Here is a 42,320-nt window from a genome sequence, read left to right as displayed (position 1 = left end):
CCACGCTTCCTTCCCACGCTCGGTCGCCCTCACGCAGTTGCGCTTCACTTCGTTCGCTGTGATCAACTTACGGCGGGACTTCCACCCGCAGGAGTGCGCCCATGCTGGGCGCACATAAAAAAGGGCCGCGTAATGCGGCCCTTTTTCACACTACAGCGCTTAGCCCGCTGGCTGTGCTTCTTTCGACTTACTTTCCGACGTAGGCTTAGGCGTAGGCTTGCTATTGAGCTTCGCCTCGAATTCCTTGGCCTCGATTGCGCCGGAAACCAGCTCGCCGTTTTCAAACACCATGGCTGGCGTACCGTTGATATCGAGCTTCTCAGCCAAGGCGGCAATCTCGGTCAGCGGGGTAGCGCAGCTGCCATCGCCCTCAGCCAGCTTGCCATCCAGAATCCAGTTCGACCAAGCCTTCTGGCGATCTGACGCACACCAGATCACTGAAGACTTACGCGCTGCATCCGGGTGCAATTGCGCCAGCGGCATCAGGAAGGTGTAGACCGTGACGTTATCAAGCTTGGTGATCGTGTCACGCTCCAACTTCTTGCAGAAGGGACAATCCGGATCAGAGAAGACCGCAACCTTACGTGCACCGTTACCACGTACTTCCTTGATCGCCTTATCCAGCGGCAAAGCACTGAAATCGGTACGCGACAGTTCCCGTACCCGTGCTTCTGTCAGGCTGGTACGCGTACCCACTTGGATCATATCGCCCACAAACAGGTACTCGGCCTTGGCATCGGTATACACCACCTGCTTGGCCCCCAGCACCACTTCATATATCCCTTTTACCGGTGTTGCACGGACGCTGGAAACAGGGCGCTGTGGAAATTTCTTTTCCATAGCTGCCTTGACCGAAGCAGGGCTTTCGCCTGCAGCATTGGCGCAAGCAGCCAGGGCAAAGCCGACGCTAGCGGCAGCAATACGTTTGGCGATGAAATTCATGGTACGTGGTCCTTGACTAAAAATGTAATTGATAGGCGTTTCAAAAATCGCATCTTACTTTGTGACAGAACATTGCGAACAGAAAATTTCCCTGGCCTATCCAATGAAGGCCACATCGATTTTCTGTTCGCAACGATCTTTCCTATTCAGAAGACGGATTTTACGAAACGCCTTAACGAAAAGCTTGCTGCATCAACAATCGCTTCAACGGCCCGGCACCATCGGTCAAATTCAACCCAAGGTTACGCAGCGGGCGTAAAAGCGGATATTGCAGGGAAAATAGTTTCTGCAACCCATCGCAGACCATTTGCATGCGAAGTACATCTTCTGCACGGCTGCGTGCATAACGCGCAAGCAAATGCGCATCGCCAGGGTCGCGTCCGACTGCTGCGTTAAGCACACCGGCCAATGCCTTGGCATCACCAAAACCCAGGTTCACGCCTTGGCCTGCCAACGGATGAACCGTATGTGCGGCATCCCCTACCAGGGCAAGGCGCAAGCCATTCACCTTGGCTGCGCGCCCCAAAGCCAATGGGAACGCTGCCGCCGGGGTAATGCAATGCAAGCTCCCAAGGACACGCCCCCCAGCGGCGGCTACACGCTGGGCAAGCTCGGTCGGGGATAACGCCTTTAATTCATTCGCATGCTCATCGTTGGTAGACCAAACAATTGAAATTCTGTTCGCCGGTAAGGGTAACCAAGCCAGGATGCCATCTGCGCGAAACCACTGGCGGGCAATATCACCATGTGGACGCTCACAATCAAAGTTGGCTACCACGCCACACTGGTGATATGGCTGCAGGCTGAACGGGATACCCGCTTTTTCACGCAACCAAGAATGCGCGCCATCCGCCGCTACCGCCAGCTTGGTGCTCAGTTCACGGCCATCAGCCAACGTCAGCTGCACGGCATCCGCCCCAAAACGTACGGCTTGCAGCTCCGCGGGGTTGATCAGCTCGACACGTCCTGCCAACGCCTGCCAGAGCGTGGACTGCAAACTGCGGTTTTCCACCGTCGTCGCCAGCGCGTCGGCCGCCAGATCGAGCGCGTCGAAATGAATCGCACCACCCGCATCCCCACGTACATCCATCTGGCGGATGACACCGGCACGAACAGGTGGCCAGACGCCCAAACTGCGCAGAAATGTCTGACTACCAGGGCTGATGGCATAGATGCGGTTGTCCCAGTCCGTATCCACATGGCTGGGTAGCTGTTGTACCGCCCGTTCAATCAAGACAACTCGCCATTTTGGCGCCAATGCCAATGCAAGGCTGGCACCGACCAAGCCTCCACCCACAATGGCAATATCAAATTCGGTTTTGTTCATCGGCTGCCAAATACCATGCGCTGGGCAAAGCCACGCCGCAACGGTTTAAAGTTGTCCATCGCCAAGAAACCCGCGGCGCGGAAGTGGCGCAATAGCGGCGCACCATTACCGAACAAGCGAATCAGGCCGTCGGTAACGCCAATGGTTGTCAGGCTATCGACTTTGCGCAGGTCGGCATAACGCGCAAGCATCGTGGCTTGGCCTAGCTGCGCTGTTGGCACACTGTGGATAACACGAGCCAGCGTCAGGGCGTCACGCAGCCCCAGGTTGAATCCTTGTCCCGCTACCGGGTGCAGAGTCTGCGCTGCATTGCCGACAACGGCCACTCGCCGTGCCTGGTGGCTGCTGGCCCACTTCAGCCGTAGCGGAAAGACCGCCCGTGGCCCCGCATGGTTCAATCTGCCCACACGGTCGCCCAATCTCGCTTGTAATTCACGTAAGAAGCCCACTTCGTCCAGATTGGCCGCATCCAGCGGATCATCCTTGGGGCGCGTCCAGACCATCGCATAGCCGTCATCCTTGGGCAGCATGGCGATGGGGCCATCAGTAGCGAAGCGCTCGAAAGCAACGCCGCCATGTGGTTTGTCAGTCCGCACCTCGGCAGTAATGGCTCGTTGCTCATAGTCATACTGATCCTGCCCGATACCCGCCTCAGCCAATAACTGGCCGCCTTCGGCCAATACCACCAAACGGGCGGTCATCAGGGCTGTCTGGCCATCGCCTTCAACATTCACCACGGCGTAACCGTCGAGTGTCTGCAGGCGTATAGCCCGGCATCCAGTCAGATAATGCAGGCGTGCCCCACTGGCCGCTTGCAAATGGGCGTGGATGGTCTTCGCCAAGGCCACGTATGGCAACACATAGCCCAATACCGGCAAATCAAGGTCGGCCGCGCGAAGCCGCACCCGTCCAAAACCACCTTGCTGGGAGACATGCACACTGTGAATAGCTGTCGCCGCTGCGCTCGGCCAAACATCCAGTGCCACCAAAGTCTGCTGGCTGGCATGGGCTATCGCCAATGCACGGGCATCCTCACCCGGTTGCAGACGGGCTTCCAACACCGCAACGCTAAGCTGGCTATTCGCCAACGAAAGCGCCAGCGCACCACCAACCGGGCCACCGCCAACAATCAGGACATCCACTTGGGTAGGCAACTTCATGCCGGCTCCGCCAACAGGCCGTGAATCTGGGCATATTGCAGCAATATGATGGTCTTACCATCGCGAATATCGCCGCTACGCATGGCAGCCAGTGCTTTTACAAACGGCATTTCCAACACTTCGATATCCTCCCCCTCGTGCGCCACACCCCCGCCTTCACTCACCTTGTCGCCATGGTCATATTCCGCCACGAAGAAATGCAGGATTTCGGTTACCGAACCGGGCGACATATAGGCTTCAAACACCTTGGTCACGGTATCAACCCGATAACCGGTTTCCTCCATCACCTCACGCTGAATGCAATCCTCCGGCGCATCTTCGTCCAACAGGCCGGCGCAGGCTTCGATTAACAGGCCATCAGCATTGCCATTGAGAAAGGTTGGCAAACGAAACTGCCGCGTCAGCACCACCGTACCGCGCTGTCGGTTGTAGAGCAGAATGACCGCACCATTGCCGCGGTCGTAAACCTCGCGGGTCTGCGTCACCACCTTGCCGTCGTTTTGTTGACGGCGGTAGATATGCTTGTGCAGCAGATACCAGTTGTCCGACAACAGCTGGCTTTCCAGCAACTCAACCTGTCTCATTGGCGATACCTTCATCTAAGAACCTGTTTACGATCTGTCGCGAGCAGCTGTCAGCGGGGTGAAGCGCAGCGCAGAAACCGGAATGTACTGTTGTACATGAGGCTTTCGAGCAGCACATGAGCCCTGATCACGGCTGCGCAGCAAGATCGTAGACAGGTTCTAGCGGGCCATGGTGGCTTCGATCTCCGCCACAGTCTTGGGCGTTAACGCCGTCAGGTTCTCGTGCCCTGTGGGCGTGACCAACAAATCATCTTCGATCCGCACACCGATATGCATAAAGTGCGCGGGGACTTCAACATAGCTCGCCGGGGAATCTGCCAGCAGCGGGCGGAAATAAAGTCCAGGCTCCACCGTCAGCATCATGCCGGCTTCCAACGGCCGGGGTTCGCCATTGATCTTGTAACGGCCTGCATCGTGCACATCCAGGCCCAACCAATGGCCGGTACCATGCATATAGAACTGCTTGTAGGCTTCCTGTTCAATCAAGCCATCAACCGTGCCCGATAAAATCTTCAGGTCGATCAGCCCCTGGGTAAGCGTACGAACCGACGCATCATGGTAAGCAATCCGCGGTGTACCCGGCTTAACCTGCTCGAAACTGGCATTCATCGCCGCAAGCACCAGCTCGTAAATATCCTTCTGCGGACCGCTGAACTTACCGGACACCGGGAAGGTACGGGTGATATCAGCCGCATAACCATGCAATTCGCAGCCGGCGTCGATCAGCAGCAATTCACCAGCTTGCATGCGCCGGTTGTTCTCGCTGTAGTGCAGGCAGGTGGCATTCGCACCGCTCGCGACAATCGAGCCATAAGCGGGCGAGCGTGAGCCCTGCTTCATGAAGTGGTAGAGCAACTCGGCTTCAACCTCATATTCGAACTGGCCCGGCCGTGCTGTCTGCATGGCGCGAATATGCGCCTCACTCGAAATCCGGCCGGCCTCACGCATCAAACCGATTTCGCTCTCGTCCTTGAACAACCGCAACTCATCAATCGCTGCACGTACATCGATAAATTCGATGGGAGTATCCACACCGCCACGGGCGCGATTGGCCGCCTTGCAAGCTAGGCTGAGCACTCGGGCATCCCACTGCGCATCGAACCCGGTGGGGAAATAGACCCGCTGGTTGCCCGCCATCAGCTCCAGCAATTTGCTGTCGAGCTGGTCAACAGCAAATGCATTGTCCATCCCAAACACTTCGCAAGCGGCCTCGGGACCATACAAAAAACCTTCCCAGATCTCGCGCGACTCATTCTTAGGCTGGCAAAACAGGATGGCTTGAGGTTCAGCACCGAGCTGCATCACCAAGACAGCCTCGGGCTCATAAAAGCCTGTCAGGTAATAAAAGCTGCTGTCGTAGCGAAAGGGGAAGTCGTTATCGTAATTGCGGCACTGAACCCTAGCCGTGGGGTAAATAAGCAGACCGGGCTGCAAACGCTGGTTTAGCGTGGCGCGACGGGCCTGGTGACGTTCACGTTGGATATGCATGGTAGCAGTCAAATGTTTTTGCGCGGATTGTGCGCACAGATTGGCGATTATAGACGTTTGACCTTATATGCCCGGGGCGGTTGTGCGCCAGCAAGCAACACCGGCCATCGTCCTCAAACCTATACTTGGAAGCGGAAACAATGGTGGATCTTGCGATTACGGAAGTCTTCCGGCACCGACTGGGCACTGATGTCCCGGCACAGCGCCTTAAGCGAATAATCGAGTTCAAAACCACGGAAATTATTGGAAAAATACAGCACACCACCGGGCATCAGCAGCTTCAAGCAGCTTTGCACCAGCAACACATGGTCGCGCTGGACATCAAGAATATCGAGCATCTTGGCCGAGTTGGAAAAGCTGGGAGGGTCCAACACAATCAAGTCAAACAACTGGCCTTCATCAATCGCCGTTTCGAGGTAGCGGAATACATCGGCACGCACGAGCTGATGGCGCTGTAAATCAACCCCATTCAATTCCAAGTTACGCTTAGACCAATCCAGATAGGTATTGGACAAATCCACCGTCACCGAACTGGTCGCCCCACCGGTTGCAGCGTAGACAGTAAAGCTGCCGGTATAGGCGAACAGATTCAGAAAGCGCTTGCCGTCTGCTTCTTCTGCCACTTTCTTGCGTGTGGGCCGGTGGTCCAGAAAAAGGCCTGTGTCCAGGTACTCGTCCAGATTGACCCAGAACTTGCATCCCTGTTCCAGTACCACAAAATCTTCGCTATGGTGGCCGGTGCGGCTGTACTGGAATTCACCCTTCTGACGGCGACGAATCTTAAAGGCAATGGTCTTGGGCGGCATGCCCAATACATCAGCCACGGTTGCGCGCACTTCTGCTGCCCAAGCCGCGTGTTCCTCATCGGTCTGCTGCCAACCCGTATCGTATTCAGCGATATGGGCGCGGCCTCCATAGACATCTACCGCCACAGGGTACTGCGGAATATCGCGATCATAAATACGATACGCCTCGGTACCTACGCGCTTCGCCCATTTGGCGTAGTGCTTGGCATTCTTGGCGAGGCGATTCTGGAAGTCTTGCAGGGCCGACATGGTGATTCCGTTCAAATGCACGTGATGCGCAGGGGATATTGCAAAGTACAGCGATGAAATAGATGAACATGTCTGAACAAACAACGGGCGCTAGGCTGTTGTGTTCAACATATGAGGGGAAGTAACACCCTTGATCAACTCAAACCTAGCTACGTAGGGACATCTCGATAAAGCGGCGATGAACCGGGGCCGGCACATATTTTCGTAGCACACCTTCCCAACCGGTTGGCCCGACAAGGCCTTTGATCATGGTCGAGCTTACCTCGGCGATCTCGCGCGGCGGCATCAAGAAAATGGTATCGATGCTGGGCACCAGGTCGGCATTCACATAGCGCATGGTGCGCTCGAATTCATAATCGCTGGCGGTGCGGATGCCGCGCAGAATGTAGTTGGCGCCCATACTCTGGGCATAGTTGACCAGGAATTGGTTCTCGAAACTGGCCAACTTCAGTCGCGGCAGATGCGCTGTACATTCACGCAACATCGCCTCGCGCTCTTCCACCGTGAAGGTGCTTTTCTTGTCTGGATTCACACCAATGGCGACGATCATCTCATCGAACAATTCGTAGCCCTGCTCGATCATCCACAGATGACCATTGGTGACCGGATCAAAGCTACCCGCGTATACCGCTCGTTTCGTCATGGTTGCATCTCTTTCCCCTGAGGTCGCCCATTCTAGGCGATTACGCCCGTCGCGCCGATAAGACAGCCTCATGAAAGTTTCGGGACGACCAAAATTGCCTATACATGGGCAATTGAAATCCACCAATGTCTCAACACGACAACCTATCTCGGCACATTGCAGCGAGTTTAAAAAGAAAGCCACCCAACGGTGGCTTTCTGTGATGTCTGGTCAAACATTGACTTCCTCGGCCCGGTGGCAAGCCACCAACCTGTCGTCCACTTGCCTCAACATCGGCACTTCGGACTTGCAGCGGTCCACCACATACGGGCAACGCTTGTGGAAGGTACAGCCCGACGGTGGATTTAGCGGGCTGGGCAACTCGCCGGTGATCTTGATCTTGAGACGGCGGTCTTCCTCGCGAATGGCAGGCGTCGCGCTCATCAAGGCTTGCGTGTAAGGGTGCAGCGGCTTGGCGTAGATGCTGGCCTTGCTACCATATTCCACCGTTGACCCCAAATACATCACCATCAAGTCATCTGCGACGTGCTCGACCACGCTGAGGTTGTGCGAGATAAACACGTAGCCCGTGTTGAACTCGTCCTGCAGGTCCATGAACAGATTCAGTATCTGCGCCTGGATCGAGACATCAAGCGCCGAAACCGGCTCGTCAGCCACCACGATCTTCGGATTCAGAATCATGGCGCGGGCGATGGCGATACGCTGGCGCTGACCGCCGGAGAACATATGCGGATAGCGGCGTACATGCTCGGGCCGCAAACCCACCTTGGCGACCATGGCGTCAATCTTCTCGCGCCGCTCGGCTTTGGACAGCGCGGTGTTGATCATCATCGGCTCGTCCAACGTATCGACGATGGTCTTGCGTGGATTCAACGAGGCATACGGATTCTGGAATACCATCTGCACCTTGCTGCGCATGGTCTTCAACGTGGCATGGCTGGCCTTGGCCACATCTACCCCGTCAATATCCAACGTGCCTGAGGTGGCTGGTTCAATCATGGTGAGTTGACGCGCCAGGGTCGATTTGCCGCAACCCGATTCGCCCACAACCGCCAGCGTGCGCTTGGCTTGCAAACTAAAGGACACGCCATTGAGCGCCTTCACGGTTGCCTGCCCCTTCAAGAAACCGCGGCTGACTTCGTAGTAGCGGGTCAGGTCACGGGCAACCAACAAATCCTGTTTGAGATCAGACATGACTGCTCCCTTCGGCGTTCAAAGGAAAGAAGCAGCGCACACGGCCAGCTTCACCCAATAGTTGCGGGCGCTCAATGCGGCACCGGTCCTGCACATAGCGGCAACGCGGGCTCAACAAGCAACCTTTCGGCCGGTCGTAGTGGCCAGGCACAATCCCCGCCAAGGCGGACAAACGCTTTGCACCTTTGTTGTGCTCAGGAATCGCATCGAGCAGCGCTTGAGTGTAAGGATGATGCGGGGTGCGGAATAGCTGCGCCACCGGCGCTTCTTCCACCACTTGGCCTGCATACATCACACAGATGCGTTTGGCCATTTCTGCCACCACTGCCAAGTCATGGGTAATCATGATCAAACCCATGTTGTGCTCTTTTTGCAACCGCTCCAGCAGGTCCATGATCTGGGCCTGGATGGTGACATCGAGCGCTGTCGTCGGTTCATCGGCAATCAACAGCTTAGGGTTGCAGGCAATGGCAACGGCGATCATCACCCGTTGGTTCATACCACCCGACAATTGGTGCGGATACGCATTCAGGCGGCTCTTAGCATCGGGAATCTCGACCAGTTCCAGGAGTTCCAATGCACGCTTATCGAGTGCTGAGCCACGCAGGCCCATATGGACTTTAAGCGACTCCTTGATCTGGAACCCCACCGTGTAGGCCGGGTTCAGGCTGGTCAGCGCATCCTGGAAGATCATCGAGATGTCTTTGCCGACAATCTTGCGCCGCTGGCTGGCCGACAGTTTAAGCAGATCGTGGCCGTCGAACACCAACTCATCGGCCGTTACTCGCCCAGGAGCATCGATCAAGCCCATCAGCGCCATCATGGTCACCGACTTGCCAGACCCCGACTCACCCACGATACCGACCAACTCACCGCGCTCGATCTCAAAATCCAGACCGTCCACCGCTGGGAAGGGATGCGCTTTCGAGCCGAATTCGACGCGCAAGTTTTTTATTTTCAACAGACTCATGTAGCGCTCTCCATAGCCGCGAGCGGGCAAACACCCGCAAGCGACAGTGAGGCTCCCTCGCGGTGGCGAGGGCGGGGGGAGTGGAACAAATCAGCGAGAACGGGTCGGGTTCCCGTCGCACTCGGGCGCCCGGCTTTGCTGGGCGTAGTGATGAAATTGGGGCAGAGATACATGACTTACGCCCCTACGCTGCACGCTTCAGGCGCGGGTCGAGCGCATCGCGCAGGCCATCGCCCATCAAGTTGATGGACAATACCGAGACAAGAATCGTCAGGCCAGGCATGGTGACAACCCAAGGCGCACGCTCGATATAGTCTCGTGCTGCAGAGAGCATGGTGCCCCATTCCGGTGTTGGCGGCTGTACACCAAGGCCCAGAAAGCCCAGCGCAGCGGCTTCCAACACGGCGCTGGAGAATCCCAGCGTGGCATTCACAATCAAAGGAGCCATGCAGTTGGGCAATACGGTGACAAACATCAGCCGCAAGGTGCCCGCACCGGCAACCCGGCTGGCTGTGACATATTCCTTGTTGATCTCGGCCATGGCAGCAGCGCGGGTCAGCCGCACATAACTCGGCAAGGTGCCGATGGCGATGGCGATCATGGTATTGATCAACCCAGGCCCGAGGATGGTGATGATGCAAATCGCCAGCAGCAGCGACGGCAAAGCCAACATGATGTCCATCAAACGCATGATGGCCGGACTGAGATAACGCTGGAAGAAAGCTGCCAACAAGCCCAGCACCACCCCCGGGATCATCGACATGACAACCGACATGAAGGCGATCATCAACGAAACGCGCGCCCCATGGATAAGGCGCGACAGAATATCGCGGCCCAATTCGTCCGTACCCAGCAGATAGGTTTGCAGACCATCCTTCGCCCAGGAAGGCGGCGTCAGCATATGGTCGCGGTATTGTTCGATCGGGCTGTGTGGCGCGATTACATCGGCGAATAGCGCACAAAACAGAATGAACAGGAAAATGAACGAGGCTACCAGCGCGCCCTTGTTGGCCGAGAAGCTCTGCCAGAATTCCTTCAACGGGGAAGGAAAACTCGGCACGGTCTCGACGGCTTGAACCGATGTCGTCATGGTGCAGTCCTTATTTTGCCGAGCGGATACGCGGATTAATCACGCCGTAGAGAATATCCACGATGAGGTTCACCACGATAAAAATGGTGGCCGACACCAGGATGCCTGCCTGCACCACCGGGTAATCTCGGCGTGAAATCGAATCAACCAACCATTTACCAATGCCAGGCCAGGAGAAGATGGTTTCAGTCAGCACCGCGCCAGCCAATAACGTACCGGTTTGTAGGCCAATCACTGTAACGACTGGGATAAGCGCATTACGCAAAGCATGTATCACCACAACGCGTACAGGCGCCAAGCCCTTGGCGCGGGCAGTGCGGATATAGTCTTCACGCAGTACTTCCAGCATCGAGGAACGGGTCATCCGTGCAATCACTGCCAACGGAATGGTGCCAAGCACAACAGTGGGCAGAATCAAGTGCATCAATGCAGACTTGAATGCGCCCTCTTCACCCGAGTACCAGCTATCGATCAACAAAAAGCCGGTGCGTACTGGAATGTCGTACTCAATGGCAATGCGACCCGATACCGGCGTAATACCTAGCTGCACCGAAAAAAACATGATCAGAATCAACCCCCACCAGAAGATGGGCATGGAATAGCCAGTCATGGCCACCCCCATCACACCATGGTCGAAGACCGAACCACGCTTCAACCCAGCAATCATGCCGGCCGGCAGGCCCAGCAACACCGCAAAGATCAATGCACAAATCGCCAACTCCACCGTGGCGGGGAACAAGGTGAGGAATTCCTTGGTCACAGGCTCACGAGTAACCAGACTCATGCCCAGATCACCCTCGGTCAACTTGCTCAGGTAAGTGAGGTATTGCACATGCAAGGGCTGGTCGAGACCAAGTCGCTTCATCGCTGCGGCATGCATCTCAGGGTCAAGCCGGCGTTCGCCGACCATGACCTCGATCGGATCGCCCGGAATCATGCGGATCAGAGCGAAAGCGACCAGCGTGATGCCGATGAAAGTCGGAATGACCGTCGCCAATTTCCTGAGGACAAAGGAAAACATAGGGTTCCTTCCGTTCAGCCAAGGATTACCCGGCAGGGGTGTGGAAAAGCGCGCGATGTTACTCGCGAGTTACGTCAACGGCAATTACCAGGCATTACTCTGACACTTGCCCGATACTTGCGCCAAAGGACTGGGGAATCTGGCTAGCCAAGCTTCCAAGTCTGTAGGCGAACGCAAGCGCTGTATCAACACACCGCGCGCAGCCAGACCATCCAAGAACACAGGTAATTCGCGCCGTCGACGCCAGTAGGTTTGGAAGAACCAAAGCAGGATGGAGTCGCGGCTCAGAACCTGTCTAAAGTCTGCTGTGCGTCGGCAATATGGCGTTGAAAACACCCACGGAATGCTCATTTACCACTTGTAAACTCCGCTTCCTCAGCTGTTTTCGCCTTATCTTGCCCTAGCTCGCGAGACTTTAGACAAGTTCTCAGCACTTTACCTAAACCTTCCCGACTCCCGGCCCACAGCGGTTCCGCCGTACTGATACGGCAAATGGTACGCCACAGCAAGCGCGACAGATTGCGCCAAAAACCATAATCAAGCCAGATCACCAATTCCAGTTGTTCCACGTACAAATCACGCACTGCTGAATAGTTACCGTCAATTACCCAGGCGGGTGCTTGAATAGCTTGCGCCACCCGTTGACGAAATACGTCAGGCTTGGCCGGTTGCCAATCTGGCCCCCAATAAAGGGCATCCAGTTCAATATGCGCCAAGTCCCAGCGTTGGCTTAGTTCCCGCGCCAAGGTGGTCTTACCCGTACCCGTGGTGGCTGTAATCCATATGCGTCGCACCGGGCGCTACCACCAGATTGGTTCAGGGCTCAACGGCACACCAAAACGCGCCATCACATCGGCTTGTACGGCTTGCATGAGGGCTTTTACATCAGCAGCGGAAGCACCGCCGTGATTCACCATGACCAGCGCCTGTTTTTCATACATTCCCACCGGCCCCAACTGCCGGCCTTTCCAACCAACCTGCTCAATCAACCAACCCGCCGCCAACTTCACCCGGCCATCGGGCTGAGGATAGGCAACCAGATCGGGAAAGCGCTGGCGCAAGTCTGCCGCCTGTTCGCTGCTGACTACCGGGTTGTGGAAAAAACTCCCTGCATTGCCGATCACCGCCGGGTCGGGCAGTTTGCTCTGCCGCATAGCAACTACCGCCTCGGCCACTGCTTGCGGGGTTATTTCCCGTCCTTCAAGTCGAGAACGCAAATCACCATAATCGAGCCGGGCTTCCCATTGCTTGGGTAAACGGAACAAAACTTCCGTAATTAACCATCGACCAGCTTGTCCCTGTTTGAAGATGCTATCGCGGTAGCCAAAATCGCAATGATCGGGGGTAAAAAGACAGGTAGAACCATCCTCCAGATTCAACGCGGCCAAACCATGAAATCGATCTTTTAATTCCACGCCATAAGCGCCGATATTCTGAATCGGTGCAGCCCCCACGGTGCCGGGTATCAACGACAGGTTTTCCAGCCCTGGCCAACCTTGCGCCAAGGTCCACTGTACAAACTCGTGCCAGCTTTCACCCGCGGCGGCAGCCACATACCATGCATCTTCATCCTCTCCCAGCAAGGTACGGCCAGTCAGTTCCACCCTTATCACGGTGCCGTCCACCATCTCGCCCGGCACCAGATTGCTACCGCTTCCCAATACCCGCAATGGACGCTCCGCCTCTGCCAACAGCGCTTCGAGTTGCTGGTTATCGGTAAAGTGGACCAAATGTCGAGCCTGGGCATGCAAGCCCAGAGTATGTAGCGGCGCCAGATCGCAGGCGGTGTGGGGAGGCATAAGAATCCACGGATAAAATTGAATCGCCTGATTATACTGGCCCTATCCCATCTACCAAGGCGACGTAGACCATGTTTGCCCGTACCTTGCTGGCTTTCCTGCTTTGCTTGGCGGTACATGCCGGGGGGCTGCATGCCTATACGGAAGATCTGCCCCCGTTCAACATGCTTAACGAGCAGGGTGAGCCCAGCGGCTATGCGGTAGAGGTATTGAGCTTGCTGATGCGCGAGGCACACCAGGAATACAAACTGGAGTTGATGCCCTGGGCACGCGCGCTGAGTCTGACCAAGCAACAGCCAGATACCCTCGTTTTCACGATCGCCCGCACACCGGAGCGCGAGAACTTCTTCCACTGGGTGGGACCGTACGCCCCGCGCGTAACTGCCTTGATGCGCCTTAATGATTCGGAAGCGCGCGCGCCCACCCTAGCCGATGCACGCCGCTTCCGCGTTGCCGCCCTGAATGGCGACGTTGGCATGGAAACACTCCTAGCTCAAGGATTTGTACGTGGTTTCAACCTGATTCCAGTCGATAAGCGAAACGATTTGATAAAACTGCTTCAGCTAAAATCGGTGGATTTCGTTGTCGGCAACCCCACCATGTTGCGATATGTGGCAAGTCGTACCGAAATGGCCGCAGACCAGCTTGTCACCGAGTTGGTCATTAGCAAACGAACTGATGGGTATTATTTTGGCCTAAACCGCCAATCTGACCCAGAAATGGTGCAGCGGCTACAAAGCGCTTTCGAGCGCCTGCAAACCCGCAACGCCCTCGAGCCCCTCAAACGTAAGTATCAAATAGAATGAAAATTGCAGTCTTTGACACCCATCCATACGACCAAGCCGCGTTAGAAACCGCCAATACTCGCTTCAAACACACCCTTAACTATTTCGAAGCGCGTCTGAATGCGGGTACAGCCCCGCTGGCTCAAGGCTTTGACGCGGTCTGTCCTTTTGTAAACTGTCGGCTTGATGCCGATACACTAGCTCAGCTCGCCAAAGGCGGCACGCGATTGGTTACGCTGCGAGCAGCCGGCTTCAACGGCATCGACCTTGCCGCCGCCAAAGCCTGTGATATTACGGTCACCCGTGTACCAGCCTATTCACCGCATGCGGTAGCGGAGCACACCTTCGCCCTGCTGCTGACCTTGGTGCGCAAAACACACCGTGCTTTCAACCGCGTGCGCGAAGCCGATTTTTCACTTGCCGGCCTAGTGGGGTTCGATTTGCATGGCAAAACCTTTGGCATTGTCGGCACCGGCAAGATAGGTCGGGTCGCCGCACGCATTGCTGCAGGCTTCGGCTGCCGTGTGTTGCTGGCCGACCCCTATCCCGATACCGCCTTTGCAACGGAGATTAGGGCCACCTATTCGCCGCTCGACACCCTGTTCGGCGAAGCCGACATAGTCTCCTTGCATCTCCCCTTGAGTCCACAAAGCCACCATCTGATCAACACCGCCAGCCTCGCCCGCATGAAACCAGGGGCCATTCTGGTGAATACCAGTCGTGGAGGACTCATTGATACGCCAGCCCTCATCCAGGCCTTGAAGTCAGGCCAGCTTGGCGGTGTAGCATTAGATGTGTATGAATTGGAAGAAGGTGTGTTCTTCGAAGACCTGTCCAGTAGCGGCATTGCCGATGACCAGCTGGCCAGACTGATTACCCTGCCCAATGTTTTGATTACTTCCCACCAAGGTTTTCTGACACGTGAAGCGCTAGCCAATATCGCCAATACCACGCTGGACAACGCCCGTGCCTTTGATGCCGGTGAGTCCTTGAAAAACGCAGTAGTCTGATACCAATCAATGTATTACCAAAAGCATGCTGTGATCGTGAACCAATTCAGCACCCGTTCACCCAACCATGCAAAAATCATTTTGACGGTCGCGTGTAATGAATCCTGGGCTATGCTCGACCAAGGCTCACGGTACAAACGTAACCGCCTTACCTTTTATATAAACAGGAGTTTGAAATGGACAAGAAACAAGCCCTCATCGCCGGTGCAATCGGCAGTTTGATCGCCATGGGCCTTTCCACCGGTGCAATGGCCGACGATAAGGCCGCCAAGGAAAAATGTTACGGTGTTGCCAAGGCCGGCAAAAACGACTGTGCCGCTACCAACGGCAGCCATAGCTGCGCCGGCCAAGCCAAGGCCGACAATGACCCAAACGAATGGAAATATGTCGCCAAGGGTACGTGTGAAAAAATGGGTGGCAGCACCCAGGCTGGCAAGAAGTAATCTCGCCACAGGCAATACACAACGGGCGGCTTTGGCTGCCCGTTTTTGTTTGGATACGCAAATGCATCATCCCTCCCTTCCCCCTGCAGCCGGCCTTGGCTTGCGTCTGCCCCACATCCGCCAAGTACTGGCCGAACGCCCCGCTATCGCCTGGCTGGAAGTCCACCCTGAGAACTATTTTGGCGGTGGGGCCAACCTGGCGGCATTGACCGCCATCCGCGCCGACTATCCCTTGAGCCTACACGGCGTGGGACTGGGCTTGGGCTCAGCTTGCGGCCTCGACGAAACCCATCTGGGCAAATTTCGCAGCCTGATCGAACGCCTGGAACCCGCCAGTGTGTCAGAACACTTGTGCTGGAACCGCACACCCACCGAATGCTTCAACGACTTGCTGCCATTACCCTACAGCCAAGCCGCGCTGGACTTCATGGTGGCGCAGGTTGAACAAGCGCAGGAAGCATTGCGGCGCCACCTGCTGATAGAAAACCTGTCTAGCTATGTCGCCTTCAACGAGGATGCCATTCCCGAAGGGGAATTCCTCGCAGAACTAGCGCGGCGCAGTGGCTGCGGCCTGTTGCTCGACCTGAACAACCTCTACGTAAACCAACACAATTTGGACCGCGACGCCCGTGCTGCGATTGAAGCACTCCCGGTCCAAGCGGTTGGAGAAATTCATATTGCAGGCTTTGAAGAACGCGAGGATGGGCTATGGTTGGATACGCATGGCACGCCGGTGAGCGATGCAGTGTGGGACTTGCTGGCATTTGCCCTTACCCACTTTGGTCCTAGGCCAGTTCTGCTCGAGCGGGATACCCACCTCCCCCCGCTGGCTGACCTATTGACCGAAATCGCACGAGCCCAGACGATGCTAAATGCCCAAGAGACACCTGTATGAACCTGGATGATCTGCAACAGCGCTTTATTGCCGCCACGCATGATGCCGCCAAGGCCGAAACATTGTTTGGCGCCACAGCCCGCGGAGCCTCGGCTTATGCCAACAACACCTTATTCAATCGGGCCGATGCCTTGGCCGAGGCTTACCCGGTTGTGCTGCAACTGGTGGGAGAAGAATTCTTTGGAGGGATGGCCCGCGCCTATGCCCGGCAAGCCCCTTCGCTTTCCGGCGATATGAACACCTATGGCGGTGACTTTCCGAGCTTCATCGCCACTTTTGTGCCGGCGCAAGCACTGCCCTATCTGGCCGATACTGCAAGACTGGACTGGCATTGCCACCTGGCCTATTACGCAGCCGACTGTGGGGCGCTACGCCTCGATGCTCTGGCAGCGACTTTCGGCGAAGAACAGGCTGGCTTTCATTTTGTGCTCGCCCCCGCCGTCAGCCTTTTACATTCACCTTGGCCTATTGCCAGCCTATGGCGTGCCCATCAGCCACTCGAACATGATGCCGCGAATGCCTTCCCATCACCGGACCAGGGCAGCGAACAGGCACTGGTGTGGCGCAATGTACGTAATCGCGTGCAAGTGCAACGACTTCTACCTGCCGAATTTGCCTTCCTGAAAGCCTGCCAAAAGGCGCTGCCGCTGGCCGAAGCGCTGGAATTGGCACTCGATGAAGATATGGAATTTGATTTTGGACTGTCATTACAGCGCTGGGTAACCGACCAAGTCATTGTCGATTTTCAACTGGACCCAAAATCATGAATGCACTTCTCACCCGTAGTCTGGCGATAGGACAAAAAGCCAGCAGTCTGCTTGATTGCTACTTTGCCCCATTGGCTGACCTGATCGTACGGCTCTACATCGCCAATGTGTTTTTCAGCGCCGGCCTGACCAAAATCCAGGACTGGGACACCACCATTCTGTTATTCACCGAGGAATACCATGCGCCTCTGCTGCCACCCGTCGTCGCTGCGGTCGCAGGCACCGCCGGGGAACTGGCCTTCCCAATATTGCTGGCGCTTGGTTTGGCAGGTCGCCTCAGTGCGCTTGGGCTGTTCGGGGTGAATGTCATGGCAGTCGTGTCTTACTGGCATGTACTGGGCATGCCGGATCAAGCCGCCGGGCTGACCCAACACATTCTGTGGGGTTTGCTGCTGGCAATGTTGGTAGCGCATGGGCCGGGCAAACTATCGCTCGATGCGCTGATACAGCGTTATTTGCCTAACAAAAAGCACTGATACCGCAAAAAACCAAGCCGCCTCAGGGCGGCTTGGTTTTTTGGGCAATTCAAACAGTGCGGTTAGGACATCAATTCGGTGTCATCGGCTTCACCCTCTCCCGATTCCCCATGTTCCAACGGGCGCAGTACCACTTGGTCTTTTGGTTACTGAGCCCCGTCAGCACGCTCAGCGTATCCGTCACGTAACGCAACCCATAAAGGGTCTGTACCGGCTTGAATTCCACTTTCAATGTCTCTTCCACCACCCGTTTCACCTCTTCAACGGGTTGGTCAATCAATGTGCCTATCATCAACGCTGAACTGGTATCGAGGTTGGCGAACATTTCGATGGTGTTGGCGCCACCCAAACGGGCGTTCTGCGATCCCCACCAACGTGCCTCGCCCCAGTCGCGAATCGACGTCTGTAAATTCCGATTGAAGTAGTCATGCCAGAAAACCGTGCTCCAATCAGAACGGCAAAGCAGGGCAGCCTCAACCTTGTCGTTGAAATCGATAGGCAGCGCATAGGCCTGACCCGCTAAACCCAAGGCAAACAAACCGACTAGATAGCGGGACAAACTCATAGCTAACTCGTCAGCCACTATTACGCAGGCCCGCAGCAACGCCGTTGATAGTGAGGTGGATCGCATACAGCACGTCTTCGCTCTCATCCCCCTCGCGGAAGCGCTTGAGCAGGTCGACTTGCAGATGGTTGAGCGGATCCAGATAAGGTAGACGGTTCTTCAGGCTGCGCGCCAGTAACGGATTGTCGCCGAGTAATTCTTTGTGGCCCGTAATTTCCAACACTGCATCCACCGACCTCCGCCACTCGGCTTTGATACGTCCGAATATACGTTGTGCGATGTCCGCATCCTTGACCAGACCCGCATATCGCCTCGCCAAATGGACATCGCTCTTGGCCAGCACCATCTCCATATTGCTGATCGTTGTGCGAAAGAATGGCCAGTCACGGTAAAGCCCCGCCAGCTCTTCAATGGCTGCCTCGCCCTTCTCTTCACGGTACGCAGCAATCGCGGTACCAAATCCATACCAACCGGGCAGCATCAAGCGGTTTTGCGCCCAGGAGAACACCCAGGGAATCGCGCGTAAATCGGCAATGCTGTTAGTAGCCTTACGCGCTGCCGGCCGGCTGCCGATGTTGAGCTTGGCAATTTCCGAAATCGGCGTCGCCTCGCGGAAATAGGTAATAAAATCAGGTGTGGCATAGACCAGATCGCGATACTCGCGATAGGCAATGTCAGACAGCTTTTCCATCAATGCCAAACGCGCAGGGGTATCGGCATCCAATGCCTTGGTGCCGGGGAAGCTGGCGCTCAAGGTGGCGGCAAGCAGGGTTTCAAGATTGCGCCGCCCCACTTCGGCATCGGAATACTTGGCGGCAATGATTTCGCCTTGCTCGGTAATTCGAATCTGCCCCGCCACCGACCCCGCCGGCTGGGCGAGAATGGCCTCATAACTAGGGCCACCACCACGGCCCACCGAGCCGCCGCGACCATGAAACAAACGCAGCTTCACACCGGCCTGGTGGAAAACATCCACCAACTTGACCTCGGCTTTGTAAAGCTCCCAGTTCGAAGTCAGGTAACCGCCATCCTTGTTACTGTCGGAATACCCGAGCATGATCTCCTGCACGCCCTGGCGCTGTGCCACCAACTGCATCCACTGTGGCAAAGCAAAAAGCTCCCGCACAATCTCATCACTGCCGCGCAGGTCGGGAATCGTCTCGAACAAGGGGATGATATTGATGGCTGCATGCGGCTTGGGCGAGAGGGCGATCAAACCCACCTCTTTGAGCAACACCGCTACTTCCAGAAGGTCGGATACGCTTTGCGCATTCGAAATGATGTAGTTGGGCAGCGCGGCCACGCCATACTTCTGCTGCACTTCGGCCGCGGTGCGATAGATAGCCAGTTCCTTGGCGCTCTCTTCGCTGTATTCCACATACGTTGTGACCAACAGGCGGGCACTGGCAAGCTCACGAAGCAAAGCAGCACGGCGTTCTGTCTCATTCAACACCATGTAATCTTCAAGGCCGGCTTTTTGGAACAGTTCGGCCACCACCTTTTCATGCACGTTGCTGTGCTGCCGCATATCGAGCGGCGCAAGGTGAAAACCAAACACATCGACAGCCCGGATCAACCGACGCAGGCGGCCACTAGCCAGAATGGCCGAGCCATGGCTAGCCAATGAATTACTGACAGCACGCAGGTCATCTCCCAGTTCTTTTGCGCTGCCGTAGGGAGCCGCACCTTCAAATGGCAGGATATAGGCCCGGAATTTACCCAGCACATGCGCCGTCGCCAAAATGCGCTGGCGAATTGCTGCCATGGCTTGACGATAGGGCTCTTCCGCACGGCTTGCAGGCTGGTTGGGTGAGCGTTGGGCAATATCACGCACGGCTTCGCTCACTTCCACCATGCGTGAAGATAAACTCAACTCGCCTTCAAGCTTGGTGGACTCTTCAAAATAAAAGTCGAATGCCACCGCGGCTTGACGGGCCACCGCGTGCAGGGTTACCTCGGGCATCACGAAGGGGTTACCGTCACGATCGCCGCCAATCCAACAACCGACATGCATAAAGGTGGGCAGCTGCACCTCTTTGCCGGTCAGCTTGGTCAGACGATCTTCGAGCTCGATATAGATACGTGGCAGCTGCTTGAGAAAGGTGGAACGAAAGTAACTGAGCCCGTTTTCAATCTCATCTTTCACCGACAGCTTGAAGGCCCGGATTTCCCGGGTTTGCCAGAGCGTCAATACAACGCGCTGTAGTGCCGCATCGTTCTCTTCCAGCTCCTCCTGCGTCAGGGCTTCTCTATCGCGCATACGCAAAGTACGGGCGATAGTGCGCTCGCAATCGAGCAAGGTCTTACGCTGCACCTCGGTCGGGTGGGCTGTCAACACCGGTGCTATCAAGGTAGATGCCACCATATTCTTGATGGCTTCGGGAGACACCCCACGCGTTGTCAGCTCTTCCAATGAGTGCGCCAAACTCCCGCGCTGTGCCTTGCTGCCCTGGATACGGTGGTAACGCCGGCGGCGATTGTGATGCAGGTCTTCAGCAATATTGGAAAGATGCGAAAAATAGCTGAATGCGCGCGCCAAGGCGACAGTGTTGTCGTGGCTCAGATTAGCCAGCGTCGCCGTCAATTCGTCTGCCGCAGTGGAGTCAGCCTCCCAAACGAAACGCACCGCTAATTCGCGTATTGCTTCAATCTGCTTAAGGGTATCCTCACCGGCTTCGTGGCGAATCGTATCGGCCAGCAGCCTCGCCAGAAGGTCAAGATCCCGCTCCAGCGGCAGGTCCTTGGAGGTAGCGTTGTCGTAGAGGGTCATGACATATCTCTTATCGGATTGAGCGCAGCGGTGTATCACCCAATGTAGCGGAGTCACTGCGCGTAGGGAATGACAACCACGCTACATAGAAGCTCTTGCTCACAAACCAGTTCACGAAATCGCAGCGTTTCCCGCTACCAATATAGATGGCATCGGTACTGAACGGGGTTCAGCCAGATGGCGTGGAAACTACTCAAAGCGCTAGCGTAAGGGTAAAGAAGATAGATTAGTCAGCGCAGCACAATGGCCAGGACAACCAATATCGCCATCAGCAGGCCAGCGATCACGGCCAACCATTCATTGCGTAATCGATGCAGCTCGATCAGCTGTGCACTAGCTTCCTGCTGCTTTGCCTGACGAGCAGGGTCTGCCAAGGTGACAAGCGCGCGCGGGAGCAAGGGGAGCGACTCGGCCCAGTAGGGGGCTTCACGCTTGATCTGACGTACCAGTGCCCGCCAGCCAATCTGCTCATTCATCCAACGCTCAAGAAATGGCATGGCCGTTGCCCAAAGATCCAGGTCAGGATCAAGCTGACGCCCAAGCCCCTCGATATTCAAAAGGGTTTTTTGCAACAACACGAGTTGCGGCTGAATCTCGACATTGAATCGACGCGAGATTTCAAACAGGCGTAACAGAACCTGACCCAAGGAGATTTGACTGATGGGCTTATCGAAGATGGGCTCACAAACCGTGCGGATGGCGGCTTCCAGCTCGCCGACCTTGGTTTCCTTGGGCACCCAGCCTGATTCAATGTGAGTAAGTGCAACGCGCTTGTAGTCCCGCTGAAAGAACGCGAGGAAGTTGATTGCCAAATAGCGGCGATCTTCATCAGCGAGGCTGCCGATAATGCCGAAATCGAGCGCGATATAGCGATTGTCAGAGGAGACAAAGATATTGCCTGGGTGCATATCGGCATGGAAAAAACCATCGCGAAATACCTGCGTGAAGAAAATCTCCACGCCATAGCGACCGAGCTTTTTCAGGTCAATGCCATCAGCCCGCAGTTTCTCGACCTGGGAGATGGGGGTGCCTTCCATCCACTCCATCACCATCACATCACGGCTGGTGTAATCCCAAAATACTTCTGGCACCAGCAACATATTGCTGTTAAGGAAATTACGTCTCAGTTGGCTAGCATTAGCGGCTTCCAGTTGCAGGTCCAGCTCATCGTGCAGATAGCGGTCGAACTCGGCCACCACTTCACGAGGTCTTAGCCGCTTACCATCGGCAAACAACTTTTCCACCAACCAGGCCATGACTTTAAGCAAGGCCATATCCATCTCGATGATTGGACGGATTGCCGGGCGCAATACCTTGACCGCGACACGCCGGCCATCATGCATTTCCGCATAATGAACCTGCGCCACAGAAGCCGAGGCAACAGGCTGGGTATCGAACCGGCGGAACAACTGCTCGGGTATTCGCCCAAGGCTTTGCTGGATGATCTTCGCCGCAAGGTCGGAGTCGAATGGCGGCACCTTATCCTGCAAGCGCGCCAATTCATCGGCCAGGTCCACCGGCAACAGATCACGCCGTGTAGACAGCACCTGCCCGAATTTGACAAAAATCGGTCCCAGCTTTTCCATCGCCAACCGCAACCGCACTGCCCGAGGGGTATCGAATCGGCGCCAAAACAGCACGATACTGACGAACCGCTCCAACCCACGCACACGCTCGTGGCCCAGGATGAACTCATCCAGACCATAGGCAAACACGACACGGATAATTTTGAACAAGCGGAAAAGAAACATGGGCGAGTGGCCGTAGGGGCCAGTCCAAGGTTAGGCGGCGAAAGCGATGATGACGCGTTTGTTCTGTTTACCTTCGGATTTGATTTTCTGCACCACCAAGCGGCCAATCTCGGCGGTGTTGCATACATGGGTACCGCCGCAGGGTTGCAGGTCAGTTCCCGCCACTTCAATCAACCGGACCTCACCTGCACCGCGAGGCGGTGAGACAGACATGGTCTTGATCAGCTCCGGCTGCGCATCAAGCTCCGCATCACTGATCCAACGCTGATCAACCGCATGGCCCGCAGCAACAAAGGCATTCAACCCTGTTTCGATGGCATCTTTGTTCAACGCGTCCATATCAACGGCGAAATCCAGCCGGGCTTTGTCCTGCGCAACTTGGCCACCAGTAACCGGCGCAGCCACGACAGCACAAAGCAGATGCAAGGCTGTGTGATAACGCATATGGGCATAGCGACGATCCCAATCGAGCTGCAATCGCACTGTCTCACCCACTGCGGGCTGTTCAACGCCATCAGCCAGGACATGCAACACCTCATCCGGCGCATCACCCTTGATGGTATTAACAATAGCGAGGTTACTACCATCCTCTCGCTGTAGACTACCTACATCGCCGGGTTGGCCCCCACCATTTGGGTAAAACACAGTGCGATCAAATTGAATACCACGCACATCAACTGCGGTGACGCTGGCCGTGCAACTTTGCAAATACGCATCTTCACGAAACAGCAGCGCGCTCATTTATGGTTTGTCTCCATTTTCTAGTCGGGCCAGCCGCTTGGTCAGGCGGGCCATATCGTCGCGTAAGGTATCGACCTGCCCTACAAACTGGTCTACTGAAGGACGTGCCACGAGCAAACGGGCTTCTTCCTGCAAATATTCAACCGTGGTTTCGGCCAAATTAAGCGCGATAGCACGCGGGTCCCCTATCACATTGCGCGCTGTTTCAGCCAAACGATGCGCTGGAATATCACCCACAAGCCGGGCAAGATCCGCCTCTGCATCCCAGTCGAGCGCTTGGAGGACGCGGCCCAATGCACCGGCCATCTGTATATCACCACTTATTTGCAGCGCTCTTTCAGCCGCCGGATCACGCAAGGCCAGCCTGGGCAATACCCAGGGTGGAATGAGGATGCTCGCCGCAGGCTCACCCGTCGCGGCATGCAAGAGGCTGTCGCTACCAATGGTGAAATCAAGACGGAACGGCGGAACACTAAGTCGAGCACTTTGCCCAGCATAGGGAGCCAATGCTTCTCGCAAATCCGCCCGCTGCAATAAGAGATGGTTGAGAACCGCCCGACCAAGCATCCCAACTAAACCGGTTGTTCGTCGCTGTAACGCTCAACATGACCTTCACGCCACCGGTCCACAAAACGCAAGCGGCTGCGAACAGGCTCAACATCCACTTCAATAATGCGACGGGCATAGGGACGCAGCACGTCAGCAATACTGTTCAGAGAGCCGATAAGGTAGAGATCGACATTCTCATATTCAACCAGATTCTGCACCGGCTCATGAAAATCACCATCGCCTGCAAACAATGCAAGCTTGGTCCATTTGCGCTTATGGAAGGAGCGGGTCATGTGATAGACCAAACCCACATCCACTGCCTTCTGAGTCGTGATTTCGTAGTTGATATGAGATTGATCAGGATGGATGACCGGGCCACCGCCAAGGTGGTTAGGCCAATAGAGCTGTTTTTTCTGCAGCCAGTAGTTCTTCACGCGAAGGCCTGGCCCCTTTGGGTAGGGAAAGGACAACGCATTGTGCAACTTGGAAGACATGGCCTGGTTGTCATCAGCATTAAAAAAGTAGCCTTCATCCACCTCATCGCCCAACTCATCTTCGATCAACCTTCTGAGTTCCAGATAGTTGATCTTTTCGCGGCCGAATGCCTTATAGGCATACGCACCGTCGATAAATAATCCGATAGTCATCTTGCTACTTTCATGAATAAATTAAGGTATGAAATCATTTTCATCGACCTGGTCCCACCTGCGGTCGTGCACAACTGACGTACTAACGTCCTTATCCAGTTCGGCCACTATGGGCGATACCGTTGTAACAACTACATTTGCAAACGATTAAATAGGCACACTCTTTGCCATTTAATTGGCGTCGAATTGGAAATTCTATTCGACTTTCCAGTCTTATGGCTTAGAAAATTGTAATCAAATTTATTTTTGCCCCAAAAATATAGAATACATAATCTAGTTTTAAATCAAAATCCCCCTCAAACACTCAACGCAACAGACGGAATAGCAAGTCTATCGCCGCCATACCCCAAAAGACATTGTTTTGTAATTCATCATTAGCTTCTGAACGCTTGTTTGCTTCACTAATTCGCTCACGTGCAATAATTTCGTCGCCAACCTGAATCGGCCGGTCAGCCGCAACACCTTGACGATACTCACTTAATGCCTTGGCAACCGCCTCCCGGTCCAAAACGGCAAAAGGCGCGCGACAGTAGTTGCAGGCACTGTGGTTGCGAACATCCACCTGTGCGCCACAGCTGTTGCACCTGATCTGAGCTACCTTCACCGCCAACTGCTTGCGCTCCACTTCCGTCAGGTCGCGGACAAACTGCTTCTCCTTGAGAAAGTGCCAAAAAGTGATCAAGCGACCGTGACCACTCGCGCAACGGTAGTAAGAGAAGTGATTGCCACGGGCCACATCCTGTGTCGACAATAACGTATCGTTACACCGCAGGCAACCGAGCTTAATGCTCAATGTTACGTGCCGACTCGCCTTTTCGTGCTGCGCATGCAAGCGATCAAACAAACCTACTACGGCGGCCGCCGTTAATTGCGCACTTTCGTATTGATCGAACCAGATCAACTGGCAATCAAAGCAAATATCCAACTCCAGCTCGCCACCATTTTTGCTGGCGTAGTGCTCTATCTTCATTGGCACACGACAATTTGGACAAGCTGGCATATCTATTTCCTATATCTTGAAGCCCTTGTGCAAGGCAACCACGCCCGCAGTCAGGTTATGGTAGTCAACACGTTCAAAACCAACATCTCGCATCATTTGGGCCAATTCCTCCTGGCCAGGATGCATACGGATCGACTCCGCCAAGTACTGATAGCTTGCAGCGTCATTGGCGACCAGCTCACCCATCTTGGGTAAAAGGCTAAAGGAGTAAAAGTCGTAGATCGGCGCCAGTGGCTTTGCCACCTTGGAAAATTCCAGCACCAGTAACCGTCCGCCCGGCTTGAGCACCCGGAACATTTCAGTCAAGGCAGCATCTTTATGGGTCATGTTCCGCAACCCGAAGGCCACGCTGACGCAATCGAAATAATGACTCGGAAACGGTAGTTTCTCTGCATCACACTGGGCGACAGGCAACATAAAACCCTTGTCCAGCAAGCGGTCCCGTCCCACGGTGAGCATGGAGCTATTAATATCAGTCAGCCAAACCTGTCCCGTCTTGCCGGCACGCTTGGCAAAAGCTAGCGATAGGTCACCCGTACCTCCGGCAATATCAAGCACCTTGGCGCCTTCACGCACACCACTCTGGGTAAACGTGAATGCTTTCCACACCCGGTGCAGACCCACCGACATCAAGTCATTCATTACATCGTACTTCTGCGCCACCGAGTGGAAGACTTCAGCAACCTTCTGCGACTTCTGCGACTCGGCAACTGTCTTGTAGCCAAAATGGGTAGTGTTTTCGCTCATGCCGATTCTATTCACTCTGGTTGATCCGCATCGCGGCTAAAGCCCGATGCAGCAAGCCGATTCAAATAATCCTGCCAGTTGACTGCGTGCTCCATTCCTAAGGCATACAGGACATCCCAGCCAAAAAGACCGCTGTCATGCCCGTCGCTAAACACGAGTTTGACTGCGTAATGCCCGACCGGTTCGATGGCAATAATATTCACGGCTTGCTTGCCCGGGATTGTTTTCATTGGCCCACCATGGCCGCGCACTTCTGCCGATGGGCTGAATACCCGCAGGTATTCACATGGCAACTTGAATTGCGCACCATCGTCGAACTTGACCTCCAACATGCGGCTAACGCTGTGCAGGGTAATATCGACGGGGAGGGGAGTATTGGAACTAAGGCCTGCCATACTGGTCCGCCAAACAATCAAGCCCGACATGATACAGTGAGCCACCCCTCCTGGACCCGACTAGCCGACGAATCGCTCGCAATACCGATACAAAAACGCGATTTTGGCAGACTTGTAATATTTCGGTCATGCTAAGTACTTAAGCTCTCGGCAAAGAACAGCAAACTTCGCCTATCTTTACCCCGTTTGCTAACACCTAGCCCAAAGGCCCCTTAGTCATGCCAGCAAATATTCTGCTTGTTGAAGACGAACCCGCGATCCAGGAACTGATTGCATTTAACTTGCAGCAGGCCGGCCACCACGTGTTACGCGCCGACTCTGCCGAAGCCGGCATGAATTTGGTGAAGAACGCCCTGCCCGACCTGGTATTACTCGACTGGATGCTGCCCGGCATGAGCGGCATCGAATTTTCTCGCAAACTACGCGCGGATGAACGCACCCGCCAGGTACCGGTCATCATGCTGACCGCGCGTTCTGAAGAAGCCGACAAGATCATCGGTCTGGAAACCGGGGCTGATGACTACATCACCAAACCCTTCAGTCCGCGTGAATTACAAGCACGTATCAAAGCCGTATTACGTCGACGCGCCCCGCAGATTACCGACGATATCGTAGAGGTCAATGGCTTGACACTGGACCCCGCCACCCACCGGGTAGCAGGTAACGGCACACCACTTGGCTTGGGCCCCACAGAATTCCGCCTGCTGCATTTCTTCATGACCCACCCCGAACGCGTGCACTCACGCACCCAACTGCTTGATCAAGTGTGGGGAGACCATGTGTTCGTAGAAGAACGTACGGTGGACGTGCATATTCGCCGTCTACGCTCTGCCTTGGAGTCAACCGGCCACGATGCCCTGATACAAACCGTGCGCGGCACCGGCTATCGCTTATCAGCCCAATAAGCACACGACCGGACTAAATTTTCATGCTTTTGTGGCGCTCTGCCTTGCTCCTGGCTGGCATCAGTCTAATGGGGCTTTTGTTCCAACCGTTCTTCGGTTGGTCGACCACATTGTTGGTCATCATCGCCGGCCTAGTCGGGATGCTCGCCTATCATCTATATAATTTGCATCGGCTCAACCGCTGGCTAAACGATCCAACGCCCCAGAGCATACCGGAAACCATGGGCAGTTGGGATGCGGTCTACAGCAAGCTCTACCGCATGGTCCGGGCGCAGGGTAAAAACCAGCGCATGCTTTCCGCTGCATTGGATCGCTTTGTCGCAGCGGGCGAAGCCATGCCCGAGGGCGTAGTGGTAATGGATGAGGAAGATCGGATCGAATGGTGCAATCCACGTTCGATGCAACACTTGGGCCTTGATCGAAAGAAAGATCTGGGCCAACACATTGCCTACCTCGTCCGCCAGCCTGCATTCCAGCAATACCTGCTCAATCAGGACTACAGCCAGCCAGTCGTCTTACGCCATGTAGCCGGCAATGACTTTGTGCTGAGCCTTCAGCTGGTTCCATTCGATAGCACGCGCAAACTGCTGCTTACCCGGGACATCACCCAACTGGAGCGTATCCAGACTGTACACCGGGACTTCGTGGCGAATGTTTCCCACGAGCTACGCACGCCACTCACCGTCGTTGGTGGATTTCTGGAAACACTGCTGGATATGCCAGAACTGGATGCGGCGACACGTGAAGCCCAACTGAAATTGATGTTTGAGCAGACACAACGCATGCAGCGGCTGGTTGAAGATCTGCTGACGCTTTCCCGACTGGAAAACGGTGTTGAGGGCCGGGAGGAACGCGTGGACACCCCTGCGCTGCTTCAGCAACTTGCCAGCGATGCCGAGGGCTTGTCACAAGGACGGCATACGGTTTCTGTCATGAAGGAAACCGACCTTTGCGTGCGGGGTAATTACGATGAGTTGCACAGCGCATTTGGCAATCTGGTCTCCAATGCTGTTCGCTATACCCCCGATGGCGGCCACATCACGTTAAGTTGGCAACTGGAACATGGCTATCCGGTCTTTTCTGTCACCGATACTGGACTGGGCGTAGAGGCCCAACATATTCCGCGCCTGACCGAACGCTTTTACCGGGTGGACCGGGGGCGTTCCCGCACCACGGGCGGTACCGGCCTGGGCCTTGCCATTGTCAAACATATTGCTCAGCGCCACCAAGCCAAGCTTGAGGTAAAGAGCGAGATCGGCGCTGGCAGTTGTTTTGCCATTGTCTTCCCGGCCAACCGGCTCTTGGAAATGGAAGACGCAATCCTCGCCAAGTAGGCCAGCAATACGCCCCTCAGCCCGACCAGTACGCACGCTTTCCCTATAACTCGGCAAGCACGATAAGAGGCGCAAACCCAAACGATGGCTCGATGTAGGTCGGCATTATCGAAATTGTAGTCCGACGTATACCGTTACATCTGTTGCCAGGCGACGCCGCCCTCACCTACCATGGACTCTTCCCTGATTCACGTGGTTGAACGATCATGAACCCCCTGCTACAAGCCAAACAACTGGGCCAGCGTATCTGGCTGGACAATCTCTCACGCGAACTGCTGGCCGGCCCGCTGCAGAAACTGATCGAGGAGGATGGCCTAGCTGGCGTCACTTCCAACCCAGCCATCTTCCAAAAGTCGATTTCCTCTGGCGCAGGCTATGCCAGTGACCTGGCCAAGCTTAAAACCCAAAACCTGACTACCGAACAGCGTTTCGAGGCCCTTGCGGTGCCCGACGTGCAAGCCGCCTGTGATCTATTCAAGCAAGCCTATGCCGATTCAATGGGTCAGGATGGTTACGTCAGCTTGGAGGTTTCACCCCACTTGGCGCGAGACGCAGCAGGCACAGAAAACGCCGCCAAGCGCTTATGGGCTGCCATCGGCCGGCCCAATGCCATGATCAAAATTCCAGCTACGCCGGAGAGTCTGCCTGCTTTTACGGCTGCCATCGCAGCCGGTATCAATGTCAACGTTACCCTGATGTTTGGCAAACCCCATTGCGACGCGGTGTTTGACGCTTATGTAGCGGGCCTGCGCCAACGCATCGCCAAAGGTGGCGATGTACGCCATATCCACTCGGTGGCCAGTCTGTTCCTCTCGCGTGTGGACTCGCTGATTGATGGCAAGCTTGATGCTATCGGTGGCGACGCCTTGCTACTCAAGGGTAAGACTGCCATCGCCATGGTACGGGTTGCCTATGCACATTGGATGCAGCGTTGGAATAGCAGTGAATGCGCCGACGTACGCGCTGCGGGTGCCAACATCCAGCGCCTGTTGTGGGCAAGTACGGGTACCAAGAACCCAACTTACCCCGATACCATGTATGTGGACGAACTGATTGGTGCCGATACCGTCAACACCTTGCCCGACGCCACCCTGGCGGCTTTCCGCGATCATGGTTCGGCCAAGGCGCGCCTCACACAAGGCGTGGCAGAAGCCGAAGCAACCTTGGCTAAGCTTGCCAGCTTGGTCATCGACCTGGACGCTGCGGCTGTACAACTGCAAGTGGATGGCTTGAAGCTATTCGACGAGGCCTTCGACAAACTACTGAGCTTGCTGGCCTAAACGGCAACAAGCCAAAAAACCTCGAAAAAAGCCGGATCAGATGATCCGGCTTTTTAATTGACGCAACCGCCATTTGAACTGGTTCTTACATCTCTACCTGCGTTCCCATCTCCACAACCCGGTTGGGCGGAATTTTGTAGAAATCAGTTGGACGCGAGGCATTGCGTTGCATCCAGGAAAACAAACGAAGCTGTATCCAGGGCATATCAGATGTTCTGTCGCAGATAATAGTCTCGCGCGAGAGGAAGAACGAGGTCGTCATCTCCTCGCAAATCAGACCATGGTCACGCTCGGCCAATGCCAATATTTCGGGCACCGCAGGATCTTCCGTAAAGCCATACGTCGCAATAATTTGCCAAAACGAATCGGAAAGACGCACCACCTTCATGCGCTGCTTTTCTTCCACCTTGGGAATATCGGTAGACTGCATGGTAAGAAAGACCACCTGCTCGTGCAGCACCTTGTTGTGTTTGAGGTTGTGCAAAAGCGCATGCGGGGTGGTATCCACGCTACCCGTCATAAAGATAGCGGTGCCTTCCACCCGATGCGGTGGACTAGCCTCAATGCTCTGAACAAAAATCTCCAGCGGCAGTTCACCATCATGAATCCGGTGGAACAACACCCGGCGGCCACGCTTCCAGGTAAACATCATCAGCAACATCACCAATCCAACGGCAACTGGAAACCAGCCACCTTCAGGAATCTTGGGAATATTCGCTGCCAACAGGGCTAAGTCGATAGTGATAAAACCGCATAGTAACAGGCGAATCAGCATGGTTCGGCGTGGATTATCCGGCTTTTTAAGTGCCACAAACGCAGTTAGCGTCGTCATTACCATAATGCCGCAGATTGAAAAGCCATAAGCAGCTTCAAGATTCCCGGAAGTCTTAAAGCTCAGCACCAGCACCAGCACAGCCACACACAGCGCCCAATTCACACTGGGCACATAAATCTGGCCTATCTCATTATCGGAAGTGTGCACAATACTCATGCGTGGCATATAGCCCAATTGCACCGCTTGACGGGTGATGGAGAAAACACCGGAAATCAACGCCTGCGACGCAATCACCGTGGCTGCCGTCGCAAGGATCACCAAAGGCAATACCAGGGGTTCAGGAGCCAGCAGAAAGAAAGGGTGACTGGCCGCGCTCGGATCCTGCAAAATCAGGGCTCCCTGGCCATAATAATTGAGCAGCAGCCCTGGCAGTACCAAGGCAAACCAACCAATCTGGATCGGCTTGCGCCCAAAATGGCCCATGTCGGCATAGATTGCTTCACCACCCGTTACCACCAGCACCACCGAGCCCAGCGATAGAAACGCCAGCATGGGCTGAGCCAGAAAGAAGCTCGCGGCATAGGTGGGTGACAGCGCTTTCAGTATCGATGGATTGTTCGCGATACTGTTGACCCCCAACACACCAAGGCTGACGAACCACAGCACCACGACGGGCCCGAAGAATTTACCGACGCCACCCGTGCCATGCTTTTGCACCGCGAAGATGCCAAAGATGATGACCATGGTGAGCGGAATCACAAAGCGGCCAAAGGACGGGTCGATCACCTTCAGTCCCTCTACTGCAGAGAGCACAGAAATAGCAGGCGTCAACGCGCCATCACCATAGAACAGCGCGGCCCCTGAAATACCCAACAGAATAAAGATGGAAAATTGCCCGCGCTTCCGATTCGCATTGCGCAGCGCAAGCGCCATCAAGGCCAGGATGCCTCCCTCACCGTTATTGTCGGCGCGGAGCATGAACAGCACGTATTTCAGTGAGATCACCAACAACAATGCCCAGGTGATCAGCGACAGAATACCAAAGACATTGTCTGGCGTAGCTGCCAACCCATGGTCTGGGTTGAAACACGCCGCCATGGCATACAACGGGCTGGTGCCGATGTCGCCATACACCACACCCAGCGCGGCCAGGGTGAGTCCGGCAAGCTTTTTGGGATCACTTTGATTTGAGCTGGCGTGCATTGATCAATGCTTTCATAAACCAGTTTGAGGCATGGCTGCGGATTATAGTCCTCTTGCTGCAACAATATGGTGCGCTGCAATAGAGGACGGGTGTAGATAAGACAAACCCTTATACAAGCGCATCCGGGTAGCGAGACCAGTCAAACAATGGGCCAGGGTCGGTCTTGCGATCAGGCGCAATATGGCAGTGCCCCACCAGATGCTGAATAGGATAGTGCGCCCGAATCACCTTCAGCAGCCTATCCAACATCGCGTACTGCTCTGCTTCATAGGGCCACGCGTCACCGCCCTCCAATTCGATACCAATAGAGAAGTCATTGCAGCCTTCACGTCCCTGCCAGCGCGACACCCCCGCATGCCACGCACGCGCATTGCAGGATACAAATTGAATAATTTCACCGGTGCGACGCACAAAAAAATGTGCCGAGACCCGAGCATGTTGCAGCTCGGCAAAGCTGGTATGCGTACTGGGATCACAGCGATTCGTAAAGAGCCGCTCTACGCCATCGCCACCAAACTCGCCCGGTGGCAATGAAATGGAGTGGATGACCACCATATCGGGCTTCCGCCCTCCCGGCCGGTCATCACAATTTGGAGAGTCCACCCTCCGCACGGAAGCAAGCCAGCCATCGGCGGACAAAACCATGTTCATGCTGTCTTGCCCCGGAAGTCACACAAGTCACGAACAACACAAGCAGGGCATGCAGGCTTGCGGGCTTTACAAACATAGCGTCCATGCAAAATCAGCCAATGATGCGCATCAAGCATAAACTCTGGCGGAATCACCTTAAGCAGCTTGTCCTCCACCGCTCGTACATCCTTACCCGGCGCAAGACCCGTACGGTTGGAAACTCGGAAGATATGGGTATCCACCGCCATCGTGGGTTGGCCGAACGCGGTATTGAGCACCACATTGGCCGTCTTGCGCCCCACACCGGGCAGCGCTTCCAGTGCCTCACGGGTTTGTGGGACTTGGCCATCATGCAGCTCCATCAACATCCGGCATAGCTCTATCACATACTTGGCTTTGCTGCGGAACAAGCCAATGGTGGCGATATAGCTTTCCAAACCCGACTGGCCCAAGGCATAAATGGCAGCGGGCGTATTCGCCACCGCATAGAGCTTGCGCGTAGCCTTGTTGACGCCAACATCGGTGGCTTGCGCAGAGAGTACGACGGCAACCAACAATTCGAACGGACTGCTGTATTCCAATTCAGTACGTGGCGCTGGGTTTTGCGCCCGCAAGCGCTCAAAAAATTCGCGACGGCTATCTTTGTTCACTGCGGGGCCTGGGATGGGTCGGGCTGTTGCATATTGTGCTGAATAAAACTTTCGATCAGGGCGGAAGTCTCTCTCGGGTCAGAGACGAAACTTTCAAAGGCAAGGCCAATATGATAACGGCCTGGTACCTCGACAGGAAAGCAGCTGGCAACCCGGCAGCGCGCTTGAATAATGTGCTCACGCCCCGCCAAAGGCAGCATGAAGTAAAGATGGCACTCGCTATCAATATCCAGCGGGCGTTCATGCTCCACGCCCAGTCCATCACTGGAAATATCCTCGATGTGACTCAGCAGCCCCTCACCACGCATGGGCACCAACTTGACCCAGGTCTTGTATCGAATCCGGTCATGAAGTCGGTAATTAAGCTGCACATGTGCTCTCTACAGTTGAGATGACTGAGCCAGTAAAAATTGGTGAGCCGTAATGCCTACTTGCTTTGCTTGTTGGCTGTGCCGTCTTTTGGACGACGCAGTTTCATCGGAATCGTGACATCCGCTTTCCACTGCTCTTCTTCACGCTCACGAGCGGCCTGAATATAGCGCCAGACAGCAAACACGCCAGCGATCACACCTACACAGATAATGCCGAAGGCCAAACCAAACTGTCCTTTTTTTAGAAACACGACAAATAAGATCGCGCCAATGGCATAAGCCGCTTTACCAATCCAATCCATACTTCCTCCTTGGTCGGCGCCTTGGCTTCCCTCTCCCTTTTGCGAGCCTGGGTACACCAAGGTCAACTGAGTTCAGGGCGCAGGCCCCTCCCGTAAGCGCTTTGCTCGCGCCATCATTTCTGCAATACGTACTGCTTTTGCATCAACCGCTGGCACCGTCTCCGAAGGTATTATCGCCTGAGGAGCCAGCGCCGTATCAAGCTTAGCGTAGCTTTCCTTCACCGCTAACTGCGGATCATTCTTCTTGGCCAACGCTTTCGCAGCGAGTCGTTCAGCCCGTTCACGTTTATCGCGGTCAACGCGAAACAAATGAAACTGGTGTCGACGCCGCCAACGGCTGGCCTCTGCCTGCTGCTGTACAGACTGCGTAGGCACAACAACAGCGGGCTTCAAGTCGATACAGTCCACAGGGCATGCCGGTAAGCATAGTTCGCAACCCGTACATTCCGCCTCAATGACGGTATGCATCTGTTTGACCGCACCGACAATGGCATCCACCGGACAAGCCTGGATACAAAGCGTACAACCAATGCAGTGCAATTCATCAATAAGCGCCAATACCCGGGGCTTGTGCTGCCCGTTTGCTGGGTTGATCGGCTTGATTGGTCGTTGCAGCAACTGTGCCAGCATGACCAAGCCTGCATCACCACCCGGCGGGCATTGGTCGATGTCCGCGCGCCCATCCGCCAAGGCCTCGGCATAGCCATGGCAATCAGGGTAACCACAATGGGTACACTGAGTTTGGGGCAAGATGGCGTCAATACGCGCTACAAGCGATACCTGCATGGTTGGAACTTAGTCTTTCAACTCGGCAATGGCGCGAATTGATTCAGCGACCAAGCCTGGGCCCCGGTAAATCAAACCGCTATATAACTGGATTAGTGATGCACCGGCTTCAATCTTCTCGGCAGCATGGCTCCCCTCAAGAATACCGCCAACACCAATGATGGGCACTCGCCCCGACAAAGCGGCAGACAATGCCCGAATCACCACCGTAGACTTTGCCCGTACCGGCGTGCCAGACAACCCCCCCATCTCCTGACCGTGGCGAATATGCTCTACCCCCACGCGCGATAACGTTGTGTTGGTCGCGATCACACCATCAAATCGGTATTCGATCAGCAAACGGGCAATCTCATGGATCTGGTCCGTCTCAAGGTCCGGGGCTATCTTCAATGCAAGCGGCACATAACGGCCATGCTGCGTAGCTAAACGCGATTGTTCATTCTTCAATACCGACAGCAACCGCTCCAACTCATCACTTTGCTGTAGCTGCCGTAGATTTTTGGTATTCGGTGAAGAAATATTCACCGTAATATAGCTAGCATAGGGGTAGACCCGCGTCAGGCACGCCAGATAGTCGTCATTGGCACTTTCAATCGGCGTATCGAAATTTTTACCAATATTGATGCCAAGCACACCACTGTACTGGCTGGCCTCTACATTGCTCACCAGCGCATCAAGACCACCATTATTAAAACCAAGCCGGTTGATGATCCCCTCGGCTCCCGGTAACCGAAACATACGGGGAGAAGGATTGCCCGGTTGTGGGCGTGGCGTGACAGTACCAATCTCAATGAAACCAAATCCCAAATCAGCTAACGCATCAATGTGTTCGCCATTCTTGTCCAAGCCCGCAGATACACCTACTGGATTAGGAAAGCGAAGCCCCATGCATTGCGTAGGCAGTTCACCTTCCCGGCTACCCAGCACGGTCGCAAAACCAAGCGCATGCAAGGCTTCCAAACCAGCAAATGTCAGCTTATGGGCTTTCTCCGGCTCCAGCGAAAACAATAACGGGCGCAGCAATGGATAAAGCATGGGTCAAATCTCGATTCAAGGATTCAGTTTGCTGCAAGCTTCTAACGTATTACGCATCAGCATGGCGATGGTCATCGGGCCTACGCCACCGGGTACTGGAGTAATCCAACCGGCCCGCTCACGCGCTACATCAAACTCCACATCACCGCATAGTTTGCCGCTATCCAGCCGGTTGATACCCACATCAATCACGATGGCCCCCGGCTTGATCCAGTCACCCTTCACAAAGTTCGGTATGCCTACCCCCGCCACCACGACATCAGCCGCCCTTACTTTCTCGGCAAGATCGCGGGTCTTACTATGACATACCGTAACGGTAGCGCGCGCCAGCAAGAGCTCAAGCGCCGCTGGACGGCCTACGATATTTGACGCACCCACCACCACGGCATCCTTACCAACCAGGTCAACGCCGGTCTTTTCCAACATCACCATCACGCCATGTGGTGTGCAAGGGCGCAAGAGCGGCATCTTCAGCGCCAGACGGCCAAAATTATAAGGGTGGAACCCATCCACATCCTTAAGCGGGTTGATCGTTTCAATGACTAGTTCAGCATTGATATGCTTAGGCAACGGCAGCTGTACCAGGATGCCATCTACCTCCGGATCATTATTCAGCTTCTGCACCAAATCCAAGAGCGCTTGCTCGGTCAACGTCGCCGGCAACTCATAGGACAAAGAGCGAAAGCCCGACTTTTCGCAGGCCAGCTTCTTATTACGTACATAAACAGCCGAAGCGGGGTCATCCCCCACCAACACAACAGCCAAAGCCGGTGCACGGCGACCACTGGCAAGCCGCACTGCGACCTTCTCGCCCACTTCAGCGATAATTTCAGCAGAAATCATTTTGCCATCAAGTAATTGTGCGCTCATGCCCAAGCTCCAAACGGAATTCAAAGAAACGAATTCTCTCATTTTTCACCCGGCACCCCAAGTAAAGACTTGACAGTCCTTACGGTCGCCAATATTATTGCTGGCTCGTCGGGGCGTAGCGCAGCCCGGTAGCGCACCTGGTTTGGGACCAGGTGGTCGTGAGTTCGAATCCCACCGCCCCGACCATAGTTTTTCCCGGCAGTATGAATTGAAGATGCGCCCGTAGCTCAACCGGATAGAGCAACGGCCTTCTAAGCCGTAGGTTACAGGTTCGATTCCTGTCGGGCGCGCCAGACCAACTCCGGTTCTGGTCAGCAATCAGTAAAAATCTCATCTCGATTTATCGGTGGTGGCTGTAGCTCAGTTGGTAGAGTCCAGGATTGTGATTCCTGTTGTCGTGGGTTCGAGTCCCATCAGCCACCCCATTTAAGTACATTCCATTAGCCCAACAACACTGTTGGGCTTTTTTGTTTCTCTACCCATACGTAAGCCTGCAATACGCTACGTTATGCTGCGTATCCATTCAAAAATTCAAAAGCATTTGAAAAAATTCAAAAGCATTTGAAAAGAAAAAAGCCCCCGCGCTTAAGCTGGGGGCTTTAATTTGGCTACAAATCCAATTATTCGCCGTTGGCCACGCGCAAAGCTAGCGCGATACCGCGTGCAGCTTCCTTGATTTCACCCAGCGAAGGAAAGCTTGGTGCAATTCGAATGTGTCGATCGCTTGGATCCTTGCCATAAGGGAACGCCGCACCAGCCGGCGTCAAAGTGATACCGGCCTCCTTCGCCAACTCCACCGTTCGCTTGGCTTTACCTTGCGGGGTAAGCAAGTCAATGAAGTAACCCCCCTTCGGATAAGTCCAGCTCACGCCTTCGATATCACTCAACAACGCCTCAAACTGCGCCAGCACGACATCAAACTTGGGCTTAAGAATCAGGCGGTGCTGTTCCATTAACGCTTCGACGCCTGCCTTATCCTTCAGGAAGCGGACATGACGCAGTTGGTTGACCTTGTCCGAACCAATGGTGCGAATAGAAACCGCCTTGGTCCACGCCGCAATATTGGCCACAGAAGAGGCCAGCGCAGCCAAACCGGCTCCCGCCAAGGTGATCTTACTGGTCGAGGCAAATACCAATGCACGGTCAGCATTGCCAGCCTTGGCACAAGCATCGATCAAATTAGCCACCTGAACATTGTCAGTGCTCAGATGGTGCACGCGGTAGGCATCATCCCAGATAATCCGAAAGTCTGCGGCAGCGGTCCTCATTGCGGCCAAACGTGCCACCACTTCGTCGGAATACACGACACCGCCCGGATTACTGTACTTGGGCACACACCACATACCCTTGATGCTGGCATCTTCAGCCACCAGCTTTTCCACCAAATCCATATCCGGGCCGGCGTCGCTGATCGGGATATTGATCATCTTGATGCCCAACGCTTCGCAGATAGCAAAATGCCGATCGTAACCAGGCACTGGACACAAAAAGGTGATTTGGCCTTGCTGTCCCCAGGGCTTGGCACTGCCAGGCACACCGTACAACAGACCAAACACGATACTGTCATGCATCAGCGCAAGACTGGAATTGCCATCGACTACGACCTGACCCGCCGGTACCTCAAGAATACTGGCGAACAGCGCACGCGCTTCCGGCAGACCTACAGCACCGCCATAATTCCGGGTATCAGTTCCATCGGCAGCTTTATATCCATCTACCGCATCAAGCAGCGGCAATGCCAAGTCGAGCTGTTCAGGGGCGGGCTTACCACGTGACATATCAAGCTTGAGGCCTTGCTGCTTGAAAGACTGGTACTGAGCGAGTGATTCTGCGTGATTCATGATGTATTCCGGGATACTGAAGGGAGAGGTCGTGCAGGATGTGGATGTGATTTTACTACACAGCTATGCGTTTGAGTCCTTGGCCTAAGTACGGCGCTACGAGGATAATCACCGCCTTCGCCACTCACAGGTTGCCAGCATGCAAGCCTCCATCAATGTACTGGGTCAGCCGTTGCTTAGCTGTAGCATGCAGCCGCTTATCGGTTTCTTTCGTGATGGCTGCTGTAATACTGGCCATGACGATACCGGCCGGCACACCGTTTGTGTCCAGGTTACTCAAACCTTTCTCAATTTCTCAACTGCTCAGGGAAATGACCTTGTCACACCGCGGCCTGAATATGGGTTTAGCGGACTTGAACCCGGTAATTTCTGGTGTCTGTGTGCGGGTCGTTGGATAGAAGCGCTGTTGGAAGGTGTCGCCGCCCCTATTCGGCTGGCTGCCACGCACGAGGACGTATTGGAACTTGTCTCACTGGAAACACTCGTTGCTCATGCGCTTGATCGCCCCTAAATACATTTGTGACAACTCAAATTAAGTCACGGCACCTTCACGCTTCAGCGAACACAACCGCATCAGCCTCATTTTTGCAGAATGCTATGACCCACAAACTAGAACATCTCTTCGCCAACAACCGCCAATGGTCAGCCGATATCAAAGCCGAACGGCCGGATTTTTTCGAGCGACTCTCGCTTCAGCAGAATCCGCAATACATGTGGATAGGCTGCGCCGACAGCAGGGTACCCGCCAATGAACTGATCGGCCTTCTTCCCGGCGAGGTCTTTGTCCACCGCAATGTGGCGAACCTGATCGTCCACTCCGACCTCAACTGCCTTTCAACCCTGCAATTCGGCGTCGATGTACTGAAGGTTAAGCACATCATCGTCTGCGGCCATTATGGCTGCGGTGGGGTAAGAGCCGCGCTGAACGATACACGTATCGGCTTGGCTGACAATTGGCTGCGGCATATCCAGGATATCCGCCGCGTACATATGCGCTGGCTCGATAAATTCCCACCGGAAATGCGCGCAGACATGTTGTGCGAGTTGAATATCGTGGAGCAGGTGGTCAACGCCACCCAGACTACCGTGGTACAAGACGCCTGGGCCAGGGGCCAGGAAGTAACGGTTCATGGCTGGTCGTATCGAATCAACGATGGATTGTTGAATGACCTCGGGATGAGCATTCATCACCCCGAAGCGTTGCTCGACCTATATAAAGAATATTTCAAGAAGAACGAATACACCGACTGAGAACCTGTCTAAAGTCTGCATCGCTTAGGCGCAGCAAGCATTAGATAGGGGGTAAGCCGCTGATCCATATTACCTAACTAGACAGCATAAGGGGACTTGCGTAGGATCACGCGCCCTTTTGCCCTCTCAGTCGGAGTTCTTTTCGATGCCCTCCCCCGCCTCTTCTGCCCGCGCCTGCGGCATCGACTTTGGCACATCCAATTCTACTGCCGGCTGGCTACGCCCTGGTCAATCCGCCCTGCTGGCATTGGAAGATGGTAAAGCAACCCTGCCTTCAGTGGTCTTTTTCAACGCGGAAGAAGACAGGATCAGTTATGGCCGTGCCGGCTTGAACGACTACCTGGAAGGCTACGAAGGCAGGTTGATGCGTTCGCTGAAGAGCTTGCTGGGTTCGAGCCTGATTGATGGCCAAACTGAAGTCATGGGTCGTGCCCTACCCTTTCGTGAATTATTGGCGCACTTTATTGGCGAACTGAAATGCCGCGCAGAAAACAATGCTGACCGCGCTTTTGATACAGCGGTATTCGGTCGCCCAGTCCATTTTGTGGACGATAACGAAACCGCCGACCAGCAAGCCCAGCGCACCCTGGCCGAGACAGCGCTGGCTGTCGGCTTCAAAGAGGTCAGCTTCCAATTCGAACCTATCGCGGCAGCTTTTCATTACGAACAGGACATCACCCGCGAAGAATTGGTGTTGATTGTCGATATTGGCGGCGGTACTTCCGATTTCTCGTTGGTCAGGTTGTCGCCTCAGCGTGCTCGTCTCACTGACCGGCAGGATGATCTTTTAGCCAATGGTGGCATTCATATTGGTGGTACTGATTTCGACAAGTACCTAAGTCTGAATGCGATCATGCCGTTGCTCGGTTATAAGACCCGGCTACAAAACAATTCGGAAGTGCCCTCCAGCTACTACTTCAATCTGGCCACATGGCACACCATCAATTTCAACTACACCCGCAAGATCTGGATGGAGTTGCAAGAGGTTTACCGTGACGCGCTGGAGAAGGAAAAACTCGACCGCCTATTACGTCTGATCGAACACCGCGAAGGCCACTGGCTGGCACTACAAGCGGAAGAAGCAAAGATCGGCCTGTCTTCCTCGCCGTCCATGATGCTGTCGCTGGATCGCATTCACGTAGGTCTTTGCCACGAGATCCAACGCAGCGATTTTGACACTGCAGTCAGTCATCTCGTCGATGGTGTTGCCCGTACTGTCAGTCAACTACTGCAGGATGCCAATCTGGCAGCTGACCAAATCGACACCGTGTTTTTCACCGGTGGTTCCAGTGGCGTACCCCTATTGCGCCAACGTATTGCCGCGCTCTTACCCGCTGCCCGCGCTGTCGAGGGCGATCTGTTCGGCAGCATCGGCGCAGGCCTGGCAGTAGAAGCACAGCGCCGCTACGGCAGTTGATCCCCATACCCAAGCAACGAAGCATTGGCAGCCATTCAGGCTGTGAATCGCCCGTGGCTTTATTCCAAGTCGGCGCCATTGAGCCCGACAGCTTTATTTATCGTCAAGGAAGTAGCTATGCGTATCACCCCGTTTCGCGCCATTCAATTAGCTGGCATCTATGCCCTGGCCTTTCCAGCCCTGGCAGATAGCACTACCCCCAGCCCGAAACAGATTCGTTTTGTTGTGCAAGGTGGTCTGACAGTTGGCGGCGACGAAATCAATAATGTTCAGACCAACCGAGGCGAGGACGAAACCCGCGCAGGTGGTCTCGTACAGCAGGTGTTGGCATTTTGGCGCAGACAGCCACCCTGCCAGTAGCGGCTCAATTGACCTACAACTTCCATGCTGATGGCAATAGCTATTCAAATGGCAGTACCACCTACCACCGCCCCCCCCTTGAACTGGTGTTCTACTACACCGGCGTAGAAAAATGGCGCTTTGGTGCAGGTCTGCGACATGCCGGTAACGCCAAGTACAAAATCTCGCAAGATGGTTACTCTTCCACTACCGCAAACTTCAAGGCAAATACCGGCCTGATCCTAGAAGCCGGCTATACGATCACGCCATCGGTATGGGTTAGCGGCCGCTATGTAAAAGAAACCTATAACTGATGTTACGCAGTAGCTGCGAGAAGCAGCTGTAACTGATCATAAGCCGCGCGGGAGGCGTTGATCAGTAACTTGCGGCAAAGTGCGAATGGGTTCTTCTGCGTCTTGATGCTCAGGCATTCAAGTTTGAAGGCTGCGCAAATCGTCATGAACACATGGTTGCTTTGGGTGCGAACTGTACGCGTAGGCGACTTGGCCAGACTGG

At 54.9% G+C, this 42,320-nt stretch carries 45 protein-coding genes, 3 tRNA genes and 1 pseudogene; 17 read left to right on the top strand and 32 right to left on the bottom strand.

Features of this window, described 5'->3' with window-relative positions; genetic code table 11:
• Nucleotides 1-159: 159 nt before the first annotated feature.
• From CSQ89_RS07125 to murB, 13 genes are all read right to left on the bottom strand, one after another.
• Complete coding sequence (locus CSQ89_RS07125; RefSeq protein WP_099405484.1) at nt 160-942, bottom strand: DsbC family protein; 783 nt, start codon at nt 940-942, stop codon at nt 160-162.
• Nucleotides 943-1,114: 172 nt separating this feature from the next.
• Nucleotides 1,115-2,269, bottom strand: a complete 1,155-nt coding sequence (locus tag CSQ89_RS07120; protein ID WP_099405483.1) for a UbiH/UbiF family hydroxylase — start codon at nt 2,267-2,269, stop codon at nt 1,115-1,117.
• Nucleotides 2,266-3,429, bottom strand: a complete 1,164-nt coding sequence (locus CSQ89_RS07115; RefSeq protein WP_099405482.1) for an FAD-dependent monooxygenase — start codon at nt 3,427-3,429, stop codon at nt 2,266-2,268. Before CSQ89_RS07115 ends, CSQ89_RS07120 begins: the two co-directional genes overlap by 4 nt.
• Nucleotides 3,426-4,013 carry a GDP-mannose pyrophosphatase NudK gene (gene nudK / locus CSQ89_RS07110; protein ID WP_099405481.1) on the bottom strand — a complete coding sequence of 196 codons (588 nt, stop codon included), beginning with the start codon at nt 4,011-4,013 and terminating at the stop codon, nt 3,426-3,428. The genes CSQ89_RS07115 and nudK overlap by 4 nt, the downstream gene beginning before the upstream one ends.
• Before the next feature lie 159 nt (nt 4,014-4,172).
• Nucleotides 4,173-5,501 (bottom strand): aminopeptidase P N-terminal domain-containing protein, encoded by a 1,329-nt coding sequence (locus tag CSQ89_RS07105; protein WP_099405480.1) that lies wholly within the window; start codon nt 5,499-5,501, stop codon nt 4,173-4,175.
• Nucleotides 5,502-5,620: 119 nt separating this feature from the next.
• A complete protein-coding gene (locus CSQ89_RS07100) occupies nt 5,621-6,556 on the bottom strand; it encodes a class I SAM-dependent methyltransferase (RefSeq protein ID WP_099405479.1) in 936 nt (311 codons plus the stop codon).
• Between the two features lie 145 nt (nt 6,557-6,701).
• Nucleotides 6,702-7,199: a pantetheine-phosphate adenylyltransferase gene (coaD, locus tag CSQ89_RS07095; protein ID WP_099405478.1), complete on the bottom strand. Its 498-nt coding sequence runs from the start codon at nt 7,197-7,199 to the stop codon at nt 6,702-6,704.
• A 210-nt stretch (nt 7,200-7,409) separates the two neighbouring features.
• On the bottom strand, nt 7,410-8,393 hold the full coding sequence (locus CSQ89_RS07090; RefSeq protein WP_099405477.1) for a peptide ABC transporter ATP-binding protein: 984 nt from the start codon (nt 8,391-8,393) through the stop codon (nt 7,410-7,412).
• Nucleotides 8,386-9,363 carry an ABC transporter ATP-binding protein gene (locus CSQ89_RS07085; protein ID WP_099405476.1) on the bottom strand — a complete coding sequence of 326 codons (978 nt, stop codon included), beginning with the start codon at nt 9,361-9,363 and terminating at the stop codon, nt 8,386-8,388. Before CSQ89_RS07085 ends, CSQ89_RS07090 begins: the two co-directional genes overlap by 8 nt.
• 184 nt (nt 9,364-9,547) lie before the next feature.
• Nucleotides 9,548-10,453, bottom strand: a complete 906-nt coding sequence (locus CSQ89_RS07080; RefSeq protein ID WP_099405475.1) for an ABC transporter permease subunit — start codon at nt 10,451-10,453, stop codon at nt 9,548-9,550.
• Nucleotides 10,454-10,463: 10 nt separating this feature from the next.
• The gene (locus CSQ89_RS07075) at nt 10,464-11,474 is read right to left on the bottom strand and encodes an ABC transporter permease subunit (protein WP_099405474.1); all 1,011 of its coding nucleotides are present in this window, start codon (nt 11,472-11,474) and stop codon (nt 10,464-10,466) included.
• Nucleotides 11,475-11,821: 347 nt separating this feature from the next.
• Nucleotides 11,822-12,268, bottom strand: coding sequence for a hypothetical protein (locus CSQ89_RS07065; RefSeq protein WP_099405472.1), 447 nt, complete (start codon nt 12,266-12,268; stop codon nt 11,822-11,824).
• Nucleotides 12,269-12,274: 6 nt separating this feature from the next.
• The gene (gene murB, locus CSQ89_RS07060) at nt 12,275-13,273 is read right to left on the bottom strand and encodes a UDP-N-acetylmuramate dehydrogenase (RefSeq protein ID WP_099405471.1); all 999 of its coding nucleotides are present in this window, start codon (nt 13,271-13,273) and stop codon (nt 12,275-12,277) included.
• 71 nt (nt 13,274-13,344) lie between these two features.
• On the opposite strand from murB, the gene CSQ89_RS07055 reads away from it, so the two are divergent.
• From CSQ89_RS07055 to CSQ89_RS07030, 6 genes are all read left to right on the top strand, one after another.
• A complete protein-coding gene (locus CSQ89_RS07055; RefSeq protein ID WP_099405470.1) occupies nt 13,345-14,079 on the top strand; it encodes a substrate-binding periplasmic protein in 735 nt (244 codons plus the stop codon).
• Entirely contained in the window at nt 14,076-15,068 is a 993-nt protein-coding gene (locus tag CSQ89_RS07050; protein ID WP_099405469.1) for a 2-hydroxyacid dehydrogenase, read from the top strand. Before CSQ89_RS07055 ends, CSQ89_RS07050 begins: the two co-directional genes overlap by 4 nt.
• A 176-nt stretch (nt 15,069-15,244) precedes the next feature.
• Nucleotides 15,245-15,511, top strand: a complete 267-nt coding sequence (locus tag CSQ89_RS07045) for a BufA1 family periplasmic bufferin-type metallophore (protein ID WP_099405468.1) — start codon at nt 15,245-15,247, stop codon at nt 15,509-15,511.
• A 61-nt stretch (nt 15,512-15,572) separates the two neighbouring features.
• Nucleotides 15,573-16,406: an MNIO family bufferin maturase gene (gene bufB / locus CSQ89_RS07040; protein WP_099405467.1), complete on the top strand. Its 834-nt coding sequence runs from the start codon at nt 15,573-15,575 to the stop codon at nt 16,404-16,406.
• The gene (locus tag CSQ89_RS07035) at nt 16,403-17,173 is read left to right on the top strand and encodes an HvfC/BufC family peptide modification chaperone (protein ID WP_099405466.1); all 771 of its coding nucleotides are present in this window, start codon (nt 16,403-16,405) and stop codon (nt 17,171-17,173) included. The genes bufB and CSQ89_RS07035 overlap by 4 nt, the downstream gene beginning before the upstream one ends.
• Complete coding sequence (locus CSQ89_RS07030) at nt 17,170-17,649, top strand: DoxX family protein (RefSeq protein ID WP_099405465.1); 480 nt, start codon at nt 17,170-17,172, stop codon at nt 17,647-17,649. The genes CSQ89_RS07035 and CSQ89_RS07030 overlap by 4 nt, the downstream gene beginning before the upstream one ends.
• A 70-nt stretch (nt 17,650-17,719) precedes the next feature.
• On the opposite strand, the gene CSQ89_RS07025 is transcribed toward CSQ89_RS07030, so the two are convergent.
• The 9 genes from CSQ89_RS07025 to CSQ89_RS06985 form a co-directional block, all read right to left on the bottom strand.
• Nucleotides 17,720-18,214, bottom strand: a complete 495-nt coding sequence (locus CSQ89_RS07025) for a hypothetical protein (RefSeq protein WP_099405464.1) — start codon at nt 18,212-18,214, stop codon at nt 17,720-17,722.
• Nucleotides 18,215-18,224: 10 nt separating this feature from the next.
• On the bottom strand, nt 18,225-20,984 hold the full coding sequence (ppc, locus tag CSQ89_RS07020; protein WP_099405463.1) for a phosphoenolpyruvate carboxylase: 2,760 nt from the start codon (nt 20,982-20,984) through the stop codon (nt 18,225-18,227).
• Nucleotides 20,985-21,214: 230 nt separating this feature from the next.
• Nucleotides 21,215-22,735, bottom strand: coding sequence for a ubiquinone biosynthesis regulatory protein kinase UbiB (gene ubiB, locus CSQ89_RS07015; protein ID WP_099405462.1), 1,521 nt, complete (start codon nt 22,733-22,735; stop codon nt 21,215-21,217).
• 30 nt (nt 22,736-22,765) lie between these two features.
• A complete protein-coding gene (locus CSQ89_RS07010) occupies nt 22,766-23,476 on the bottom strand; it encodes an alanyl-tRNA editing protein (protein WP_099405461.1) in 711 nt (236 codons plus the stop codon).
• On the bottom strand, nt 23,477-24,043 hold the full coding sequence (locus CSQ89_RS07005; RefSeq protein WP_099405460.1) for a ubiquinone biosynthesis accessory factor UbiJ: 567 nt from the start codon (nt 24,041-24,043) through the stop codon (nt 23,477-23,479). It abuts the gene before it with no gap.
• 5 nt (nt 24,044-24,048) lie between these two features.
• On the bottom strand, nt 24,049-24,672 hold the full coding sequence (locus CSQ89_RS07000) for an NYN domain-containing protein (protein ID WP_099405459.1): 624 nt from the start codon (nt 24,670-24,672) through the stop codon (nt 24,049-24,051).
• Nucleotides 24,673-24,976: 304 nt separating this feature from the next.
• Nucleotides 24,977-25,672: a zf-TFIIB domain-containing protein gene (locus CSQ89_RS06995; RefSeq protein WP_099405458.1), complete on the bottom strand. Its 696-nt coding sequence runs from the start codon at nt 25,670-25,672 to the stop codon at nt 24,977-24,979.
• 9 nt (nt 25,673-25,681) lie between these two features.
• A complete protein-coding gene (gene ubiE / locus CSQ89_RS06990) occupies nt 25,682-26,419 on the bottom strand; it encodes a bifunctional demethylmenaquinone methyltransferase/2-methoxy-6-polyprenyl-1,4-benzoquinol methylase UbiE (RefSeq protein WP_099405457.1) in 738 nt (245 codons plus the stop codon).
• Between the two features lie 11 nt (nt 26,420-26,430).
• A complete protein-coding gene (locus tag CSQ89_RS06985) occupies nt 26,431-26,844 on the bottom strand; it encodes a DUF971 domain-containing protein (RefSeq protein ID WP_308418125.1) in 414 nt (137 codons plus the stop codon).
• A 188-nt stretch (nt 26,845-27,032) separates the two neighbouring features.
• Here CSQ89_RS06985 and phoB point away from each other — a divergent pair, with 188 nt between their 5' ends.
• From phoB to tal, 3 genes are all read left to right on the top strand, one after another.
• Nucleotides 27,033-27,719: a phosphate regulon transcriptional regulator PhoB gene (phoB, locus tag CSQ89_RS06980; RefSeq protein WP_099405456.1), complete on the top strand. Its 687-nt coding sequence runs from the start codon at nt 27,033-27,035 to the stop codon at nt 27,717-27,719.
• A 23-nt stretch (nt 27,720-27,742) separates the two neighbouring features.
• Nucleotides 27,743-29,053: a phosphate regulon sensor histidine kinase PhoR gene (gene phoR, locus CSQ89_RS06975; protein ID WP_099405455.1), complete on the top strand. Its 1,311-nt coding sequence runs from the start codon at nt 27,743-27,745 to the stop codon at nt 29,051-29,053.
• A gap of 206 nt (nt 29,054-29,259) precedes the next feature.
• Nucleotides 29,260-30,333, top strand: coding sequence for a transaldolase (tal, locus tag CSQ89_RS06970; protein WP_099405454.1), 1,074 nt, complete (start codon nt 29,260-29,262; stop codon nt 30,331-30,333).
• An 85-nt stretch (nt 30,334-30,418) separates the two neighbouring features.
• On the opposite strand, the gene CSQ89_RS06965 is transcribed toward tal, so the two are convergent.
• From CSQ89_RS06965 to folD, 8 genes are all read right to left on the bottom strand, one after another.
• Entirely contained in the window at nt 30,419-32,311 is a 1,893-nt protein-coding gene (locus tag CSQ89_RS06965) for a potassium transporter Kup (RefSeq protein WP_099405453.1), read from the bottom strand.
• A gap of 109 nt (nt 32,312-32,420) precedes the next feature.
• On the bottom strand, nt 32,421-32,957 hold the full coding sequence (gene ampD / locus CSQ89_RS06960) for a 1,6-anhydro-N-acetylmuramyl-L-alanine amidase AmpD (RefSeq protein ID WP_099405485.1): 537 nt from the start codon (nt 32,955-32,957) through the stop codon (nt 32,421-32,423).
• A 2-nt stretch (nt 32,958-32,959) separates the two neighbouring features.
• Entirely contained in the window at nt 32,960-33,592 is a 633-nt protein-coding gene (gene nth / locus CSQ89_RS06955; protein ID WP_186293332.1) for an endonuclease III, read from the bottom strand.
• Nucleotides 33,589-33,963 (bottom strand): PilZ domain-containing protein, encoded by a 375-nt coding sequence (locus tag CSQ89_RS06950; RefSeq protein ID WP_099405451.1) that lies wholly within the window; start codon nt 33,961-33,963, stop codon nt 33,589-33,591. Before CSQ89_RS06950 ends, nth begins: the two co-directional genes overlap by 4 nt.
• Before the next feature lie 56 nt (nt 33,964-34,019).
• Nucleotides 34,020-34,265 (bottom strand): hypothetical protein, encoded by a 246-nt coding sequence (locus CSQ89_RS06945; RefSeq protein WP_099405450.1) that lies wholly within the window; start codon nt 34,263-34,265, stop codon nt 34,020-34,022.
• 72 nt (nt 34,266-34,337) lie between these two features.
• Nucleotides 34,338-35,051, bottom strand: coding sequence for an RnfABCDGE type electron transport complex subunit B (locus CSQ89_RS06940; RefSeq protein ID WP_099405449.1), 714 nt, complete (start codon nt 35,049-35,051; stop codon nt 34,338-34,340).
• A 9-nt stretch (nt 35,052-35,060) separates the two neighbouring features.
• A complete protein-coding gene (locus tag CSQ89_RS06935) occupies nt 35,061-36,086 on the bottom strand; it encodes a quinone-dependent dihydroorotate dehydrogenase (protein WP_099405448.1) in 1,026 nt (341 codons plus the stop codon).
• A gap of 15 nt (nt 36,087-36,101) precedes the next feature.
• Nucleotides 36,102-36,956, bottom strand: a complete 855-nt coding sequence (gene folD, locus CSQ89_RS06930; RefSeq protein WP_099405447.1) for a bifunctional methylenetetrahydrofolate dehydrogenase/methenyltetrahydrofolate cyclohydrolase FolD — start codon at nt 36,954-36,956, stop codon at nt 36,102-36,104.
• 109 nt (nt 36,957-37,065) lie between these two features.
• Between folD and CSQ89_RS06925 the strand changes: the two genes are divergently transcribed.
• The 3 genes from CSQ89_RS06925 (at nt 37,066) to CSQ89_RS06915 (ending at nt 37,381) form a co-directional block, all read left to right on the top strand.
• Nucleotides 37,066-37,142, top strand: a tRNA-Pro gene (locus tag CSQ89_RS06925).
• A 30-nt stretch (nt 37,143-37,172) separates the two neighbouring features.
• Nucleotides 37,173-37,249: transfer RNA gene (locus tag CSQ89_RS06920), tRNA-Arg, on the top strand.
• 56 nt (nt 37,250-37,305) lie between these two features.
• Nucleotides 37,306-37,381, top strand: a tRNA-His gene (locus tag CSQ89_RS06915).
• 195 nt (nt 37,382-37,576) lie between these two features.
• Here the strand turns inward: CSQ89_RS06915 and CSQ89_RS06910 are convergent.
• Entirely contained in the window at nt 37,577-38,797 is a 1,221-nt protein-coding gene (locus CSQ89_RS06910; RefSeq protein ID WP_099405446.1) for an aminotransferase class I/II-fold pyridoxal phosphate-dependent enzyme, read from the bottom strand.
• A gap of 139 nt (nt 38,798-38,936) precedes the next feature.
• On the opposite strand from CSQ89_RS06910, the gene CSQ89_RS06905 reads away from it, so the two are divergent.
• The 5 genes from CSQ89_RS06905 to CSQ89_RS06885 all read left to right on the top strand — a co-directional run bounded on the left by CSQ89_RS06905 (nt 38,937) and on the right by CSQ89_RS06885 (nt 42,118).
• Nucleotides 38,937-39,308 carry a DUF2237 family protein gene (locus CSQ89_RS06905; RefSeq protein WP_099405445.1) on the top strand — a complete coding sequence of 124 codons (372 nt, stop codon included), beginning with the start codon at nt 38,937-38,939 and terminating at the stop codon, nt 39,306-39,308.
• A gap of 86 nt (nt 39,309-39,394) precedes the next feature.
• The gene (gene can, locus CSQ89_RS06900; protein ID WP_099405444.1) at nt 39,395-40,048 is read left to right on the top strand and encodes a carbonate dehydratase; all 654 of its coding nucleotides are present in this window, start codon (nt 39,395-39,397) and stop codon (nt 40,046-40,048) included.
• Nucleotides 40,049-40,193: 145 nt separating this feature from the next.
• Nucleotides 40,194-41,465 (top strand): Hsp70 family protein, encoded by a 1,272-nt coding sequence (locus CSQ89_RS06895; protein ID WP_099405443.1) that lies wholly within the window; start codon nt 40,194-40,196, stop codon nt 41,463-41,465.
• 117 nt (nt 41,466-41,582) lie between these two features.
• Nucleotides 41,583-41,825, top strand: coding sequence for a hypothetical protein (locus tag CSQ89_RS06890; protein WP_158228929.1), 243 nt, complete (start codon nt 41,583-41,585; stop codon nt 41,823-41,825).
• Nucleotides 41,798-42,118 carry a hypothetical protein gene (locus tag CSQ89_RS06885; protein WP_099405441.1) on the top strand — a complete coding sequence of 107 codons (321 nt, stop codon included), beginning with the start codon at nt 41,798-41,800 and terminating at the stop codon, nt 42,116-42,118. The genes CSQ89_RS06890 and CSQ89_RS06885 overlap by 28 nt, the downstream gene beginning before the upstream one ends.
• Nucleotides 42,119-42,120: 2 nt before the next feature.
• Here the strand turns inward: CSQ89_RS06885 and CSQ89_RS06880 are convergent.
• Nucleotides 42,121-42,320: pseudogene (locus tag CSQ89_RS06880) on the bottom strand (IS701 family transposase); the annotation flags it as partial.

Origin of the sequence: Chitinimonas sp. BJB300 (assembly GCF_002735695.1) — a bacterium.
In the GTDB taxonomy this organism is placed as follows: domain Bacteria; phylum Pseudomonadota; class Gammaproteobacteria; order Burkholderiales; family Chitinimonadaceae; genus Chitinimonas.
Note: the sequence above shows the minus strand (reverse complement) of the source record. Positions and strands in the feature narration are given on the sequence as shown.

Excerpts from the sequence above, each read along its gene's own strand:
- CSQ89_RS07035 (WP_099405466.1), top strand. The coding sequence starts at position 16,403 with ATGAACCTGGATGATCTGCAACAGCGCTTTATTGCCGCCACGCATGAT.
- CSQ89_RS07120 (WP_099405483.1), bottom strand. The coding sequence starts at position 2,269 with ATGAACAAAACCGAATTTGATATTGCCATTGTGGGTGGAGGCTTGGTC.
- CSQ89_RS07105 (WP_099405480.1), bottom strand. The coding sequence starts at position 5,501 with ATGCATATCCAACGTGAACGTCACCAGGCCCGTCGCGCCACGCTAAAC.
- can (WP_099405444.1), top strand. The coding sequence starts at position 39,395 with ATGACCCACAAACTAGAACATCTCTTCGCCAACAACCGCCAATGGTCA.
- coaD (WP_099405478.1), bottom strand. The coding sequence starts at position 7,199 with ATGACGAAACGAGCGGTATACGCGGGTAGCTTTGATCCGGTCACCAAT.
- CSQ89_RS07100 (WP_099405479.1), bottom strand. The coding sequence starts at position 6,556 with ATGTCGGCCCTGCAAGACTTCCAGAATCGCCTCGCCAAGAATGCCAAG.
- CSQ89_RS06935 (WP_099405448.1), bottom strand. The coding sequence starts at position 36,086 with ATGCTTTATCCATTGCTGCGCCCGTTATTGTTTTCGCTGGAGCCGGAG.
- tal (WP_099405454.1), top strand. The coding sequence starts at position 29,260 with ATGAACCCCCTGCTACAAGCCAAACAACTGGGCCAGCGTATCTGGCTG.
- CSQ89_RS06890 (WP_158228929.1), top strand. The coding sequence starts at position 41,583 with ATGCGTATCACCCCGTTTCGCGCCATTCAATTAGCTGGCATCTATGCC.
- nudK (WP_099405481.1), bottom strand. The coding sequence starts at position 4,013 with ATGAGACAGGTTGAGTTGCTGGAAAGCCAGCTGTTGTCGGACAACTGG.
- CSQ89_RS07000 (WP_099405459.1), bottom strand. The coding sequence starts at position 24,672 with ATGACTATCGGATTATTTATCGACGGTGCGTATGCCTATAAGGCATTC.
- CSQ89_RS07080 (WP_099405475.1), bottom strand. The coding sequence starts at position 10,453 with ATGACGACATCGGTTCAAGCCGTCGAGACCGTGCCGAGTTTTCCTTCC.
- CSQ89_RS07125 (WP_099405484.1), bottom strand. The coding sequence starts at position 942 with ATGAATTTCATCGCCAAACGTATTGCTGCCGCTAGCGTCGGCTTTGCC.
- CSQ89_RS07005 (WP_099405460.1), bottom strand. The coding sequence starts at position 24,043 with ATGCTTGGTCGGGCGGTTCTCAACCATCTCTTATTGCAGCGGGCGGAT.
- CSQ89_RS06940 (WP_099405449.1), bottom strand. The coding sequence starts at position 35,051 with ATGCAGGTATCGCTTGTAGCGCGTATTGACGCCATCTTGCCCCAAACT.
- phoR (WP_099405455.1), top strand. The coding sequence starts at position 27,743 with ATGCTTTTGTGGCGCTCTGCCTTGCTCCTGGCTGGCATCAGTCTAATG.
- CSQ89_RS06985 (WP_308418125.1), bottom strand. The coding sequence starts at position 26,844 with ATGTCGGGCTTGATTGTTTGGCGGACCAGTATGGCAGGCCTTAGTTCC.
- CSQ89_RS07050 (WP_099405469.1), top strand. The coding sequence starts at position 14,076 with ATGAAAATTGCAGTCTTTGACACCCATCCATACGACCAAGCCGCGTTA.
- CSQ89_RS07075 (WP_099405474.1), bottom strand. The coding sequence starts at position 11,474 with ATGTTTTCCTTTGTCCTCAGGAAATTGGCGACGGTCATTCCGACTTTC.
- CSQ89_RS07090 (WP_099405477.1), bottom strand. The coding sequence starts at position 8,393 with ATGTCTGATCTCAAACAGGATTTGTTGGTTGCCCGTGACCTGACCCGC.
- CSQ89_RS07025 (WP_099405464.1), bottom strand. The coding sequence starts at position 18,214 with ATGAGTTTGTCCCGCTATCTAGTCGGTTTGTTTGCCTTGGGTTTAGCG.
- phoB (WP_099405456.1), top strand. The coding sequence starts at position 27,033 with ATGCCAGCAAATATTCTGCTTGTTGAAGACGAACCCGCGATCCAGGAA.
- CSQ89_RS06965 (WP_099405453.1), bottom strand. The coding sequence starts at position 32,311 with ATGCACGCCAGCTCAAATCAAAGTGATCCCAAAAAGCTTGCCGGACTC.
- CSQ89_RS07030 (WP_099405465.1), top strand. The coding sequence starts at position 17,170 with ATGAATGCACTTCTCACCCGTAGTCTGGCGATAGGACAAAAAGCCAGC.
- CSQ89_RS07085 (WP_099405476.1), bottom strand. The coding sequence starts at position 9,363 with ATGAGTCTGTTGAAAATAAAAAACTTGCGCGTCGAATTCGGCTCGAAA.
- ampD (WP_099405485.1), bottom strand. The coding sequence starts at position 32,957 with ATGGTTTTGTCCGCCGATGGCTGGCTTGCTTCCGTGCGGAGGGTGGAC.
- ubiB (WP_099405462.1), bottom strand. The coding sequence starts at position 22,735 with ATGTTTCTTTTCCGCTTGTTCAAAATTATCCGTGTCGTGTTTGCCTAT.
- CSQ89_RS06995 (WP_099405458.1), bottom strand. The coding sequence starts at position 25,672 with ATGCCAGCTTGTCCAAATTGTCGTGTGCCAATGAAGATAGAGCACTAC.
- bufB (WP_099405467.1), top strand. The coding sequence starts at position 15,573 with ATGCATCATCCCTCCCTTCCCCCTGCAGCCGGCCTTGGCTTGCGTCTG.
- CSQ89_RS07055 (WP_099405470.1), top strand. The coding sequence starts at position 13,345 with ATGTTTGCCCGTACCTTGCTGGCTTTCCTGCTTTGCTTGGCGGTACAT.
- CSQ89_RS06895 (WP_099405443.1), top strand. The coding sequence starts at position 40,194 with ATGCCCTCCCCCGCCTCTTCTGCCCGCGCCTGCGGCATCGACTTTGGC.
- CSQ89_RS07010 (WP_099405461.1), bottom strand. The coding sequence starts at position 23,476 with ATGAGCGCGCTGCTGTTTCGTGAAGATGCGTATTTGCAAAGTTGCACG.
- ppc (WP_099405463.1), bottom strand. The coding sequence starts at position 20,984 with ATGACCCTCTACGACAACGCTACCTCCAAGGACCTGCCGCTGGAGCGG.
- CSQ89_RS06905 (WP_099405445.1), top strand. The coding sequence starts at position 38,937 with ATGCAAGCCTCCATCAATGTACTGGGTCAGCCGTTGCTTAGCTGTAGC.
- ubiE (WP_099405457.1), bottom strand. The coding sequence starts at position 26,419 with ATGAGCGAAAACACTACCCATTTTGGCTACAAGACAGTTGCCGAGTCG.
- CSQ89_RS07045 (WP_099405468.1), top strand. The coding sequence starts at position 15,245 with ATGGACAAGAAACAAGCCCTCATCGCCGGTGCAATCGGCAGTTTGATC.
- CSQ89_RS07115 (WP_099405482.1), bottom strand. The coding sequence starts at position 3,429 with ATGAAGTTGCCTACCCAAGTGGATGTCCTGATTGTTGGCGGTGGCCCG.
- CSQ89_RS06945 (WP_099405450.1), bottom strand. The coding sequence starts at position 34,265 with ATGGATTGGATTGGTAAAGCGGCTTATGCCATTGGCGCGATCTTATTT.
- folD (WP_099405447.1), bottom strand. The coding sequence starts at position 36,956 with ATGAGCGCACAATTACTTGATGGCAAAATGATTTCTGCTGAAATTATC.
- CSQ89_RS06910 (WP_099405446.1), bottom strand. The coding sequence starts at position 38,797 with ATGAATCACGCAGAATCACTCGCTCAGTACCAGTCTTTCAAGCAGCAA.
- murB (WP_099405471.1), bottom strand. The coding sequence starts at position 13,273 with ATGCCTCCCCACACCGCCTGCGATCTGGCGCCGCTACATACTCTGGGC.